The organism is Rhodococcus jostii NBRC 16295, from assembly GCF_001894825.1.
Lineage (GTDB): Bacteria > Actinomycetota > Actinomycetes > Mycobacteriales > Mycobacteriaceae > Rhodococcus_F > Rhodococcus_F jostii.
Window position 1 is genome coordinate 1 of record NZ_BCWY01000068.1, and the last position, 53,327, is coordinate 53,327.

Consider the following 53,327-nt stretch of genomic DNA (forward strand, 5'->3'; position numbering starts at 1 on the left):
GCGCGTCGAGGGAATCCTGAGCGTGGTACGGCATGACGATGTATGGCCGCCCGTTGTCGGTGACGCCGACTTGGAGGACATTGACGACGTTGGGGTGTCCGGTCAGCCTGCCCGCCGCGCGCTGCTCGCGCAGGAACCGTTCCCGGTTCTGCTCGTCGAGGTCGGCGGTGAGAACCTTGACCGCAACGGTGCGGTCGAGCGCCGCCTGGGTGCAGCGGTAGACGACGCCGAAACCACCGCGCCCGATCTCTTGTGCGTCCTCGAAGCCGGCAGCCGCCAGATCCGCCGCGACCGAACCCGACGCGGCGCGTTGCGTCGCGAAGGGATCGATGTCAGTCATCGACTACATCGATTCTTCCGGTCCGAGCCACTGTCGAAGAAGTACACCACCGCTGGCCTCTCGAGGATGTACTAAGGGTAACGCTCCACCCCTAGCCGGTGCCTGACTTTCTATGCCCACGGGGCTAGTCGTAAGACAAGGGATCAGAGGTAGTTCCCGGCGACATTCCTCGCGAGCAGCGGGATGTGCCCGGGGACCGTCCGTCGACCCGTAAAGGGCCTAACTTGACCACCCCGACGTCCTTTGTTTCGACGAGTTTTGCCGGCAGGACCCGGAGTGATCCTTCCGGGTGCCCGAGTCCCGAACTGAGACGCCTCGAGTTGCCGATCCCGGACTCCTTTCGACACCAGGGTGGACGTGGCCTAGCGACAGTCAGCGGTCGAGGCTTCGAGGTGGTCGGTCAGGGGCGACTCGGTAGTGGCGGCGGCTTCGTCGGTCCACCTCGGTCACGAGCATTGGATTCGAAGTCCACGTCGGTGCGTTGCGCTTCGAGGGTCCGGGGCACCGAGCGGTCGCACTTGAATCCGGTCTGGGAGGCTCTTCGCGCCGACGACGGCGCGTTGCACCACCGGTTGCTGTCGCTCCGGATGGAGGCCGGCCTCCCCGAGGAGGTCTCCGCGCTGCGGGTGTTCGAGGTGATCGCGTAGATGGACGGCAAGAACCGCGGCCTGGGTGAGCGCTCTGGCCTGGGAAGATGACACGTCCCGGGAGGGTGTGGGCGAGGTGATATCGGCGGGGTCGGCGAGGGGTTGGCGGATTTCGCTGGGGGTGTGCGGGGGCCTGCTGCTGGGGTTCTTCTGCTCTCTGCCGGCGGTGATCTTGTGGCAGCACTACGGCAATGTTCCGCGGCCGCGGGTGTATCCGCACGGTTCGTTCACCTCGTTCGGGCCTGATCCGCCGCCGGCCTCGTATTGGGTGAGCTGGGCGGGACCAGCGGTTGTGGTGGTGGCGTGCGGTGTGATGGCGGTTCCGTGGCGGCTCGCACGGCAGTTCGGCCTGTCGTTGGTGTGCGCGTTCGTGCCGATGGCGGCAATGGTGGCGTGGTTCATGATCGGGATGGAACTGTTCTTCACCCCCGACTGAACCTGCTATTCGGGTTGTTCGAGGGCGTCGGTGATGCGGTCGTGGACCGGAGGTTTCGAGGTTCTGGCCGGCGGTGCGGGCGGCAGCGTGGGCGCGGGTGTGTTCGTCGGCGTTGAGCCGGATGGGGATGCGGTGTGCGGGGCCTGGGGTGGGTTGCTGGGCCGGTTCGTGTCTGAGGTGCTCACGCATTTCGCTGATGCTGAGGGTTGCAAGGTCGGTGAGGATTTGAGCGCTGGTGGAGGCGGGGTCGTCGAGCAGGGCCAGGAGGAGGTGGTCGGTGCCGATTTCTTCGTGCCCGAGCAGGGCGGTCTGGCGCAGGCTGCCCTCGAGGACTTTCTTCGTTTTCGGGGTGAATGGGATGTGCCCGGCGGTCGGGGCGGAGCCCGCCGGTGAGCTGACACTGTCGAGCTTGCTCTCGAGTGCCGGGGCGGTGACACCCCACGAGGTTAGCGCTGCCGCTCCGGGTCCGCCGGCGTCGAAGATCTGGGGCGGGCAGGTGTTCGGTGCCGACGGAGTTCTGGTGGTGGGCGCGGGCGGCACCGGCGGCGAGGGGTGACCACCTGACGGGCTTGATCGGAGAATCTGTCGAACACCATGACGCGCTCCCTCCCCAGGCGTCGCCGCGAGCGACGCGAACCGCTGCTGAATTCCCTGCTGTTCATTCTGAGGGGTCCTGGGGCGGTGTGTAGGTGGTTATGAGGTGGGATCAACGCGACGTCGACGCTTGCAAGCGCAATGGTGTTGTGACCTGGTGTGATGACATGTCTCCGGGTTGCTATCTTCCGGTGTGGGTGGTGGGGGTGTGTTGGACGCCGGCGGCGTGGTGCGGGCGGTGGGGCGGGCGGGCCGGGTACCGGTTTTGCCCGATTTTCAACCCGTCTTGAATAATGTTGGTATGTAATTACTTTCGATATCACATTGTTGTGTGGATAATGTCAGTGTTTGGGCGCCACTGGAGTTTGTTGAACTTCGAATAAGGTTGTCGCTTATTGCATTTCGGGTTTTACGTCTTTTCGGGGTGCGAGTTTCGGAACGTCGTGAAATCGGTACCGGACACGCAGGAGCATCTTTTCGATGTCGAGATGACCGTCTGATTCCGCCTGTTCGATCATGTCGACGAAGTTCGCTTCCCAGTCCTCCGGGGCATCCGGCGTCGTCGATAGCTCTGCCTCGAGGTGGTGCAGGTCAACCCACAGTTCTCCACGTCGCCACCGCGCGAAGGTTGAGAGCCGTCCCACACGGCGAATTCGGCAACTCGCCCCTCGATCGATGATGGCGTCGAGACCGGCGGGATCGCCGGTCCAGGCGATCCACGCGGTGGGGGCCGAATGGTGTGCGTTGATGAACAGCCGCATTTTGGATCTCCCGGTCGGTGTCGCGCCGGTGCATGGCGACAGCTGGGGCTGAAGGCATAGGCCGAGGCGGTCTCCACTCGATGAGGTGTTCTTCCCCAGGGGGCCGACCCTGTTCGGATCAGCAGTGTGGGTGGTTGCTACCCGCACGCCTGGGTGTTGTGGTCTGCCCCTCCGGACGGAAGGCGGGTCAGAATCCTGCGCCGGCGGTCAGGCCTCCGTCGATGATGTACTCGCCTCCGGTGCAGTAGCTCGATTCGTCGCTGGCGAGGAAGAGCACGAGGTTGGTGACCTCGCCGGGTTGGCCGTAGCGGGGGATGGGCATGGTCGCGACCAGGGGGTTGTCGTCGGCGGGGTCGTCTGTTGAGGTGCTGCCGATCATGGGTGTGGATACCGCGCCGGGATGGACGGAGTTGACCCGGATCTGTGCCGCGGCCAGTTCCAGTGCGGCGCTGCGTGTGATGCCGCGGATGGCGAATTTGCTGGCGCTGTAGGCGGATACTCCGGCGCCGCCGACGATCCCGTTCACCGAGGAGATATTGACGATCGATCCGCCGGGGTTCATCGCCCGGCTCGCGTACTTCAGTCCGATCCATTGGGAGACGACGTTGACGTCGAGGATGGTTGTGAAGTCGGCGACGTCCATGTCGTTGATGGTGTCGAATCGCAGTATTCCGGCGTTGTTGACCAGGATGTCGAGTCCGCCGAAGTCGGTGGTGGCGCGTTCGACGATCTCGGCCCAGCCGGCCTCGCTGGTGACGTCGTGCGGGACGAACGTGCAGTGTGTGCCCAGTTCCTTCTGGAGCACTGTGCCTTCCTCTTCGAGGACGTCGCCGAAGACGACGTTGGCTCCCGCCTCCACGAACCTTCGCACGTGAGAGGCGCCCATTCCTCTGGCGCCTCCGGTGATCACGGCCACCTTGTTCTCGAGTCGTCCCATTTTCCGGTCTCCTGTCTGTCCGATGATGATGGTGGTGAGTAACGATGGCGCACTGGCATTTGCGTGCGAGTGCGGCGTGGTCGTGTGCAGTCCACTCCGTCCAGCCCGCTGCAGGCGGTATCCGGGCTGCCGCCGGATCGACACAAAGGATCCAGCCGTCGTCGCGGGCGTCACGCCGAAATGTCTCCCGCTAGCTGCGCTCGACGAGGACGCAGCGTGCCCCGGTGAAGATGGTGGGCATGCATTTGTTGCAGTGGATACACAGTGATCGTGTCTGCGCGTCACGCGCTATCCTGCTGACCAGGTCCGGTTCGCGCAGCAGTGCCCTGGCCATCGCCACGAATTCGAATCCCTCCGCCATCGCGGTGTCCATGCCGACCCGATCGGTGACCCCGCCCAGCAGGACCAGCGGCAGCGTCACGGCCGCGCGGATCTGCCGGGCGTGCTCGAGCATGAACAGGTCCTGATACGGGTAGGAGTGGAGCATCTGCTTGCCGATCAGCTGCACCCCGAGCCGCACCGGTTGCGGCATGACGGCCGCGAACTCGCGGACCGGGGCGTCGCCCTTGAACAGATACATCGGGTTGAGCAGCGAGCTACCCATGGTCAGTTCCAGCGCATCGACGCTGCCGTCGGCCTCGAGCCACTGCGCCACCGGAATGGCCTCGTCGATCCAGAATCCGCCGGGGACGCCGTCGTCCATGTTGAGCTTGGCGAGGATCGCGACCTTCCCGCCCACCGCGGCGCGCACGGTGCGCGCCGTCTCCAGCACCACCCGGGCCCGGTTCTCCAGCGACCCACCGTAGGAGTCCCTGCGGTGGTTCAGTTTCGGGCTCAAAAACGAGCTCGCGAAATAGTTGTGGCCGAAGTGGATCTCGACGGCGTCGAATCCCGATTCCACCGCGAGCCGCGCGGCGGCCCCGTGCGCGTCGGTGATCCGCGCGATGTCCTCGACGGTCGCGCTGCGGATCATCCGCATGCTCAACGGGTTGAAGGAGCGGGACGGGGCAAGCGCCGGGAAGCCGGTGGACTTCTGATTCGCGACCGGCCCCGCGTGCCCGAGCTGGGCGGAGGCCGCCGCGCCCTCGGCGTGGATGGCATCGGTGAGCCGTCGCAGCCCGGGCACCGCGTCGGGCCGCATCCACAGCTGCCCGTACTCGGTGCGTCCCTCCGGCGCGACCGCGCAGTACGCGACCGTCGACATCCCCACCCCGCCCGCGCTCGGACGCCGATGGAACTCGATGAGTTCGTCGGTGACGAGGGCGTTCGGGGTCTTGCCCTCGAACGTCGCCGATTTGATGATCCGGTTGCGCAGGGTCAGCGGGCCGAGTCTGGCGGGGGCGAGGATGTCGGGAGCAGTGGTCAACGGTGTGCCTTTTCGTGGAGGAGTTCGTAGAAGTTTCGCCCCGCCCCGTCGACCGGCCCGGTGTTCGTTCGGAGCCGTGTTGGCCACCTTCAGGGGAGGGTCACGGCCGTTTCGGGGTGATAGCGGCGACCGGTTCGTGGTGGTCACCGCGGTCCGCGACGATTGCGACCGGCGCTGGCGTTCATCAGAAAGGGGGAGGACGAGCTTTATCTGACACCTGGTTTTCCCTTCGCTGCGCGGGTGCACTGACTTGTGGTGCAGCACGTGTTGGTCGTACGGAGGCCACAATGGTCGTTGTCGCGGCCGGAAACGCGGTGCCGTCCGGGGGTGCTTGTTCACCGATGGTGATCGGGGTGTGGCCCGGTCACGCCGGTGTGTGTACACTGTACACATCGTGGTTGGTTGTGTCATTACTCGCCGGAGAAGATTGCAGACGATGAAGAAGTCGCTGACAAGAGATCGAATTGCGCAGGCTGGCATTGCGATTGCCGATGCGGAGGGGATCGGTGCGGTGTCGATGCGTCGGGTCGCGGCCGCCCTTGCGGTCTCGACCATGGCGTCATATCGCCATGTCAAGGACCGCGACGACCTCGTGGTGGCGATGGTCGACGCCATCACAGGACAGACTCAGATGCCCACCGGCCCCGAGGCGACCTGGCGGGAGATGACCAGAACCATGGCGCTGGCCGATTGGCACGCCTTCGCGCAACACCCCTGGTTGATCGAGGTGTGGTCGACTACCCGCCGGCGGATGGACATGGCCTCCCTCGACCAGCTCGAACTCGTCCTGGAAAGCCTGGAACGAGCAGGAATGGACCGGACCGCGGGCTCTACCGTCATCTTCGGTGTCGCGGGCCTGACCCTCGGGATGGCGGCACTGATGATCGAAGACCCGGCGATCGAGGTCGCCTCGGGCATGGAGCTCGGCGAGTGGCGACGCCAGGTGGGATCGGACTTGGGCGATCGCCTCCGCGAGACCCACGGGCGGGCCACCCGATTCATGTCGGACCTGCACGAACACGCCGGATACGCCACCTTCGTCGAGGTGCTGGAGAGCTTTCTGGACGGTGTCGCGGCCCGCCACGGCGCGGCGCTCAAAGCCTGACCGAGTCGGTGACCGGAACCGGCGCAGCGCCGTCCCGATCGAGTACGACCACAGATGCACCACTGCAACGCGTCCCAAGCCGAAGGGGAGCCCGAGTATGCACGCAGGAGAACCCTCGGAGACGGGTCTGGTCGTCTCCACCCTCGACCGGGTGTCCTTGATCCTCGACAGCTTCCGCAGCGCACCGCGCCTGACGCTGACCACATTGTCTCGCCGCACCGGAATCCCGCGAACGAGCACGCATCGGATGCTCGAGCAACTGGTGCGAATGGGTTGGATCTGCCGCAGCGGCGTCGAGTACGAACTCGGGGGAAAGCTGGTCGAGATGGGGATGCTCGCCCCGTACCAGATCAAGTTGGAGTACGTGGTGGAGCCGCTGCTGAGCGAGTTGCACCGCGTCACGGGGCATGTCGTGCATCTCGGTGTCCTCGACGGCAACAATGTGCTCTATCTCCAGAAGATCGCCGACCGGGCTGGCCCGGACCTCCAGACGCGGATCGGAGGGCGTATCCCCGCACGGTCGTCGACGATCGGGAAGGCACTATTCGCAGCCGCACCCCGACGAGAACAGGTGGATGCCGGCGTTCATGCGGAATCAGACAGCGGTCGGCAACACGGTGTTGCCTTCGGAACGTGCACCTCCGGGCTCAATTGTATTGGGGTGCGCATCGGTTCGATGGGCGGAGCGGAGGTGGGCTTGTCCGTCAGCGGGCCGACGGGGCAGGTGAAGTTCGAGAGGCAGCAGGTTGCACCTGTGCGACTGGCCGCTGCGGCCATCGCGCAGTACTTCGATCTGACCGGCTCGATCCGCCGTCATCTCGACGCCGGATCGTTGCAGCGGGCCGATAGCGGCCGTGGCGACCGGTCTACCTGGCGATAGTCCGCTCATCGGAAGCGGGAGTTGTCCGCACGGCGAACCGATGACACGGTGTGGCGACGCCATCGGGTCTGCTGGCAAGCCAAGGAAATCAGAGCACACCTGTTCCGCACTACAACGCTGCGCGTATGGCACCAAGTGAAAGGAAACCCACATGGGGAACGTGATACCCCCACTTCGCTCCCACCGAGGACTGATACGCCGGAAGGCGGTTGCCTTCAAGCACTTCGCGGTCATCGGTGTAATCGGCACCGTAGCTGTGGCGAGCGTGGCGTGCAGCGCTGTCGGCGTTGCCCACGCCGCGCCGACGGGCGGATCGTCTGATTGGCCGGCCGGCTCGCCGTCAGAATGGCTGAATGGGCTGTTGTCGGACTTACCGAGCGGCTCGTCCACCGGTTCGTCCACCGGGCACGGACAGAGTGTGCTGGCCACCGATGGTCAACGCAAACTCGAAGCGCTCGCCCGGCAGATTCTCGGAACCGAGGTCGTCCGGGATCAGATCACCCAGGTTCAGGCGCTCTACGCCGCCGACCCCCGGGGCTCGACACCGGCGGGGAAGGCAACCATCGACCGTGCGGCCAATTAGATTGCAGCGGCCGCGGTCCAGTACGGGCTCAGCGAAAACCCGGACGATCCGGTTCTGATGTGGGCGATCACCGCGCCGCACGAGTTCTCGGGCCTGAGCATGCCCCGCTCCGGGTACGGCATCGAGAACCCGGACAATGTCTACCGGCAAGCGACCGTCGCGGGGAACGCTTCCTATGAGATCCGAGGCAAGATCACCCAGCCCGGACCTGTCGAGCTGCATTTCGAGCTACGGGACGCGGTTCCCGGGACAACGGTCCTCAACAACGAGGCCGGCAAGACGATCGGAGCCTTGAGCAGCGACCAGATCACGGTGGGAGTCGACGGCTCGTTCGTCGTCACCGTCGACTCCAGGCAGGTGGACGGGCGCCAGAACCATCTGCCCATCCCAGCAGAGACAACGTCGTTCCTCGTCGTGCGCGACCTGCTCAACGACTGGTCGCGGGAGAACCCGGTCCAGCTGGACATCACGCGAGTGTCCGGACCCCCGATAGCCGCACCGAAGAGCGTCGACCAACTGGCCGCCCGCTCGGCGGAGATCCTGTCGAAGATGGCACCGTTCTGGTTGTCCTACTTCAACCAGTACCTCTACGCGGCGGCACCCGCGAATGTGTTCAGCCCCGTGCGTGAAAGGCCGGGGGGACGGGGGCTTTCGACCAACGGGTGGTTCGATCTTGCCGACGATCAGGCTCTCGTTGCGACCGTGGACCCCGTCGGCGCCAAGTCTATGGGAATCCAGATCACGGACCCCTGGGGAGTGGCGTACGAGTACCGCGACCGCACGAGCAGCCTCAACACCACCCAGTCCAAGCCGAACCCCGACGGAACCTACACCTTCGTCATCTCGAAGAACGACCCCGGTGTATTCAACTGGCTGGACCCCGAGGGACACGGATCCGGGATGCTCGCGGTCCGCTGGCAGGCCATGACCGGCCCACCCACACCAGGATCCGCGGTGCGCGAGGTGAAGGTCGTGAAGGCAGACCAACTACGGGAAACCCTCTCTCCCGCCACCATCTTCGTGAACCCGGGCGAGAGAGCCGCGCAACAACGCGAGCGGGCGGCGAACTTTGATCGTCGAATGACCGGATAAGACCAGGCCGGGCCGCGCGCCGACGCCGTCCCGGAAATCCAGGCCCAGCCGAAAAACCGACAGGCCCGAGGAGCGGACATCGACAATCCCGTTCCTCGGGCCTGCGGCATGAAAGGCCTGATCTCTGCTCCGGTGCGCGCTGTAGCAGCGCCGTTCTTGCCGGCCATGCCCCAGGTCAGGGAATCGTGTCAGCCCGTGGGTGTAGGGGTACGTGCACTGTTCGCGCAGCGTGGCCTGGGCGGGTTCTTCGCCGCAGGTGCTCCAGGAAGTGGAGCATCGCGGCATTGACCTGTTCAGGTTCTTGCATCTGGACGAAATGGCCGGCGCCGGGAGTCAGATGTGTGGACCGTAGCCCGGAGCCTGTTTAGCCATGGCTGCGAGTGGATCGGGTCCCCGAGAGCACTGGATCCCGTTGCCCGGCGATGAACACCGACGGGGTCTCGATCGGGGTGTCGGCGGTGGCAGCGTTTCGCTCCCACACCAGATCGAGGGCGCGGTACCAATTCGGCCCGCCGGTGAACCCGGTGCGGGTGAACTCTCCCCACGTAGTGCTTGAACTCCTCTGCGCTGAGCCAGGACGACGGCGGTGTCGGGGCGTGGGGCAGGACGTCGAGGTAGCCGTTTCCCTGCGAGGGGTGCTCCTAGCACTGCATATCGCGGTCGGCCTCGCTCAGCGCCTACAGACGGCGGGCGAGAAACTCCCGTGGGTGGGCGGCAAGTTCCTGGTCAGCCGGCCCCGGCTGTGGAAATAGTGCATGTGCAGGAAGTGCTCGCGGGCCAGCACTGCGGATGCAGCGCTGGGGCGTATCGGGGAGCGGGGCGCCAGGGGGACGCTGACTGGATCAGACCCGCGGCGCGCTCGGGTGCCCGCTGCGCTAGGTCTCACCAGGTTCGCGCCGAAGTCGTGGCCGGCGAAGGAAGCCCGGTCGAGTCCGAGTTCGTCGAGCAGGCCGATGAGGGTCGGCGACGCTGCTGGCGCGGTCGTAGGCGGAGGGGTCGGTGGGGCGGTCGGAGCGGCCGTACCCGCGCATGTCGGGAGCGATGGCACGCCACCCGGCGCCCGTGAGCGCGGGCAGTTGGTGTCGCCAGGAGAAGGAGAGCCCGGGGAAGCTGTGGCAGAGCACGACTGGTGGACCCCGACCCCTGTTCGGACGAACGTATCGATGCCGCTTGCACTAAAAAATGCGAGAGTGCAAGCATTTTCAGCCATAGTCGCCGACGTTACGGTGGATATGGTTGCGGTGTAATCGCGAGTGTTGCTGCCGCTCAGAGACTCTGCGTCTTTGATGGCTGCGTGGCGGTCACAGTGGTGGTGTGGCGAGTAATCAGACGGAATTCGACGGCCCGCTCGGCGTTTGACGATCGGCTGGGAAGTAACCACCGCCAGCGGGGTGGGATGCGGCCGGCGAGCTCGCGGGCACGCCACCGCTGCCGCGCGGATCGCCTCCCACGCCCTGCGCGAGCGCCGCCCAGTCCTGCCCGCGCGCGGGCCGAGGACGAAACGTCCGGTCGGAGCGGCGCGTGTCCGCCCCGAGCGTCTGCCGGACCGCGCCGATCCCACCCTCGCGGCCCACTGCTGCCGTGTCGGGGAGCAGGTCGGCGACCTAGACGAAGCGGGTTCGGCCGTGGCCGGATCAGCGGGTCAGCTTGACCCGCAGCTTGTTGATGGTGTCCGGGCTCAGGCCGAGCCCGTCTGCGAGGTACTTGTCGACGGTGCCGTAGTCGGCGGCCAGCTGGTCGATGCCGGCCTGCAGGTAGCTCTTGTCGACGCCGAGCACCGGCTCCCACTTCGCGGCGGCTGCCTCGCCCTGGCTCTGCTGGATGTAGGCGAGGGTCTTGATCATCGAGTCCTTGGTGTACTCGTTGGTGAGCAGGTAGTCGTCCATGATCGTCGTCGGTGCCACGCCGGCGATGCTCAGCAGCAGGTACGTGGCCCAGCCGGTGCGGTCCTTGCCAGCGGAGCAATGGAAGACCTGGGCCCCGCCGGTGTTCGTGAGACCGGTGAGCAGCTTGGCGTAGCCGGCCCGCTCGGTCGCTCCGGTGACGTTCTTGCGGTTCCCGTCCTGCATCGCGGCGCGGGCGTCCTCGGGTGTGTGGATCTTGGCGATGAATTCGTCGATGTTGCCCGCGATGACCGGGATGTTGACGTACTTCACGCCGGCGGGCAGCTTGTCCTGCTTCTGCGTGATCTCGTCGGGTCCGCGCAGATCGTAGGCGGTGGTCAGGCTGAGCCCGGCGAGGGTGGCGAGGTCCGCGTCGTTCGGCACGATCGCGTTGGAGCGGTAGAAGACACCCTTGTTGACATTCTCGCCGTGTGCCGCCGGGTAGCCGGCGCCGGTACCCGCGACGTCGCGGAAGTTGTCGACGCTCGCCAGTCGGGGTGTGTCCGCGACCGGCGTCGTGTTGCCGTTGCCGCCCGAGCCGGGCTGGAACAGCGGGGCCGGCGCCGGGGACCGGTGGGCTCGGCCTGTGCGAGTCCGGCGCCGCCGAGTTCCGCGAGCAGTACTCCGCCGGCGAGCAGAAGCACCCTGCAGATGTGGGAGTGGTGTCTGGACATGAAGAACCTTCCTAATCTGTGGGTCAAGCCTGTCGGGAGGCGAAGGCGTCAGTGGGCGCGTCCGTGTCACGGCCCACCTCGGCGTTCTCCGCTGAGTGTGATCGGTGGTTCGCAATCAGATTGGGGTACCGGCGATTCCAGCGAATATGCTTCGTGCTTCGTCCCGGCCGTCGAGGATGCGGCTGGTCCTCGTTGTGACCCTCCAGCCGTCGCGGGTGCGGGTGAGCTCCCACCGGTTCGCCGTGACTCTGCTGACCTGATATCCGTGGCCGTCGGGTCGGCGCAGGAGCAGTTGCGTGTGGCAGAGCGCTACCGCGGCGTCCCCGTCCACGGTGATGTGCGCAGGGCTCATGACGTGTCCGCAGCCCTGACGCAGGAAGCCCTGGTGGGGGTCTGTTCGAACCATCGCTTCGATCTGGCCGCGTCCGTCCATGCGGCCGGTGTCGACGTCATAGACGCCGTTGTCGGTCCACAGTCCGGCGACGAGATCGGTGAGTCCGCAGTCGACGGCCGGGCCGTAGGAGTGCATCAGCCGCATGATCTCGTTGTGGTCCTCGAGCAGCTGAACTCGGTCCTCCAACAACTGCATTCGGGATTCGATGTCCGGACCTGTGGGCATGTCGCTCATGTGATTCCTTTCCGGATGGCCGACAGGCCATCGCCGGAGGGAGCAAAGGGATGTGGTCAGTCCGGGGGGATCGGGATCGTGCCATCGAGGACGGCTTGGCGGATCGTCTCGCGCAGCGCCGAGCAGGTCCTGAGGTGCATCCCCTGGCGGCCCGGAACGGCGTCGACGCGGAACTGTGCGCAGGAGGTTTTACAGTCGGCCAGCCACTGCACGGAAGTGTGGTGCCAGCTGAACTTCTCCACCATCACCCGGGTGCTGCAGGTGCTGCATTCCAACGGTTGCATGACGATTCCTCTCAGGTGGGCTTGCCTGCGGCGGTGCTGCGGGCGAGGTTGTCGGCGACTTCCTGTTTCCATGTCTCGACCGGTTTGGTGGTGTCGAGCTCGTACTCGAAGCGGTCCACCATCTCGGGCTTGACGTCCGCGACGTCCACGTAGAACTGCTCGTACCAGCGGCGCAGCTGGTAGACGGGGCCGTCCTCGTTGGTGAGCAGGGGGTTGTCGATCCGGGTCTTGTTCTTCCAGATCTCGATGTCCTGCTCGAAACCGACGCCGATGTAACCGATCATCGCGTCGACCAGTTGGTCGGCGATCGCAGCGGGCACAAGTTCGGTCTTCTGGACGGTGATCCCGTACATCAGGACGAACTTGTCGGGGGTTATCGGGTAGTGACAATTGATGAGGACGGAATCGACATCGAACTTGTCGTACTCGTAGGTCAGCTCGTCGATCATGAACGAGGGCCCGTGGTAGGCGGCGAGGGACCGGTGTGCCAGCAGTTGGGGGACGTCCGGGTCGGTCCATTCGGTGATGTCCTCACGGCCGACGCCGCTTTGCTCCTGGATCGCGACGTGACCGTCGAAGATGTTCTTGAAGTACGTCGGGAAGGAGAAGTGGACGTAGAAGAAGTGCGCCATGTCGACGACGTTGTCGATGATCTCGCGGCAGTTGGTGTCGATGACGATCGACTTCCACACCCACTCGGTCCACTCGGTGCCTGGCGCCCTCATCACCGGGATCGTCACCTCGGCCGGCGGCGGGTTGCCCTCCGGATCGTGCCAGACGAACAGCAGCCCATCCTGTTCCATGGTCATCCAGGCGCGAGTACGCGCCAGCGGCGGAACCCGTCGCGCGTAAGGGATGTCGGTGCACTTGCCGTTGCCGCCCCAACGCCAGTCGTGGAACGGGCACGCGATCGAATCGCCCTTGACGGTGCCCTGACTCAGGTCGCCGCCCATGTGCCGGCAATACGCGTCGAGGATCTTGATCTCACCCCTGCTGTCGGCGAACACCACGAGCCTGGTGCCGAACGCCTCGATCGAGTGCGGCGCGCCGTCCCGAAAGTCCACCACCAGCCCGAGGCAGTGCCACCCCCGGGCGAAGCGAGCAGGCGGGGTGCCCTCGTCGATATAGCGGACCTCGTCGGTTTCATCGATATTCAGAGCAGTCATGGTGGTTTCCTTCCTTCTGATCGTGTGCTCAGGTCGCACTCAACCCTTGGCGGCCGCACCCCGCCGGGCGTCCGGTCCGAATGCAGAACTCGGCGCCATGAGGCGTCCGCGTTGTGACCTCGGCCACCGGTACCTGGCCACCCTGTCAGCGCCAGACGGCGGTGCACCACTTCCGCATCCGCTCAGCGGACGACACGCTGGTCGGCCGCGGTGACCTCGCGTGTCGTCACGTGTTTGCCCGCACCGACTCGAGTTCGACGGGGCCTCGACCTGCAGCGGGCGAACACGAGGCAGCTCCCGCTCACCGGAAGGGGCTCTGGTGATCCACCGGTTCCGAAGCTGTGCTGGGAGTGCCTGTCCGTCTCGGACGGCCGGCGGCGCTCCAGTTCGCGACTGCCGCCAGGGAAGGGAGAAGCCGATGTCGCACGGAGAACGCACGGAGAACGTCCCGCCCGCGTCCACCCTCGATCGGCTGTCCCTGGTGCTGGACTGCTTTCGCAGCACGCCGGCTCTGAGCCTCACCGACCTATCTCGCCGAACGGGGATACCACGGACAAGCACTCGTCGGATGCTCGAGCAGTTGGTGCGACTGGGTTGGCTCCGCCGCCGAGGCAGCGAGTTCGAGCTCGGGGACACACTCGTCGAGTTCGGAGCGCTGTCGCTGTACCAGAACAAGTTCGACCGGGTGGTGGCCCCGGTACTCCGCGAGCTGCATCTTGTTACCGGTCACGTCGTTCATCTCGGTATCCTCGACGGCACCGACGTGGTCTATCTCGAGAAGATCGGCGGCCAGAGGGCCCCCAACCTCCTGACGCGGGTCGGAGACCGCATACCCGCACGGTCGTCGACAATCGGCAAGATCTTGCTCGCAACCGCCCCACAGTCCGACGATGCCTCCGCCAGCCTCCGCTCCGAGACCGACAGACTCCGACCTCTGGGAATTGCGTTCGGAACCTGCGCGGCAGGATTCAGTTGCATCGGAGTGCGAATCGGTTCCCTGGGCGGAGCACAAGCCGGGCTCTCGATCAGCGGACCGACGAACCAGGTGAAGTTCGACCATCGGCATGCCGCACCAGTGCGTATGGCGGCTGCAGCCATCGCACAGTACCTCGACTTCGCTTCAGTGACCCGAAGACCTGCCTGACAGTGCCCGCTGGGCAAGGCCAAGGCTATTCGACGCCGCCCAGCTTTCGGATCTCGACCTGGCCGAGATCCGCTCACCGGACCGCCGGCTTGCTCGCGTATCGACCCCGTTGACACCGTGTTCTCATGACATCCGAGCTCACCGATTCGCGTCAAGTCGATCCCGAAGGAGCAGTGAACGCACTGTTCGAGCCGCTGCAGGTCCGCTCCCTTGCCCTGCCGAACCGCATCGTCATGTCCCCCATGACGAGGGAGCACTCACCCGGCGGGGTCCCCGGCGCGGACATGGCCGCCTACTACCGGCGGCGCGCCGAGGGCGGCACCGGTCTGGTGATCACCGAAGGCGTGGCGATCGACCACCCGACCGCCGTCGACAGTCCGAAAGTGCCACACCTGCACGGCGAAGCGGCACTCGTGGGCTGGCGCGACGTGGTCGACGAAGTTCACGAAGCGGGCGGCCGGATCATCCCGCAGCTCTGGCACGTCGGACCACTCTGGGGCGCGATGAGCGACGTGGATCCGAGCCTGACGTCGATGCGCCCGTCCGGAGTGTGGGGCCGGGCGGGGCGCACCGTCTACCCGGACGACTACATCGCCCGGGCGAGCACTCCGACCTCGGCGATGACCGAGCAGGACCTCGAGGACGTCATCGCCGCGTACGTGCGCTCGGCCCGCAACGCGGTCGAGGTCGGATTCGACGGGATCGCCATCCACGCCGCACACGGCTACCTGTTGGATTCGTTTCTGTGGGAGTCGACGAACCAACGCACCGATCACTGGGGCGGCGACCTGCAGCGGCGCACCCGATTCCCGGTGGAGGTGATTCGGGCGATCCGGCGGGAAATCGGTCCGGAACTGCCGATCTTCTTCCGGTTCTCGCAGCACAAGCAGCAGGACTACGGCGCCCGGATCGCGAACACCCCCGCCGAGCTGTCCGTCGTACTGAACGCCCTGATCGACGCGGGAGTGGACGTGCTCGACGCCAGCATTCGCCGTTTTGACCTCCCAGCGTTCGAGGGAAGTGATCTCACACTGGCTGGGTGGGCGAAGAAGCTGACCGGAGCCGTGAGCATGGCCGTGGGCAGCGTCGGCCTGAGCAAGCCACTGCGCGACACCGGCACGCCCGAACCCGCCGACCTCGATGGAGTAGTCCGGCGGTTGAAAAGCAACGAGTTCGATCTGGTCGCGATCGGGCGACTGCACCTGGCCGATCCGGCCCTGGCTCGCACGCTGCGCCGCGGTGGGCCCATCCCGACCTTCGACCGCGAACGACACGAGGGACAGCTGTGCTGACCTGGATGTCGAGGTCAAGATCGATCTGAGTGTCCACGGCTGTACCCGTGCTCTTCGAGCCGGACGTGCCCGATGGCTGGACCCCCAGCGAGGTACTAGAGAGCGACCCGTGCCAGTTCGATCCCCATTTCCACCGATTCATCGACAAGGTACGGACAGCAAGAAGCCCACCGGGTCGCCTACTACGACACGTACCGCCGACTCGGCCTCCCCAGTTCCACCGCAACGACAACGCGCTACTCGCCCGCCCGCCCGAAACACGCGGGCGCTCGGTGTCATTCGCACGATATGCAATAGGGCGTCAACCGGCGTTGACGCCGATGACCCTCAAGGGCGGAGTGTTGGCCGGCGAGTACCCGCGTTGCGGGCGTTCTTCTCGACGCGACGGGGCGGCGCAGGTCTGATCGCGGCCCGACTCAGGGCAGGATAATGAGACCGTGAGTGACGGGTTGCCGCTTCCGCAAGACGCTATGGGTCGGAAACTCATTCTCGCACAGTCTCTTTTGATACTGGTGTCGACGCTACCTTCTTCGGATTGTGTGTGTATCGAATCCTTTGCGCACCGCCATTGCGCCGGCGAATGTTGCGCTGCCGATCGTGATGAGGGCACCGAGAATCAGCGCCGAGGGTTCGCCGGGCTGCAGGAGATGCGACTGCTCCCCGATAGTCGCCGCCGCGACCGGGACGCCCAGTTGAGCCGATGCCAACGCGGCAAGGGCGATCGGCTGCCCGAGCAGACGTGTCAGACAGTGAACGGCAACCGCTGCGAGTCCGAGCGCAACGCCGAGCAAGATCAACGACGGGTTCGCGCCGAGATCGCGCAGGTTCAGCGAAGCCCCCAACCACACGAAGAACAGCGGACCGAGAAAACCTTCGGTGATCGAGAACAACTGCTTGGCCAAGCGTCGCGGTTCGCCGACGCCCGCGATCACCAGCCCAAGCGCGAAGCCGGCGAGCATGATCGACACGTGCGCGTGGACGGCCAGCGCAGCGAGTGCGAACAGCACCCCGAGGTTGATGCGCAACTCCAGCGCAAAGCCTCGGTCCTTTGATTCCTGGTGCAGACTGTGGAGCCACCCGCGGCCGTCCGCCACCTTCAAGAACACGTAGAACAGTGCTGCCAACGCCGCCACACCGACCGCACCAACCGCGGCGCGAGGAGCCCGCCCGGGGTCGATCACCAGCGGAAGCGCGACAATACAGGCGGTGTCTGCGACCGCGATCTGGGCCATCAACTGGATCACCGGGGTACCTTCGAGCCCCAGTGAGTCGATCAGCGGTAGCACAAAGGCAGCCGACGACGACGCGATGAGCACCGCATATAACGCTGCATGACCGGACCCGAATGCCTGCGCGATCCCGAACCCCGCCGCCGCGGCGACGACCCCGACGAGGACAGCCCATGTCGCGCCCTTCGCAAGAGCCGGCCGGATGCTCGCATTGCGCACGGGGACGTGTGTGCCGGCGACGAACATGACTAGCGCGAATCCGATATCCGCGAGAAATGTCAATGTGGGATCGTCTGGGTGGATCAGCCGGAAACCGGTCGTACCCAGAATGATTCCTGCGAGCAATTCACCGAGCACCACGGGCAGGTGCCAGCCCCTGCGAACCGCCAACAGAGGACCGGCCAGGGCTGCGGCCGAGACCAGTGCGAGGATCTCGAAGGACATCCGGGCCCCTCAACTCGGCGCAGACAATCTTGTCAGCGGGCATGGGATCTCGGTGTTCTCGTCGGCGCGATAGCTCGCGCACCTACGGTGATAACCGTCCGCCACCTCGAGTGCCGTGCCTGCCGCCAGCTTGCCACGCATCAGCAAAGTGGGGGAAAGAGCCGCACCGTCGGCAATCTTCAGCTGATCAGCGGCCACGTGCGCACTCTCCGGAGTCGGAAACAAAAGTCGTGAGGCGGGTCCGATGTACCTTGCTTTCGAACGTCTCACCGGCGCAGTTCTCGATCCCGCGATGGCACGTTCGGCGGCTTCTGGCGAAGTATGCACATCCACGTGTGTAGCAACCGCCGGGAGATCATGTTCTCCGGGCGGCTCGCGCCATCGCACGTTCGGCATGAGGAGATTGTCCCCTGCGCGGCGCCGATCCCTTCTCGATTCGAGGAGCCGAAAGTACTTGGTCCCTGCCCTCCCGCTCGCAACCGAACCGGGCGTCGAGCGCACCTGGCGTACGCACAGGTGGCGTGCAAAGCTAGAAGTAGCGCAGCCAGCCGACACCCGTCGCGGTGGCGAGGTGCGGCCACCAACATGTAGGAGGTGGTTGCTGTGCTTCATCCCGATCCCTTCCGTGACATCGACAGACTCACCGAGCAGCTGCTCGGCGCGTCGGCCGGATCCGCGCGAGCCCCACGGTTCATGCCGATGGACCTCTACCGCTCCGGCGATCACTACGTCCTCCACGCCGACCTCCCGGGCGTGGACCCCGGCTCGGTGGACGTCAGCGTCGACGGCGGCATCCTCACCGTGAAGGCCCAACGCAGCGAACGCACCGAACACGACGTGCAGTGGCTGACCTCCGAACGCTTCACCGGCAGCTACCTGCGTCAGCTGTCCCTCGGCCAGGACATCGACGCCGACCACATCGCCGCCACCTACGAGAACGGGGTGCTGACGGTCACCCTCCCCGTGGCAGAAAGGGCCAAGCCGCGTCGCATCGAAATCACCCCCGGGGCACGTGAGGAAACCGAGGTCATCGAGCCCAGCGACTCACCCGACCAGACCACCACGACCTGACCTCGTCACCGGACACGGTCCCGGCAGGTCACGCCGCCGGGACCTTGGTCGCGTCGGCTTCGGGGTGGCGTATCGATCGAACATGAGCTGGATCTGGTGCAGACGGTGCTGGGCGGTGGCGACACCCTGGTCATCACCCGCCCGGACCGTCTCGGACGGGGCGGGTACTGCACCTGTTCGCCTTCGGTGCGATCGCTTTTGCCGTCACGACAGTGGTCGCCGGGTTCGAGCCTCACGAACTCGAACCCGGAACACCCCGCGAGGGACTCCCGGCGCCGGGCACACCATGACAAGGACGACGAGACGATGACAACACTCGTGGGTTACGCGAGCGCGAAGGGTTCGACCCGCGGGACCGCCGAACGCATCGCGGCGGGGCCCGATTCGGCCGGTCATGACGCGGACCTGCGGTCCTGCGCCGGTATCGCCGAAGCTCGCGACTACGAGGTGGTGGTGCGCGGTAGTGCAATCCGCAACGGACAGTGGCTCCCGGCCGCCCCGGACATGATCGACCGCCTGCGCCCGCACCTGGAGAGCAAGGCTGTGTGGGCGTCATCCGTGTCCTCGGTGGGCGCCACGAGCATCATACTGTCGCCGCAGTTGGCGAGAGACCTGCGCCGGGCGACCCCGGAACCGCGGGCCGTCCAAGAGTTGCGGGCGACAGCAGATGTCCGTGACCACCGATTCTTCGCCGGGGCGATCGCACCCGGTGACTGGCCCGGAGTCGGGCGACTGGTCGTCCAGCTGATGAGCGGCCGCTACAACGATGCGCGCGACTGGCCCCATATCGACCGGTGGACGGCGTCCCTCCGCGCGGAGGCTTCCCGAGGTGAGCGGCGATGATGACATTTGGGTGGGTTCGACAGCGAACCGGCCATACACCGTTCGAAGGTGGTGCCCCCGGGTTGTCGCGCACGCGCTGGATTGCGTTGTGCGCGAGCGCCGAGACCGTCGGCATGACCGCTGCCGCGGTGGCGGCGAAGCTGTCACAGCATGTTCTCGGTGGTCAGCCGAGGGGCTGGGATGCGGCGCTGGCACTGCTGCTGGTGGTGGCGGGTGGGTTGGTCGAAGGGGTGGCGCTCGGCGCGTTGCAGGCGAGTGGATTGCAGCGGCGGATTCCGCGGCTGAATCGGCGTCGGTGGCTCCTGGTCACCGTGGCGGTGGCGGGGTTGGGCTGGGCGGCCGCCTCGGTCCCCGGGGTGTTTTCCGATGACGGTGATGCGGAACCGGCGTTGCTCGTCGTGGTGGCCGGTGCGCTCGGTCGGGGGGTGCGGTGATGGGTGCGGTCCTCGGTGCCGCTCGAGCGATGACGCTGCGCCGTCTCGTTCCTCGTCCGACGCGCTGGGTGCTGGCCAACACCATTGCCTGGCCGCCCACGATGGTCGTGATCTTCGTCGGTGCGACAACTCCGGAAAGCGGCTGACCCACGGTGGCTGTCGCCGCGCTCGGCGCGATCACCGGCCTCGCGGCCGGTACAGTCCTCGGCGTCGTCACGGGTTGGTTCCTGCCCACCCTCTACGGCGCAGGGGCCGAGAACGACGAACTCACCGGTCACCTGGAAGGGACATGACATGTCTCATGAGGCGTCGTAGATCGGGGTCGGACCTCACCACACGGCAGCGAGGCGCCGTAATCGTGCTGGCGGGTGTGCAACTGTCGCTCGCCGTCGCCGCATGGGCGGACCTCTCCTCGCGTGATCCCCGGGAACTGCACGGCAGCACACGGAGGTGGGCTGCGATCATTGCCGTCAACTTCTTCGGACCGATCGTCTACTTCGCCCGGGCCCGTCGCACATCGGACGGGAATCTTCCAGGCTGAAACTGGTGGTTTGATGTCTCCGGCTACGAGGTCCGGTCCGTCCGCGCCGGCGCACTGTGTTCGGCGAGAGTCCGACCCCACCGTTCGGCACGTTCTTCCTCACCTGCCTCCAACACCGATTCCTTGTCGACGAGGAAACTCTCCGGGTTCGCGATGAGTTCGAAACCCAAGTTCCGCAACTTCTTACCGATTCCTTTCGATGCGCGCCCGGTCACCAATGCGGGTGCGTCGACTCGGGTATCGAAGGCCGCAGCCTTGCCGTGGGCGGACCGAACCGAACCGAGCCACTCGCGAATTCCTTCGCTCTCGGCATCCGGTTCCACCGTCAGCGCAGTGTCCGTGCGCGCCTTCTCGACCGCGCCCTTACGGGTAGCTTCCCGGCTCATGCCGTGCACGTGCGTGGGCCCTCCGACCACGACCAGGTCGTAACCGGACAGGTCCGTATCCCGTATCTGCGACACGGGGAGTATCTGTGCTGTGCCGACCGGCCCGAGGCCGCGGGCAATCGCTTCCGCCACGTGACGGGTGTTTCCGTACATCGACTCGTACACCACGATTGCGTGCATGTCTCATGCTCCTTGCTCTGGTGCGCCAATCCCTGCTCGCGCTCTTTCGGTGAACAGTGGTGCGGGTTCTCCCGCTGATCACCACTGTTCCAGCGCGCGCCGTCGTCGATGAAGAGGAGAAAGTCATCGACGACGAGGTTTGCGTCATCTACCGACGCTCGCTCGGACGGCGCCGAGCTGCCCGTCATTTCCCAGGGTGATGAGGATGGCTCCTGGCTCGATTCGGGTGTGCCCACTCGGGTTCGTGATGAATTTCCCTGACGGTGAACGGATTGCGACCAGGAGGGCGCCGCTGGTATCGCGCAGCGCGGCCTCGGAGAGGGTGCGGCCCACCAACTGTGAGGTGGCCGGGACCTCGACTTCCTCGATCCGGTAATCCAACGTCGCGTCGTGCACCACCACGTCCAGGAACTCGGAGACGTGAGGTTGCAGGGCGAAGGCACCCATTCGTCGGCCGCCGATCAGCTGGGGATTGACGACTCGATTGGCGCCGGCCCGAATCAGTTTGGATGTTGATTCCTCATTTCGGGCGCGGGCGATGATAACCAGGTCAGGGCGCAGTGCTCTGCTCGAGAGGCTGACATATACGTTGTCGGCATCGGTGTCGAGTGCCGTGATCAGGGCATGGGCGCGCGCGATCCCGGCCGCTTGGAGGGTGCTGTCGTCGGTGACGTCTCCGACGACGGTGGGGCAGTCGAGTCCGCGCAACCGTTCCAGATCGCTGTCGACGACGACGACCGGCCGTCCGACCGAGGACAGATAGTGCGCGCTCGCCCTTCCGACGCGACCCCACCCGCAGACGATGACGTGCCCGGACATGTGCTTGATGTGATGGTCCATCCGGCGTTTCTCCATGTGCTGGCGCAAATTACCTTCGATGAGTGCCTCCAGAAGAACGCTCAGCGTGTACAACGCGGTGCCGACACCGGCCAGAATGAGGACGATGGTGAACACCTGACCCGCGGCGTCGAGTGGGTGGACCTCGCGGAAACCTACGGTGGTGATGGTCGTGACGGTTTGGTACAGCGCGTCGAGGAAGCCGAACCCGAGAACGAGGTAGCCGATCGTTCCGACCACGATGACGGACCCGAACACCCCGAGCGCTCGACCGAATCTCAGCAATGGGCTCATCGCGATACTCCCATGTGCCCGTGCATGACGATTCCTTCCCTCACCGTTCAGCGTTGCCGTCGCAGACATTGCGCGGCAAGGGCCATTGGGCCCCAGGCGGTGCTCCGATCCTCGCGTTCGGGGGAACGCCAAGGGCGAGCACGTGACCGGAGAAGGGTCGTAATGCTCTGGTTCGGGCGCACCGTGTGAGAGATGGTGGGAGGGACGGAGGCGCGCTGAGCGATGGTCAAGCACTGGCTGGTGATGGAAACCGACGAGGACGGCGCCCGGGCGCCGTTTCGCACCCGGGTGGCGGGGGCCGGACGGCATCTGCCCGTGACGCGGCTGACCACCGAGGATCTGATGGCAACGACACGCCACCGGACGCATATCGATCTCGAGCGGCTCACGGGCATACACGAGCGACGCGTCTCGGTCGGCGACGAAGACTCCTACACCCTCGCCACCGCTGCCGCCCGCGACGCCCTGCAACGATCCGGCCGCTCGGCCGCCACGCTGGACGCGGTGATCAGTTGCAGCATCACTAAACTCCGCGGCGGCCTCACCCAATGGCTGGAGCCGACGATGAGCAGCGTGATCGCGCAATCCCTCGGCGCCGAGAAGGCCATGACATTCGACGTCGCCAACGCATGCGCGGGCATGCTCACCGGTGTGACGGTGGCGAACAACTGGATTCGCCAGGGGATCATCGAGCGTGCCCTCGTCGTCAGCGGCGAATACATCTCCCAACTCGGCCAGAACGCCGCGCAGCACATCCGCAACATCATGAGCAAGGAACTGGCATCGTTGACACTGGGTGACGCGGGCGCCGCCCTGCTGCTCGAGCGGGCCCCCGCAGGCTCGGCTGGGATCCGGCTCGCGGGCTTCACCACGGTGGCCGACTACAGCCGCCTGTGCCTGGCCTACCCGAAGGGGGACGCCCCCGGCGCACGCATGTTCACCAATTCGCGAGCGATCCAGAAGGCCGCGATCGCCGACACCCCCTTGTTGCTGCACGAGGTCCTCGACACGCTCGGACTGTCGATCCACGACATCGACCATGTGATCACCCACCAGACCTCGGCGAGGGCGATCCGCAAAGGAATGGCCGAAATGAAGGCATCCTTCGGAGACACTCCTCGACACGACGCGGTCATCACCGTCGACCGGTACGGGAACACCGCCTCGACGACCCACACCGTGGCCCTGGTCGAAGAACTCGAGGCCGGCCGCATCCGGCCGGGCGAGACCGTTGCGTTGATCTCCCTGGCGTCCGGGCTCGAGATCGGGGTGGTTCTGCTGGAAGTGGACGAGGAACTGGTGGCTGGTTATGGGCACGATCATTGATCGGCTGGACGTCGCCCGCGGCGGGTGGCGCAGCCGACACAGCGCACTCCACCTCGCGGTGTCCGCGGCCAAGACCTGCCTCGAGCGAGCCGGACGCAGCCCCGACGAGGTGGACCTGCTCGTGAACGCCGGCTTGTACCGCGACCGCAATCTGGGCGAGCCCGCCCTCGCCGCGCTGATCCAGGACGACATCGGCGCCCATCCCGAGGACCCCCATCCGGATGTGCACGGCACCTTCTCGTTCGACATTGCGAACGGCACCTGTGGAGTGCTCACAGGCTTGCAGATCGTCGACGGATTTCTGCGCTCACACGCGATCAACTGTGCGCTCGTCGTCGCCAGCGACGCCGACCCCGGCCACGGAATGAGCGATGGGTTTCCGCTCTCCCCGACCGGGGGAGCAGTGTTATGCAGCTGGGCCGACGACCCCTACGGCCTCGGCCCCGTCCACTGGGTGAACATCCCCGACGGCGGCGAGGCCTTCCACGCGACGATCGGGCAGACAGACGCACGAAATGTCCTGCGCTTCCACGAATCCGAATCGATGGACGAGAACTATGCGTCCGCGGGTGCCGCAGCCGTCACCGCATGCCTGCGCGCGGCCTCCACCACGCTGGCGGAGGTCGACTCGATCGTGGCTGCACCGGCCCGCCCGGGATTCCGAGCGGGCTTGGCGGGGAAGCTGGAGATACCCGGAGAGCGGATCACCGTCGCCGACGACGAGCGTATGCACACCGCAGCACTCGTGGCCGGACTCGACCAGGGCGACCACCGCCTACCAGCCGGAACATGCACCCTGTTCGTCGCCGCGGGTGCGGGCGTGACCGCGGGCGCCGCCCTCTATAACGAGCCACCCGTGTCCGTGTCGTACAAAGTGAACTGACGCAGCCAGGCGGTCGATGGACTGCCTGACCGATGACGGTCTGCAGGGGCATGTTGCTCGATTCTCGAAGCACGTTCGGAAGTCGCGACACCATCGATGCTTGTGGTGGGTGTCCGGCGCTGGTCGGGGAGAAGCGTGTCGGTACCCATGCCGTCACAATCGATGCGACCCCGGAACAGATATGGCCCTGGATCACCAAACTGGGTTCGGGGCGGCGCGGGTTCTACGGCCTTGCAGACGACGTCACCAACCCTCACCACGAAGATGGTGTGGGTCTCTCGCCCCGTTACGTCGAGACCGTCGAACGAACCGTGAGTGCAGGCGTCGGCGCCGGGCACGGTGGCGCCGTTCCAGACGGTCACGGTCGACCGGTGAGCAGGAGGGTGCCCGACGGAATCCGCCCACCGTCCCCGTCCGGTTGCAGATCGACGTCCGGATGCATTTGTGACCCCTGATGATCGTGATCGACGACGAGTGCGAACTCGACCGTGGTTGGGGTGGTTCCGGTGACGTCGTCGAGGGATATGTAATTCGCAACCCCTACCAGGGCGCCGTCGATGAATGCCCCCAGCGCGCAGTGGTCGGGATTCTGCAGACATAACGTCGCCGCCAGTTCGTCGAGATGCGCCGCACGCACCACGAAGAACCTCAGGTAGGTGTCGTGTTCGTTCAGCCGCTGGTGAAGTTGCTGCACGGCGTCCCAGTCCCGGGCCGCCAAGTGGCGCACCATCACATCCGCCGCCGGGGTCACCTCGGTGCTCGGCATCTGACCTCACTCGTTCCGCGTCATTGTCCCCGGGACTCATTGAACCGCGGTAGGTCGTCGGGAGTCAGAGCCATATGTCGCCGACTGCGGTCCTTTGCCCCTATTCGGCGATCTGTTCACCCGGCGATGCTGGACGTATACATCCAATGCAACGCGGGACCGTCGATGACCCACCGGCGACCGGGATGTCCGACGGTGTCGGTGCGTGGTCGGTAACCCGGCTGAGCGCATCGTCGCCACGCGTGCGGAGCGCTCGATCGCCACCAACCAAGCGAGGGAGGGTCGAAATGAACGAGAAGAAATGGTCGGTCGACATCGTCATCGACGAACACGACTCGGAGGACACGGAAACCGGACCTGGGCGGAGGCTCGTTTGCGAACCCGCGACACCTCGACACTGGTGGGTACCGGGTTCGCTCGTCGCAGCCCGAAGGACCCCGCCGTACCGGAATCGGTGACGAACTGGCTGCCGCACGGGCGCTGGCGGACCTCGCCCAGCAGCTGATCGAAACGACCGCCGCGGACTTGGAAGCGGTTACCAAGGAACCGGTGCACCTCACGTCGTAGCCATCGCCGGAAACATCGCCGGCGTCTATTTCGCGTGCGCATCCTTCCATCCGCAGTGCGCGACCGACTCATGAGCCGATACAGTCCCCACCTTCACCGCAGAGGTCGACGGGTGTTCAGGGCAGGGGAGCGGACCAACGAAGGGTGGTGCCGCCGCCTGCGGTGGTGGTGTCGATCGTGAACCGCCCGTTGGCCTGCCGCGCCCGGGCCTCGAGATTGTCGAGGCCACTGAGTTCGGCGTCGTCGGGGATGCCGACGCTGTTGTCGGCCACCTCGATCGCGAGGTCGTCGTAGACGGAAATGCTGATGGTCGCCGTGTCGGCGGCCGCATGTCGCACCACGTTGCTCAGGGATTCGCGGAGTACGGCTTCGGCGTGGTCGGCCAGAGTTGCATCGATGACCGACAGCGGGCCTGACATGTGCACGGTGGTGCGGAGCCCGGAGTCCGCGGTGATCTCCGCGATGATCCCGTTGAGCTGGCGCCGCAGTTGGGTGGTTTGACCCGCGCCGCCGTGCAGATCGAAGATCGCGGTTCGGATGTCGCGCATGATGTCGTGCAGGTCGTCGATCGTGTGCCCGAGCCGTTCTTTGACCTCGGGGGACTTTGCGCGTTGCAGCGTGCTCTGCAGCGACAGCCCCGCCGCGAACAGCCGCTGGATCACATGATCGTGGAGATCCCGGGCGATGCGGTCACGGTCGGCAAGGACGTCGAGTTCGCGCATCCGACGCTGGGTGTTGGCCAGTTGCAGCGCTACGGCCGCCTGGTCCGCGAAACCGGACATCAGGGCGAGTTGATCCTCGGTGAATGCCGGCGATCCCTCGCTGCGGAGGGTGACCAGGACCCCGGTCACCGACTGGGCGGCCCGCAGTGGCAGGACCATCGCCGGCCCGAACGGTGTGGTCGGTTCGAAGCCGGGGTCGAAGGCCAGCTTTTCGACACGTAGCGGCATCAAGCTGCGGAAAGCCTCGCCGGAGGTCGAGCCTTCGAGCGGAATCGTCCCGCCGATGATCCGATCGGACACCGTCCCGGCGGACACCGTCACGATCAGTTCGGTGACCCCGTCCGAGGCCACCTCGGGATCGTCGGGCACGGCGAGGAAGGTGCTGTCCGCGTCGGTGAGTGCCAGTGCGTCGTCGGCGACGACCTGCAGTACGTCGGCGGTGTCACTGCCGGCCAGCAGTTCGGTGGCGATTGCGCGGGTCGCCTCGAGCCACAACTGTTTGGTGCGCGACTCTTCGTACAGTCGGGCGTTCTCGATGGCGATTCCTGCCGCGGCGGCCAGGGCGAGCAGGATGATCTCGTCGTCCTCGGTGAACGCTTGGCCGTTCGCCTTCTCGGTGAGGTACAGGTTCCCGAATACGGTGTCCCGGATCTGGATCGGCACTCCGAGGAAGGTGCTCATCGGCGGGTGGTGCGCCGGGAATCCCGCGGCCGCCGGATGGTGGGAGAGGTCGTCGAGGCGGATCGGCTTCGGGTTCGTGATGAGATACCCGAGTACGCCTCTGCCGCGGGGAAGCTCGCCGATCTCGGCGCGTGTCTCCTCGTCGATGCCCTCGAAGACGAATGCGCTCAGATCGTCACTGGCACCGAGGACCCCACCGCGCCGTATCGTGCGTCCACCAGGTTGATCGCGGCGTGAACGATCGTGCGGAGGGCGTCGTCGAGGTCGAGCCCGGAGGTCACCGCGAGCATGGCGTCGAGCAAGTCGTCGACGTGGTCGCGTGATTCGACGATCTGCTCGATGCGGTCCCGCACTTCGGTGAGCAGTTCGCGCAGACGGAGCTCGGAGAGGGATCCGAGCAGTGAACGGGGATCCCGGTCACTTTGTCGACGGGGCACGAGGCGCATTCTCCCACCTCGGCACTGCCTCGGGACGCTGAACAGGTCCGGCCCGCCTCGGGTAACCGGGGGATCTAGCGGTACCCGGTGCGATGGGGTGGCATCTTCGTCGCAAGCACGGCGGCTGGGTGCGGCGTTCGACCCCCAGCTTGGTCAGCAGTCGTGACACATAGTTCTTTGACGGTCTTCTCCGCGAGAAACATTCGTTCGGCGATCTGCCGGTTGGTCAGCCCTTCGCCCAGGAGCGCGAGCAAGGTCCGTTCCTGGTTGGTCAGGCGCCCGAACTGACCGTTCTCCTCGTCGCGTCCGAGCGAAGCTTCGCCATCAACGCGGCGGCGGCGCGGCTGTCGAGCAACAATTTGCCGGCCTCGACATCGTGAACGGCCTCGGCCAGCGCCATCCCTCGAATGTCTTTGACGACGTAGCCGCTGGCTCCGGCGAGGATGGCGTCGAGCATCGCGTGGTCGTCGGTATAGGACGTCAGCATCAGTCAACGCAGCCCCGGCATCTTCGAGAGCAGTTCACGGCACAGTTCGATGCCGTTGCCGTCGGGCAGGCGGACGTCGAGTACTGCGACATCGGGTCGGAGTGCCGGGATCCGTGCGAGGGCCTGGGAGTATGACGCCGCTTTGCCGATGACGTCCAGTTCGGGGTCCGCGGTGAGCAGATCCGCGATTCCGCGGCGAACGACTTCGTGATCATCGACGAGAAATACGTTGATCATGCGCAATGTCGCGATCCGCGAGTGGGCGCAGTCACGTCACAGGTTGCGGCAGAGGCGAGCAGTGCCGAGGAAGCTCGCACCGGGTCACCTGCCGTCATCGGAGGCCGCTCCGTCTGGGGCCCACCGCGAACACCGAGTCCGTCGGGCGCCGGGGGGTCTGCCGCGGGGGAACCTTCTGCTCGGCGGCGCCCACCCGGATCAATGCCTGGGGATATCCACCGTCGGGGAGAAGGTTCCGGATCATGTCTCTGCTCTGGCGGAGTTCGGTCATATGGGTGAGGGGGCACGTTGCGATTAAGTCGACGGTGACTTCGAGGAGCACCGAGGACAACGCCTCACCGGAGCGCAGCCAATCCAGCCGTCCGTCATTGTCGGTGCTCAACAGCAGGACGGTTGAGCGATCGATCTTCTCGGTCGAGTCATCGTCGCGGCCGATGGGGAACCTCCGACCGATATCCACTCGCGCACGATTCTCCGCGGTTGCCAGCGCCTCCGCGGGAATTCCCCCTGCCGGTATGGAATGGCCAGCCCACCAATGCAACTCGGATTGGTATGCGGAGTCGTACTTCCGTGCTGCGGCGGTGAGTTCGGTGGCCGCGGCCAGCACCGGGCGCGCGCCCTGCGGCAGGACTGTCAGTTGCACCCCCTGCCGGCGCACGAGGTCGGGTAGTGAACGGGGAAGTGGATTCTTCAGACCGAGGGGACCGAACGGTCGGCGGTCGGAGTGTCGGTGCCTGATCGCGGTGAGCAGATCGAAGTCGTGGGAGCGGGGTTGGGCGTCGTGGCGGAAGCGGATTGTCGCCAGGTGACCCGAGTGCGGACCCTCGGGAAGGCGGTGGATGTCGGTCGACCATCGCAGTGCGGTCAACGCTGTCTTCAGGTGGTGCAGTGCGGCCCCGCAGCTGATCACCTGTTGCCGGCCGGTCGGGTCCGCCGACGCCAGGAGGCGGCCTCGTTCGGTGTGGAGATCGAGTCGGCCGTCCGTGTAGGTCCACTGCCAGGGCTGACTGTTGTGCACCGACGGTGCGCGGCATGCCAGGTCCACGGCGATTCGAACGACGTTCTCGTCGGGGATGGTGCTGTCCATGATCGCGCCTCCGCTTCGGTTCACTCTCCGCCTCGACTTACGGCGGGAGGGTGGTTCATGCCCCTCAGTCTTCGCCGAACGCGACGGCGGAGTTAGGGCCGATAGTCACCGTGGAGAGGGCGAATCGCCGGGACCTTGATGCGGCGGATACGGCAACAGCATTGCGGTAGCGAGGCACACCGTGCCCACGAGAGCCGCTGCGGCACCGACACCGATCGTCGGTGTTGCGAACCACACGCCCAGGAGGACGACGACGAGGGCGATGACGGCACCGACGAGAACGGCGACTGCGATACCGGCCGGGCGGAGGAACCGCACGTCTGAGGGATCGACGTACTGCTGCGACGAATGCTGGTCCGCAGTGTTAGATGGTGCCAGTGCGCGTTTGCCGGGCATGATGACCTCGTTCCAGCGCCGACGTCGGTTCCCAGTATGTGCAGGTCGGCTCTCTACAACGGTGCGGTCGCGGTGACCTCCCCGGGAGGGCCGAAAGTCACTTCTCCCCAGACGGTGTCCGCCGGAATGGCCAATCGCCGCAATTCGTCCGCATCGTGGGCCAACCCCAGCACTGACGGCGGTACGACGGCAGTGCGCTTTTGGCGACCACATCGCCTGATGCCGCGATTCGGGCCCAAAGTCACTACCAGAGCCACCTCGGCACTGACACCCTGAAATGCGAAACGAAATTCATCCGCGAAAGTGACGACGAGGCCGCCTTCTCGGGGAGGTGATGTCATCGTGGTCGACAGGCAGCGGATCGTCGACGGCTCCCCGAACGGCTCCCCGAACGGCTCCCCGAACGGCGACCCGAACGGCGACCCGAACGGCGACCCGAACGGCGACCCGGCCGTCGGCCCTCGCATTCGAGGAGTGCGCTTTACACAAAGCGGAACTGATCGCGCTGCACGCATGGTCGGACCAAGACCCGGCGACGCTCCCGGTCGAGGCAGCGGACGAAGCCAGGTCCCCGGTGGAGACCGCGGAACGGTCGATCCTTACGGAAAGCGTGACCGGGTGGTGTGAACGATTCTCCGACGTCCCGGTGCGCAGACCCTTTGGTCGGGACCGGCCCGTGCGCCACCTTCTGGAGCTGGCAAGCGACGCCCAGCTGATCGTGGTGGGCAGCAGGGGGCGGGGCGGGGTCGCCGGGATGACCCTCGGCTCGACAAGCGCAGCCCCGCTGCACACAACTCCGTGCCCTCTCCTGATCGTCAGACCCGCACCAGCGACTAGCGCGTACACGATTCGACGAGCGCCAGGACGAGAACGGGACCGAAGCCCCCCGAAGATCCGACGAGTGTCGATGACCTTGGGCCCTACACCTGCACCGCGCCGCGGAGAAACACTCGAAGGAGCACACTCTCAGGAGGCCGTCATGATCGGCGAACAAACATCACCGGTGCGGATGTGGCGATTGGGACCCTGGAGCGGGAACCGACTGATGCGGGCCAGCGATCGCCTCGAGTCCTCGGTCTTTATCGTCGTCGTCGCCCTGGTACTGATCATGGTGCCCTTCGCCGCAGCCTTCGGAACCGCCACCAATACACGTCTGAACGACCAGACCCGCACCGACCGCGAAACTCGGCATGAGATACCGGCGGTGCTCCTCGCGGACTCACGAGCTCAACTGGCGGATACCACTCCGGCGCCACGCAGCAAGGGGCCGGCACCGGCACAGTGGACCGCGAACGGGACCACACACACCGGTCAGGTGCAGACCGACCCGGAAGCGAAGTCGGGGCAAACAATCAGCGTGTGGATCGACCAAGTCGGCAACCTCGTCGATCCACCGACGACGGGCACCGAAAACGCCCTCGCTGCCGTGGGCTCGGCACTCGCGGTGTGGACAACGATATCCTCGTTCTTCCTCCTGATGCTATTCGGAATCCGCTGGGCAGGGACGAGATACCGGATGACGCAGTGGGACCGCGAGTGGAGAAACCTCGGAAAGGCACCGGGATGGCCGGTCAGCTGACGAACACACCGGCACAGGGCGCACACGAGGCGGTAATGTCCGTCCGGGTGCCACGCCCGACACACTCAGGCGCCCACTGTCGGAAGTCCGGTTCCATGAGCTGCCCGGATTCGGATCAGGATAAACAACTCTCCACGGCTGAGTGACATTCGGCTCCACGCCGAGTACCTCCGGCCCTGACGCCACCCGGGGATACCGGACACAGTGAAGATGACGGGGCTTTCGACGGTAAGGCCAAACAGTGGACGACAACTTGAGCTTCCTGGACGCGGGTTTCCTCGAAACGGAGGACTCCGACCCACACGCGAGCCTGACAATCGGGGCCCTCGCCATCATCGACGGCCCCGTTCCCGGGCAAGACAAATTTCGTGACACCGTCGCCGCACGTTTCGCGGAGCTCCCGCACGCCCGAGACAGGGTTCACACCGTCCCACTGGACTTCAGCGCGCCCTCCTGGTCGCAGGACCCCCATTTCGACCTCGGTCATCACCTGCGGCGGGTCGCCCTCCCGGAACCAGGGGAGGAGGAGGCTCTGTTCGGCTTCGTCGCCCGGGTCATGGCGCACCGGCTCGACCGCGACCGTCCCTTGTGGGAATGCTGGGTCGTCGAAGGCCTCACCGGCAACCGCTGGGCCGTGCTGACCAAGATTCATCACTGCATGGCGGACGGGATCGCAGGAACGAAACTGTTCGAGGCGATGTGCGACGAAGTCGTGGCCGAAACGCCAGTGACTGCAGAGGTTGGTGCCGATACCGAGCCGGCGTCCACCGTCAGCTCCTGGGTCGAGAGTCTGGTCCGATCGACGATCGAACTCCTTTCTCCGGCTCGGCAATTGCGCCTCGTTGCGGCGGCGCTGGCTGTTCCTCGTCGGGTGACGGTCGCGGGTGTCGGCGCAGTGAACGGCTTCACGCACCTGCTCTCTGAGATGCTGATGTCGTCGACCGGCACCTCGTTGATCGGGCCGATCGGGCGCCAGCGCCGGTACTGCGCGGCGCGAGTCCGGATGCGGGATGTCCGCGAGATCTGCACCGCCTACGGGGTCACCGTGAACGATGTCGCGCTCGCGGCGATCACCAGCGGATTGCGGCAGCTGCTCCTGCAGCGCGGGGAACACTCCGGCGCACACACGGTTCGTACCCTGGTTCCCGTATCCGTACGCTCCGCAACCGAAGACTGCACGGTCCACAATCAGGTCTCGCTGATGCTGCCCTTCCTGCCCGTCGACATCGAAGACCCAGTCGAACAATTGGCCGCCGTCCACGACCGGCTCACAGCGCACAAGGCGAGAAAGGAAGCCGAAGTAGGCAAGGCGTTCACCGCGGTGGCACAGTACGGGCCGTTCATGCCCATGGCCTGGGCCGTTCGACTCGCCACCCGGTTCCCCCAGCACAGTGTCGTCGCTGTCGCAACCAACGTCCCCGGGCCGACGACCACACGGCACGTGATGGGACGGACGATCCTCGAGATCCTCCCGTACGTGCCCATCGCGCTGCGGCTCCGGATCGGAATTGCGATCCTCAGCTACACAGACCACCTGGTCTTCGGCCTCACCGGAGACTACGACACCACACCGGACCTCACCGACCTCTCGGACTCGATCGAACGTGGGGTACTCACTCTCCTCACCGCAGCGCGGACGGCTGCCGATGCGTCCCAATGATCGTCGAACAATGAGATCTCGTGCGCGTGGCCGATCGCCGCCTGGCGCGCTCCTTACCGAGATCACGGCGTACTCTTCCGCTGACACCGCACCGGCGCCACGACGGCCGACAATCGCGGCGAGTAACCCGATGACGTCTGGCATTCTCGAGTTGTGACAGAACACCGCAGGGTGGAGCGCATCGGCCCGGGCGACCTCACTACCCTCGTCTCCGACGTCGGACCGGTACCCATGAATGTCGGCGCGTTACTTTTCCTTGCCGGTGACAGCGGCGTGGATGTGGTGACCATCGAGGCCACGTTCACACAACGGATCGCAGGCATTCGACGCTTACGGTAGTGCCTGGTCAGGCCGCCACGGGGCCTGGGCCGGCCGTACTGGGTCGACGACGACACGTTCGACGTCGTTGACCATGTGTCCCGGGCGTCCTGCCCGGGCCCGGGGGACCGTGACGCTGCCCTCGCAATCGCTGTGGACGCCGTTACCCGGCCGCTGCCCCGATCACGACCACTATGGAGGGCGGTCATTATCACCGACCTGGTCGACGGTCACACCGGTCTGGTGTTGGTGATGCACCATGTCCTGGCCGACGGAATCGGCGGCCTCGCCGTCCTCGCACGCCTGGTCGACGGCCTGTCCGCGGCTGAGCCGGCCGAGGAGACCGCAGCCGCCTCCCCGGCGCCCCGGCCGAGGGACCTCCTCGCCGACTGCGTTGCCGAACGCCTCCGCGAGCTGCGCCGACGTCCGCACGCGATCGCACGCATGCGTGCCGGCTGGACCGAACTCGGTCGCGGTCGCGGCAGGCGGGCACCCCGGTGTTCCTTGAACGTCGCCACCGGCTCCCGCCGCAAGGTGGTGACCGTCGAGGTCGGCCTCGACGGTGTGCGGGCAGCGGGCCGGAGGTCGGGGGCTACCGTCAACGATGTTCTATTGGTCGCCGTCACCGGGGCTTTGGCCGCCCTGCTGCGCAGGCGGAACGAGTTCCCCCAGGAGCTGGTGGTCTCGGTGCCCGTCTCGGCCCGGAGTTCGACGACGAGCGGGAACCTGGGAAACCAGGTCGGTGTGATGCCGGTCCGCGTACCGCTGGCAGGAAGTATCGAGGAGCGGCTGACCACCGTTTCGGGCATTACCCGCGCTCAGAAGATGCGAACGCGAGGTACTTCCTCGGCGCTGATCGGACCCATCTTTCGGTTCCTGGTCGCCGTGCGGATGTTTCGGTGGTTCGTTGACCGTCAGCAACTCGTCAACTCGTTTCTCACCGACTTGTCCGGCCCGCGGGGACAACTCGCCGTCGCTGGAGCCCCGATCGCGGGCATTGCGCCGATTACCGTCACTGCGGGGAATGTCGGCGTCGCGTTCGCGGCGCTGTCCTACGCAGGCACATTGACGGTCACGATCATCGTAGATCCCGCCGTCATACCCGAGATCCACGAGCTCGCCACGGCTCTGCAAGAACAATTTCGGGCGGCCATCGAATAACAAAGCGGGCCGCCCGTTCATGTCAAGGTCGCAAAGGCAGGCGCCCGAATGACACCCGCAAGTCACACCGCCCCAGTGCACAGCGGTGGTGGCACCCCGGTACGCCTCCGACTGGGCCTTGTTCGCCGGCCGGTACGTCGCCCGGGATCAGCGTGCGCCACAGCCCATCGGTCACCTCCGGTGGAGTTCGCGAACTGCAATATCAGGCATCCGCCGGGCCGGCTCGCTCGTCACCACCTCGGTTCTTCAGCGGCGATTCGTCGCCATGCACCTCCCACACGCCTGTGCCCTCGAGACGACGATCGTGGCCGAAGATTGGTCGGGCCGACTCGACATCCGCTCGGAACTGGACGGTGCGGTCCAGAACACTCTTGTCGAGCGCTACCGCGACCTCGCCAGTCCGCCTCATCTTTTGCCCGCAGTGGCCGGAAACGCTCGGCACCCTCGAGTTTCCCATTTTCTACCGGGGACACCGCCTGCGCCTGCGCATCAACGGTAAGGCGGTGCAGGTCAGCGCCGGCGCGGGAAGCCAGCCGCCGATCGAGATCGAATGCCGCGGCCAGGTCGCGCAACTTCACCCAGGGAGCACGGTTCACCTGGCCTAGTAGTGGCGCACGGCCGGGACCGAGCCGAGTGCACTATCAGGAACGGGTAGACGATTGTCATCGACTTCGCGGGAACGGTCCCTCCGTCGGAGGGGAAATAAGCAGCCCTCGTCGGGTCGGTGACGAAAATGGGTTCAATCAGGGGTCGAAAGGCCCTGGGGACGAGGACCATCGGGGGAGGAGAGTGGACGCGAAAGCAGTCGGACTCCGCCGCGGGCACCACCCACCCCGATAGCGGGGGAAGAAGCCATGACTGCGGTCATCGAGGTGCACAAATTGCAGAAACCCTTACTGGCCGGTGCAACGCCCATGCCCCGGAGGTCACCCGAGAGGCCGGTTGGAAGAGCTGGTCGCAACCACCGGCACGTTTCGACGGAGCCGAGGTTACGAGGTCAAAGTGCGCACACCGTCCACCCCGCCAGAAACCGCATGATCAGCTCGCGAAACCGACAACCCCTGGAGAACGTCATGAAGGCCCTCGTCTATTACGGACCCGGCAACAAAAGCTGGGATGAGGTACCCGACCCACGCATCGTCGACGAAACCGACGCAATCATCAAAATCGATGCCACCACCATCTGTGGGACCGACCTACACATCCTCAAAGGCGACGTGCCCGATATCGCAGAAGGGCGAATACTCGGCCACGAAGGCGTCGGGACTGTCGAGTCGGTCGGTAAAGCCGTCACCACGGTCGAACCCGGCGACCGCGTGTTGGTGTCGTGCGTGTGCGCCTGCGGACGTTGCCGGTACTGCCGCGAGGGCAGTTACGGACAGTGCCTCGGTGGTGGCGGCTGGATCCTGGGTAACAAGATCGATGGGGCGCAAGCGGAATTCGTGCGAGTGCCCTTCGCGGACACCTCGACCTACCCTGTTCCGGCGGGACTCGACGACGAGTCGATCTTGATGCTCGCCGACATCTTGCCCACCGCCTACGAGGTCGGAGTGATCAACGGCGGCATCAAGCCCGGCGACGTCGTCGCGATCGTCGGTGCCGGACCGATCGGGTTGGCCACAATCCTGGCTGCTCGCCTGTTCAGCCCCGCTCACATCGTCGCCATCGACCTCGCCGTGACCCGGTTGGAAGCGGCCAAGCAGTTCGGTGCCGATGTCACGATCAACCCCACCCTGGAAGACCCCGCCGAACGCATCGGGGCCATCACCGACGGACTGGGCGCCGACGTCACGATCGAAGCAGTCGGGGTGCCCGACACCTTCGAGATGTGCACTCGCCTGGTTCGTCCCGGCGGTCACGTCGCCAACGTGGGCGTGCACGGCAAGCCCGTGACCCTGCACCTGGAATATCTGTGGACCCGCAACGTCACCATCACCACCGGCCTGGTCGACACCTGGTCCACCCCCACGCTGCTGAAGTTGGTCCGCTCCGGGCAACTCGATCCGCAGAAGTTCGTCACCCACCGCTTCCCGCTCTCCGGCATCCTCGACGCGTACGACGTGTTCAGCCGCGCCACGGACACCGGAGCGCTCAAAGTGTTGTTGCACAGATAGATTCAGACGTTTCTGGTCAGGGCATGTGCGACCGTGATGCGCTCTCAGCGCTGATTCGAGTGGTTCAGGGAGCGCACGGGGCGGGCCGTGCTTCCTCCAAGTGTCCACCGCGCCGGGAGAGGTGATTCGTGAAGCGTGCGAACCGTCGTTACATGACGCAGACGGATTTCATGTCGTGGAGGATGGAGGAGGACCCGATCCTCCGGTCGACGATCATCGCGGTGGCTGTCCTCGACGAGAGCCCGGACTGGGGGCGATTCGTCCGGATGATGGATCGTGGCACGAGGGCGGTACCCATATTTCGCCGCAAGGCTGTCGGCGACTCCATCGGCCTCGCCCCGCCGCACTGGACGGACGATCCCGATTTCGATCTCTCCTGGCATCTGCGCCGCTTCAGTGTGTCGGCGCCGAGCGGATGGGCAGCTGTACTCGACTTCGCTCGCATCACCGGGATGACGGCATTCGACAAGTCGCGCCCGCTGTGGGAGTTCACGGTGATCGAGGGCCTCGAGGAGGGTAGGTCGGCACTGGTCATGAAGGTGCACCACTCGCTCACCGACGGAGTCAGCGGCATGCAGATCGCGCGTGAAATCGTGGACTTCGCGCGTGCGGGCACCGAGCGGGCGGCCCTCCCGGATTCTCCGCCGCCGGAACACGATCGTGCAGTCGGCGCGCTGCAGAACGACCTGGCCTGGCATTGGCGGACCGGGGTCACACTCACTCGGCGCGTCGCGGCATTCGCACGCGCCGAAAGCCGGACACTGAGGATGAACCCGATCACGGCGCTGCGCGAAATGGCCGCCGTGGTCGGTTCGACCGCCCGCTTCGTGCGGCCGGTGGTCACCACCCTGTCGCCGGTGATGACGAAGCGAAGCACCCGCCGACACTTCGCCGTGTTCGACGTACCGATGGAATCGCTCTGCCAAGCTGCGACCCTGTGCGGGTGTTCCCTCAATGATGCGTTCCTGGCATCGATCATGCTGGGCATGCAGCACTATCACCGGTCCCACGGCGCCGAGATCCCCGAACTGAAGATGACGCTGCCGATCAGTTTGCGCACCGATGCGGACCCGTTGGGGGGAAACCGGATTACCTTGGCGCGGTTCTCGCTTCCACTCGACGTGGACGATCCCGCCGAACTGATGCGCAGAATCGACTCCACGGTCGAGGCATGGCGGGACGAGCCTGCAGTTCCGTTGTCCTCCACCATCGCCGGGGTCCTGAATCTGTTACCGGCATCGACGTTGGGTAACATGCTCAAGCACGTCGATTTCGTCGCATCGAACGTTGTTGGTTCACCGATTCCGCTCTATGTCGCCGGAGCGCAGATCACGCGGTACTACGCCTTCAGCCCGACTCTCGGTTCGGCATTCAACGTCACGTTGATGTCCTATACCTCCCACTGCTGTGTGGGAATCGATGCCGACGCCGATGCCGTGCCGGACCTTGCAGCGATGACCGTCTCGCTCGCCGAAGGATTCCGTGCCGTGCTGAGGCTCTGCACCGACCCGGAATCCGACACCGTCGTGGCTAATCCTGCACGAGCCGACGGTGACACCTGATCCCTACCAGGCGAAGTCTCGCAACCTCAGCGTTGGGGGGAAGACGGGCTCGTCCAGCGGTCCGGGTTCACGTGGTTGACGCGTTCGCCACTGCGGCGGGCGAACTGAAGCGCGACGCGCGCCGATACACGCGATGTTCGCGGGCGCGCCAGCGCGGGGGAGGTCCATGCCTGCTCGGTTCGGAGTAGAACCGTCGTTTGCCGTATTCGATAAGCACGGTGTCCGACCACCAGTGTGACGAGAACGAGGAAGAACCCGACCGACAGGGGCGTGAAGCCTAGGTCGTGGGCACACGGCGACATCGGGATCGCGATACCGACTGCCAGGACACCCGTGACAGTGCCGACCAATTGCCAAATGGGCGGGCTGCGCAAGGAAGGGAATCCGGCGGGTGCGGATCGCGAACACGATCAGCGTCTGGGTAGCGAGTGACCTGAGGAACCACCCGGTCCGGAACAGCTCCGGGCCAGCGTGGAACGCGCCGAGCATGATGGCGAAGGTCAGGAAATCGAACACCGAACTTATCGGTCCGAAGAAAGCATGAAATGCCGGGTGAACGCGATTGTCCCAGTGCGAAGGAGCGTGCAGTTGCTCGGCATCCACCTTGTCGGTGGGGATCGCGAGCTGGCTGGTGTCATAGAAAAGATTGTTGAGGAGGATCTGCCCCGGCGTCGGAAGGAACTGCAGTACTGCGGACGCCGCGGCTGCACTGACATGTTTCCGGCGACCTTGACCGGGATGCCGACGTCGGCAAGTCTTGGCAGCGCCGCCGCGGCGGAGGCTTTCGACTGGTCGCGGAACACGAGGAGACCCATGATGAGTCCCACCCCGATGCCGGCCACCAGAATGGCCCGATGATCAGCGCGTCGGTGTGGTCACCGAGGAAATATGCAGCGATGGCGGTCGCGGCAAGTAGAAGTAGCAGGGCACTGCGGAGCTGGCGGGTAAGGACCGCGATAGCACTCACTCGGTGGCTTCGCACGGTGTTGGGACCCGAGGAATCCAGCCGTCTCCGTGGCCTCTGCGGTGGTCAACCCGACAGGGGCAGAATGTAACTGGTTCAGGATAGTCTCCGAGTCGGCGGATGCGGCTTCACCCACTGGTATCTGCTGCCGCAGCGTAGCCGCGGCAGGGCTTGGAGACCCGCTACCGGCCCGCGTGCTCACGAGGTCTCGAAGCCAGCGTACGGATCGTCAAGAGCATTCTTCGGCTCATGACGAAACCGATGGGTTCGAGGAAGAGCGGTCCGAACGTGAGACGGCTGGCGAGTCGGGGCCCGTAGGTACTGCAGCCCCGCTCGATCAATCGGGTGTGCCCGTCATCGTCCCGTATCAGATGAAAAGCCCAGATCGACGCATCCCCGGTCGCCGGGTCACGCAGGAGGAGGACGATCCGCGCACCGGGCTCGGTCAGTGCGATTGTCAGCGGGGGAGTTTTGGGGTGCAGGCGTATCTGATCGCCCACGGTCGCGTCCTGGTACTCGCGGAGAACCTTGTCGGTGTTGCGCACCTGGCAACCGATGAGATTCTCCAGTCCCACGTAACTGTAGAAGCCACCCCGCCCCTGTCCCAGCTGCACGACCCAGGGCCAAACCAGATCCGGGGGTGCGTTGATGGTGACAGCGTGCGTGTAACGCCACTTCTGGTTCGGTATCAACTCGTCTGCCGGCATGGTCGCCGCGGCCTCCGCCGGTGTTGCGCCCCACGTGGTGCGCCATCGTCGCAGCGGCGCAGTCAGTGCCACATGCACGGCGATCAAGGCCGCACCGGCACACGACTGCATGATCAATTTCAAGTGCGTCACGTCGACGTCTTCGCTCCGACGAGTATCTGGTCGGCCCATTCCGTGACCGCATCGGATTCGCGGTCGTCGCCGGGCTGCGCATGTACCAAGCGTTCGCCGAGGTTCAGCACCTCGGGATCGATCTTGCCCCAGAAGATCCGGTGAGCCACTGCCCCCGTCACGGCCATTGCCTGCGGGATACCGCCGCGTTTGCTCGCTGCGGCGACCAGAATCTTCATCGTCTCGCTCCGTCCGCTCGAGGTACGTCCTCATCATCGGGTTGCCGCACGGACCACACCAGGGTATTTGTACCTTCACCCGCGGTGGGAGGTCGCGCGGACGTTGCGATGACTTCGGGGCCCTGTGCGGTCCTGCATACGATGCCCCCTGCGACAAGATGGGACTCGACGGTTCACGGACAGATGCCGGTTACCTGACGGCGGTGCCGGCGACCGGTCCGCTTGCTCGGACCACCCGCCTCCCGTCGTGACTGCAGGTGAGACGAGCGTAGAGGTGTTCGACGTCAGCCCTGCGGCACAGTGTGGTACCGGGCGTTTGGAGCATGGCCGCGCCCGCAGCGACGCCGTACCGCACAGCGTCCCGCAACGGCCAACCGTGGCGAAGCCCGTAGGCGATGCCCGCGACCATGCTGTCTCCGGCGCCCACCCCGCTGAGCACCGTCACTTCGACGGAGGGAATGCGTTCTGCACGCTCTTCGGTCACAAGCAAGGCGCCCTCGGCACCGAGAGACAGGGCGACCACTTCGCAGATGCCTTGGTCGATGAGATCCCTCGTCGCGGCGAGCTGATCGTCGGTGGTTCGCAACTCCAGTCGCACCCACTCACGAAGTTCACGGATACTCGGCTTGACGAGAAACGCGCGGCGGCGAAGCTGTTTCAGTGCCGGTCCCGAAGTATCGACGATCAGGCGTGCATCGAGGTCGTCCACTGGTGGCAAACTACCGCTCGCGCCGACGAGGTCTGCGTCGGCGCCGACTTCAGCAGCTGGAGGCACGAATCCTGCTCGCGTACGGTGATCGTCGGCCCGGGAAAGACGAAGCGGTATTGCAGACCCGTCTCGTCCTCGTTGACAGTGAGGCTTTCCCGCGTCACGCCCCTGATGCTGAGAGTCCGGATCGGGACGCCTTCGGTGGCAATCCGGCCGGTATGTCCGCCTGATGGAAAGACGGCCGTGGCGGCCTCACCGAGTACCCGAAGCACGCGGGCGACGTTGAGTCCACCACCGCTGGGATCACGTCGTGAGGAGCCGCAACGAACTTTGTCGGTCGGGGCGACCCTGCTCGTACATGAGGTGATGTCGAGTCTGGGTTCATGGTCAAGGTCACGATGCCGGCATGGGACTCTACTTTCGTCTGACGAGCAGCCTTTCTCGGCGACTGGAGACCTGTGGTTGCCATCCACCATCACCCTGATCCGTGGTCGGCCGTCGGTGTTCACTCAAGCGTGAAGTCGGCCGAGGCGTCAGAGCGTTTGGTTCTCGACTACGGTCCTTAGCCTCTATCGGTCCTCCTGTTCCTCGGTGATGCTGGTGGAAATCCGTATGACAGACCTGGATCAGCGGCATCGGTTCGCGACGGCCGTCGAATACGACTGGACGGACTCGACCTAGGCACACCCGTTTCAGGAGATGATCATGTCCACCACGAACTGCTCGACCACCGAGTCGCTCCCGGTGAGCTGCAGCGACAGTGACCTGCTTGCCACGGCGAAGGGAATCCTGATCGTTGGACGGGGCTACGGCGAACGCCAGGCGTTCGACGAGTTGCTCGACGTAGCCCACCACCATCACATCTCAGTTCTGTCAGCGTCGAGGTGGCTCGTCGAACTCGGCCGGGACGAGTCGGCTGATGCTCCCATTGAATGGGCTCAACTTCTGCAGAGGATCCGCGCCGAGGCCTAGAACAATCCGGCTCCTGCTGTGCCCGGCAATGATTGTCGATGACCTTGTGCCCTATGCCGCAGAGTCCTCCAGAGGAACACTCGAAGTCGGAGGCTGCGATGGGAAGAGCATGGAACAGAGATCGCGCGAAGCCGGTACCCGCCAACCAGCAACGCCGATGACCTCCGAGATGCCGGACCGCGACGCACTCGAATCGGCCGTGTCACTCGCGTGCAGGGCGCCGTCGCTTCACAACAGCCAGCCTTGGCGTTGGGTCATCGGTGGGTTCGGGCTGCAGCTTTTCAGTGATCCTGACCGACTTCTGCCGGCGACCGACGCCTTCGGCCGACAGATGGTGTTCTCCTGCGGTGCTGCGCTGAACCACCTTCACTACGCCTTCGCCGCTATGGGCTGGGAGTGCACGATCGACCGTATGCCGCCCCGAGCAGATCGTGATCTTCTTGCCTCGATCGGATTGTTTCGGAGGCATGATGCTTCACCCGCCGATGCTCGGATGGCCGACGCAATCGGACGCCGGCGAACCGATCGGTTACCTTTTGCGGTGCCCCCTTCGTGGGTAGAAGTCGTTCCACAACTGAAAGCCGTCGCGGCTGAGTTCGGGACGGACCTCGAAGTTCTGGGAGAGCGCAGCCGGTCCGCGCTCGAGGAGGCGTCCCTTCGCCTTACCGGTTACCAGGGTGCGGATCCGATGTATCAAGCTGAACTGCGATGGTGGACCCGGCATACGAACTCTCGCGACGGAGTACCGGAAGAGGCGCTCCCCACTGAATCGCAACGTAGATCGGTGTCCCTGGCTCGCGGATTCCCTTCGGGCAGTGCAGAATCGACGGATACAAGTATTGAGCAAGACCGCTCGGCAATCGTGCTACTGACGTCGGCTGCCGACTCGAGACTCGACTGGCTCCGCGCGGGTGAATCACTGTCCGCGATTCTCCTCGAATGTACGTCCCGCGGTCTTGCCACGTGTTCGGTCACGCATCTTACCGAGATGCCCGGCACCCGCACCCTTGTCCGGGAGCTGTCGTCGGGGAACGGATTGCCGCAGGTGCTGATCAGAGTTGGTGTGGTCACCGATTCGGTCGTGCCACCACAGACGCCGAGACGTCCGCTGTCGGAAGTCCTCTTCCATGACCGGCCCGCCCGCTCACAGCGATGAGTCCTTCGCCCGTGTTCGTGGGTGCTCCGTGAAATCACCGTTCCGCCGGCACCAACACCGGTTCGTGCATGTCGTAGTAGGACACCTTGCCCATCAGCAGGTTCTCTTCCTTGAACAGGGCCCGCAGATCGTCCGGTACCTGTGCCTTCTCGTGTCCGCGGGCCTCGGACTCGGAAGTGAAGTACAAGGCCTCGACGAACCCGTCGTCGCCGTACCGGGCGAAGGTCCCGCCGAGGATGTCCGGACGCAGTCGGCGAACCTGATCGCTCGCCTGTTCCATCAGTTGCCGCATCCGGGTCGGATGAGCACTGTGACCCTCCATGACCTGTACGAACCCGGCGGCATCGGAGCCGCCACCCATCCATGAGGTCACGTCCGGGCAGTCCATGAACGAGACGGCGCCCTCGAAGCAGGTCTGTGTCTCGGCCCACCACTGGTCCTGTTCGGGGCGCTGGCTGTTGCGTTGGGCGTCCTCGGTGGATTCGAACCGGACCAGTGCAATGAACGTCCCGTCGTCGCACAACCCGTGTGTGCTCCCGAGGTAACCGATGGCGCCAGGTCGCAGTTCTGCCGTCCAGCGATCCATGCACTGACGCAGCCTCGCCTCGTCAGACACCTTTCCCTGGATTACCTGGATGAACATGTGTTGCCTCCTCGCACTGCGGAGCGGCCCGGCAGCGCGCTCAAATTGCGGTGGCCGACCGGGCGGGTCCACCGTCGCCGGATCCGGTTCCACCGACGGCCCCGGTGGCCGCAGCCACTGCAGGACCAATTTTTCGCCCAACCCCGGCAGCCCACAAGACCACCGGGCGGGCGCATCACCACCGGCCGGGCGCTTCGGCGCCCCACGGACCAAGAGCTCGAGGCACCCTCGACCAGGCTCACTCGCACCGATCCTGCCGCCGCCGAAGCGGCCCTAATATGGGACATCGCCGTCCGATCCATCGGCGACCGTCGACTGCGCCGCCTTCGAGGCCATTACCAGCAGAAACGCACCGAAGGGATCGATCCGGTGCACCGTCCGGCGACAGGTACCAGAACAGCTGACCGCGGCCAACCCGGCTCAGCGCGGCACTCGTCCCACCGGCCGGGGTTTCGATGCCGACAATCATGGCCACGCGCTCGGCAGTGCCGCAGCTCGGTCGGATGCGGGGAGTGGGCATGACTATCGCGGCAACGCGGTGTACGTGGCTTGGTGCTCGACAGTACCTACTCCTGCGGGAGAAGGAGGGGATGGCCTGGATCGGGCGGTACCGCCCCGACCGGGAGGAGATCGGCTCGGCGGCACGCGAGTTCACGTTGCACCACCTGGCGGTCGAGGAGCCGGTAGCGTCCAGCGGAGCCGAAATCGGCTGTAGCGATCATGAACTCGCCCCAGCCCAGCTTGTGGATCTGGGTTCGGTATGCGTCCGCATCGGCGACGGTTTTCGTGCGCTCGCTCGCTCGAGTTGGTCCCGGGCAACCGCTCGAGGTGCCGTCCGGTGGTCGTCATGAGGTCGCGCAACTGCACCAGGACGGGCGTCGCACTTTGGGATCTCGAGGATCCACGGAGCTCGGGGCGTGGGCAACCCACGGCCCGAACTTCCCGGTGATCGGGGAGAGGCGGGCAGGCTGTCCGGTTTCAGTGGTCCGGTTCGTCACCGAAGACGAGTCGGCGGCCGGTGATCTCGGTGGGCGTGATCTCGACGTAATTGAACTTGGGGGTGGCCAGCCATGACCGCAACGGCAGCTCGTCGGCTGCGGCGACCTCGCTGAGCTTCTGAAGCCGCCGCGCGGTGCCGTGGACGATGACGCTCCATCCGGTTTTCTCGGCTATCTCGTCCACCTCGAAGGCGACGTCCCGGTTGATGGTGAGTTCGACGAGCTTGGATCCCTCCGCGGTTCGGAAGTACACCTTGCCCTCGTGGACGACGTAGTTGACGGGAAAGATGTCCACCCTCCCGGACACGGTCGACGCCAGCCGCCCCAGCGCGCCCGAGCTGAGCAATTCCCAGCTCTCCTGCGCGGTCAGCTCGGTGATCGGTTGCTCGGCTGCGTCGTCCGTGCCATTGGCCATGTCTGATGATGGCATCCGAAGGGCGGCGTTGTCAGCACGTTGGGCCAGCGGACGCCTCGGGGCGGTGGGGCAGCGTGTCGGCGACCAGCCCGGTGCGCATGTGGTCGGCGATCGACCAACCTGCCAGGCGTTTCGATTTGAGGCCCAACACCGTTGACAGGTACAGGAATTGCCTGAATACAGGCAGTCTGTGCCGCGTCGCCATCGCCGGTGACGGGATCGACCAGACGAACACAGCAGGCCCGTCCCGGAGTGCTCGGGGATGTCCTCCAGTTTCGCGGCCGGCCAGTCGCGAGTTCAGCGCGATGAGGACACCGCGGGCGAAGTGCCCCTCGCGAAAGGCGCGTGTACAGATCCTCGGGGTAGATGGACGGGACGAATGGCGCCGGGTTACTACCCAACAAGAATGTTGGGTAGAGTGGATGTATGGCGAGGGTGAAGGCACGAGACGAGGCAGGAAAGGCGGCTGCGGCGAAGAAGGCCGCGGGGCGTGCGGCGCGGGCGAGCGGTCACGGGGGCAGGTCGCCGCGGGTGGCCGCCGATGATCCGTTGTCGGCGGAGCGGGTGCGGTACCTGACCGGCGCGTTCGGGGGCACGCAGCTCGCGGCGATCGTCGGGGTGAACCGGTCGCAGCCCTCACGGTGGATCAAGGGCGTGGAGCGGCCGGGCCCGGCCGCGGCACCGTTGTTGATCGACCTCGAGCATGTCCTGGCCCGTGCTCGTCTGGTGTGGGGGGAGACGGCCGCGCACACTTGGCTCGAGAGCGCGAACGCCTACCTGGACGGGGCGCGTCCGCTCGATGTGCTGCAACTGTCCGGCCCGGCTCCGGTGCTCGACGCGTTGGATGCGCAGGCGTGGGGCGGGGCCGCCTGAGTGCTGGTCTACCGCGTCTTCCCGTACCTGTCCGCGGCGGCACCGGGACAGCCGGGGCACCCGTTGTACGAGCATCGACCGCAGCGCGGTGGCCGGATCGATCACCCGGATTATCACGTCTGGTATCTCTCCCGGCTGGCCGAGGCGGCGTGCGGGGAGAGTTTCGGGAACCTCGCCCGCTGGGAGGCGTCGATGCTGGAGTTCCCGCTGCTGCCCAGGTCGCGGCGCGCGCTGGGGGTGTTCGAGTTGCCCGATGATCTGCGGGTGCTCGACCTGGACGATCCGGCCCAGTTGGTGCGGTTGGGGTTGCGCCCGACGCAGGTGGTGACCCGGAATCTGACGGTCACGCAGGGGTGGGGGCATCGGATCCGGTCGGAGACCGAACCGCACACGGGGGATCGGGCGTGGCAGGCGGTCTCGTGGTGGTCGTTTCACCGCCCGCAGTGGTCGGTGTTGGCCAGTTGGCTGCGGCCCGCGCTGGTGCGGGTGGAACCCCTGGACCTGGATCATCCGGCGATCCTCGACTCGGCGAAAGCCCTGCAGCGCATCGTGACGTGACAGTGTGCCGGGACCGCTGCCTCAGGGCTTGAACGGAGCGGGGTGCGGGCGACGCGGTGGGGCGGTGTCGGCCGCCTCGGTCAGGCGGCGCGTTTCGTCCGTTTCGGGATCAGGCGCGCGAGCAGGACGACGATCGCGCCGACGACGAGCCCGACGAGTGCGGACACCACGGTCCCGGCAGTCCACGACAGCACACCGGCGATGCCGCCGTGCACGAGGTCGGCGGACCAGTGTTCGAGATCGTGGAGGCGGTCGGCCGGCCAGTGCAATCCTGCCTCGCCGATGTTGACGAGCAGGATGTGGCCACCGACCCACAGCATCGCGGCGATCCCGACCACGGTGAGCACCGCCATCACCTTCGGCATCGCCGCGACGAGCCCCCGGCCGATCCGTTGACTGAACGAGGACTCGCGCTGGGCAAGCGCCAGGCCCACGTCGTCCATCTTCACGATCAGGGCGACCACGCCGTACACCAGGACGGTGATGAGGATGGCGACGACGAGGAGCACCAATAGCCGGGTGAGGAACGGTTCGTCCTCGACCGAGGACAGTGAGATCACCATGATCTCGGCGGACAGGATCAGGTCGGTGCGGATCGCGCCGCTGACCATGGTCTTCTCGAGTTCGGGTCCGCTGTGCCCTTCGGGTGTGCCCTCGTGCTCGTGATGATTGCCGGTGAGTGCTTCGTAGACCTTCTCGGCTCCCTCGAAGCACAGGAACAGACCACCGGCGATCAGCAGGTACGGCAGTGCCTGTGGCAGGAACTCGCTCAGGATCATCGCCACCGGCAGGATGATCAGGAGTTTGTTGCGGATCGACCCGATCGCGATCTTCCGGATGATGGGTAGCTCGCGGTTAGGGGAGAACCCGTGCACGTAGCGGGGGGTGACGGCGGTGTCGTCGACGACCACACCCGCTGCCTTGACGCTGGCCTTGCCTGCCGCGGCTCCGATGTCGTCGATAGATGCCGCGGCCGCTTTCGCCAGTGCCGCGACGTCGTCCAACAGGGCCACGAGACCACCAGCCACGAATAACCTCCCACAGTTCGGATGTGCAGAGCCGACCGAATGACACGCGGTTGCGGGTCGACACGAACGGTACCGAATCGGTGGTCCTGCACAATCGGTAGCGCTGAGCGCCGCGGCGCCGATACACAGGATGGTCGGGGAGTGATCCCGAAAGGTGCGGTCATGATCGGTGTGGTGTTCGATCTTCCGGTAGGGATCGGGGACGTGACGTTCTGGCCGTGGACGTGGTGGAACTCGTTCGCGACCTGGTGGAATCGGTTCTAGAGAGGAGCTGCTGATGGTAGGTCTGTTGCCGGACCTGTTTTTGGCGAATCCTCTCGAGGAGGGCGTCTGACCGCTGATCCTCGAGTGGAACACCTTCGTCCGTTGGTGGAATCCGCTCTAAAGGCCGGGCCGTACCGAGTTGCTCGGCGCTGGTCTCGTTCGCGAGCGCACACAATCCGTCGCCGGGTCGCCGAGCACGCGAACCCGCTGATGGAGCGACCTGGCCCCGCGGGGACCCTGGACAGGTGGTCCGCCGAGACCCACGGATCGGGGACCAGCGGCCGGTGGACGCCCCTGATCGCGCACGCTCTGACGGAGGCCGAGGTGGAGCTGATGGTGGTGGCCGAGCGGAGGGGCATGGACTGACCCCGGTAAGCAGTGAACGCGACAACGGCCGGCCCCGCAGACCAGGCTGATTCCGGCGCCACCGCTCTGCACCGGATCCCCCAACTCACCGAACTCGTTCAATGCCAGCGGCATCCGCGCACTCGGCGACCCTGCACCGGCGGTTCGAGCCGATCGGCGACTCCCACGGCGGCGACCTGTAGGTTGCGCTGTCGCTCGCGGGAACTGTCGCGGACGGCATCCTCCGGGCATCCCCGTTCCCCGGACGGGAAGTGGGTGCCATAAGTGGCTGGCCGGCAAGACGCATACGTGGATGTTTCTCGGCCGCGACATCACCGTCGCGTCTCTGCTGGACGGCGACCTGCGATCGCTGAACCTGTCGGGACGTTGGTGGGCTGTGACCGCGGCGCCTGTACGTGGTCTCGGACCACCTGCCATCTGGTCCTGGGCGCCGCCCCCGGACGCTGACGGGGTGAACTATCACTGCCGCAGCAACCGCCGAGTTCGCCCTGATGCTGCTGACCGCGGAACCCTCGACTCGTACTCACCATCGTCGAGTCCGTGACGTGCTGACCGACCCGGGCACCTTCGACGAGGTGGTCGAGGTCCTCGACGATGTCCACCACCTGAAGTATGTGGGTGCGGGCAGCGCCCGGCTGCCGTAGTCCGGGCCTGGGAAACGGACACGGACGGTTGGATCCGCACCCCGTGCCACGACGCAGTGTTCACAACCGTGACGTGGTGAGAGATACGTTGGGATAGTCCGATTTTCGGTGCTGTTTCCTCTCGGCTCCTCGTGTCCGTGATGGCGGGGTCGGACACTTTTCCGCCGTATTTCTGTGCTGGGCTGCGTTGTGCGTCATGGCAGTCCCGAGACTTCGGTGCATGTCCGAAGGTTCCGCCATGTTCACCGCTAATCAGCGGAACCGATTGCAGAGCAGCTGAGTTCGAACTCTCACTCCCCGCAGCTAAAAGAAAACGCCAGGCCTGGTTGTCCGGAAAGGTCCGGCAGGCGTCGGCGCCGCCGACAGATTGTGCTCTGTACGGTCCTGTTGGGCGAAGAGGGTGCGGGGCGCGGGTCCTCGGAGATCAGTGCGGCCCGCGTGTGAGTGGTTGCCGTTCCGATCCGCTGGCGGTGAGAGGGCCGAAATGCCGCTACTTGTAAAGAAGACGGCCGCGAAGAAGAAGACCGCGGAGACGAGAGATGACCGTCACCGCTACCGACGTGCCACCGGGCATCGACCAAGCGGTACACGAGGCCGGGATCGCCTCCTCGCTGGCGAACCTGGCGTCGTACGCCGAAGGGACCCTCTGACGGTCGGCTGCGACCCGGGACCCGGCGCTGTGTCGAGGACGCGGTCGAACACCCACCTCGTCACCGCGAGCACCGCGGCGCTCGTCTCGACACCACCCGGCTAGCACAACTGATCACCACCCGCGAGGGGCAGGATGAGGCCGTGAGTGACCGAACCGCAGCCGACCTCGAGCGTGAACTCGCCATGCTCGCCTCCGTGCGTGACCGCCTCCGCGTGTCCGGGGGGCGACGATTCCCGTATCCCGATCACTGCCGTTGATCAGGTTCTCGATGAGTTCAACCGTCTTCAACGATCACCGTGGGATCCGAGCTGATTTTCGTCCGCGCATACCGGGCGAGCGCCTGTGCTTGGTGAAGTGGCCGAGCGCGCTCACGCCTTCAGGCGATCGCGTCAGCGGCAGCGGCCGCGTCGACCGCCGGGTAGATGGGGTACTCCACGCCCGAGAGGTACTGGACGGTGCGAACCACCTGGCAGGAGTAGCCGAACTCGTTGTCGTACCAGACGTACAGGATGGCGGTGTCGCCGTCGACGATCGCGGCGTTCGCGTCGACGATGCATGCCGCACGCGAGCCGATGAAGTCACTGGACACGGCGTCGGTTGCCGCGGTGTAGTCGAGGTTCCGGCTCAACGTTCCGGTGAGTGATTCCCGGCGAAGGTGCTCCAACACTTCATCTTTGGTGGCCTCGCGACCCAGCTGAAGGTTGAGGATCGCGACGGACACGTCCGGCGTTGGCACGCGGATCGAATTGCCGGTGATCTTGGCCTTCAGGTCGGGAAGGGCCTTCGCAATCGCGGAGGCCGCACCCGTCTCGGTGAGGACGAGGTTGAACGGCGCCGATCGGCCACGCCGGTCGGCCTTGTGGTAGTTGTCCAGCAGGTTCTGGTCGTTGGTGAACGAGTGCACAGTCTCGACGTGGCCCCGCACGACGCCGAACTCGTCGTCCATGGTCTTGAGCGGCGGGACGATGGCGTTCGTGGTGCAGGACGCGCACGACACGATCCGTTCGTTCGGATCGACGTCGCGGTGATTGACGCCGTGCACGATGTTGGGGACGTCACCCTTGCCGGGCGCGGTCAACACCACCTTCGCCACACCAGGGCGCAGGTGCTGCGACAGCCCGTGGCGGTCACGCCAGATGCCGGTGTTGTCGATCAGGATCGCATTGTCGATGCCGTACTCGGTGTAATCGACACTCGTCGGGTCGTTGCTGTGAATGAACTTGATGACGTTGCCGTTGGCGATGAGCGCGTTGTTCTCGTCGTCGACCTTGATCGTGCCGTTGAACTGACCGTGGACGGAGTCGCGGCGCAGCAGTGACGCACGCTTGACCAGGTCGTCCTCGCCGCCCTTCCTGACGACCACGGCACGCAGGTTCAGGCCGTTACCCGAACCGGCCTTCTCGATGAGCAGCCGCGCGACGAGTCGACCGATACGCCCGAATCCGTAGAGGACGACATCCTGGGGCTGCGCGGGGCTCGTCTGGGCACCACCGACCAGGTCGGCGAGGCTCTCCGCGACGAACTCGGGGATCGGCGCTCCGCCGCCGTGGGCGTGGTAGGCGGTCACCAACAGGCCGAGGTCGATCTTCGACGGCCGCAGATCGAGTCCGGTCAGCGCCTCGAGGAAGGGGAACGTCTCCTCGACGGAGAGCTCGTCGCCGCGGATCTGTCGGGCGAAGCGATGGGTCCGCAGGATCTTGATGACCGATTTGTTCACCAGCGAGCGACTGTGCAGCAGAATGGTCACCGAATGCCTGCGGTGCAGACCGCCGATAATCGGGATCATCGCTTCCGCGAGAGCTTCCTCGGAGTTCCACTGCGTCAGTTCCGCTGTGCTCACTGCGTTCCTCTGGCTTTCTGGCTCATTGGCGTGCTCGTGGGTCGGACGCCGGGCGGGATGAGACGCACGTCATACACCCATGTTGCGGACAACGGCGTGCGCACCACCAAGTATATGAAAAGCGCCTCCTCGCGGTGACAGGCACCAGGCACCAGGCACCAGGCGGTTGCTTCGGCTGCGGGTATTCCGGTTCGAGGGGGACGGTGACCGGGGGCTCGGCCGGCTCGAGCACGTAGACCGGTGGGGGGAGCAGGATCTCCCACGTCACCGGTACCTCGTGCTCCGGGCTGCGCTGGGACCAATAGCAGTGGGCGTGATACGAGGTCATCAGGGCGGTGCCGTGCGTGCGGAGCAGCTCCATGTTTGCTCGGAATCCGGTGTGAGCGGTCTCGACCTACCCCGACCCCATTGCGCAGCACCCTGCTGCGCAATTGCCGTGGGGACACATCCTCGTCCTGTCAGATTCTCGCGGTTTGAAGGAAACAGGGTGTGATGGGGGAGCTGGCCGCGGCGAGCAAGGTACATGTGATGGTGTCGCACTGGTGGAGCCGCGGCGACGGTCTCGCCAACCACCAGCTCGGCCAGATCCTCACCCGCGCAGCAGGTGTGGGCCAGGTTGATCTCACCGATCCGCAGTCGATCGACCGGGCGCTGCGGATCGCGGTCGCCGATCCCGCGGTGCTGGCCGAGCTCGAGCAGTGGTGGCAGATGGTCGAAACCCGCAGGGCCGGCAACGGCACCCCGCAGCCCGGTTCTGGGTCTGGATCAGTCGATTCGGTACCTGGGCCTTACCCCCGGCTTGTGGACACGGGTGGTGGATTACGCGGCGGATGCCAGCGTAGCGGTGTAGAGGGTCTCGTAGGTGTTCGGGGACCGGTGTCCGCACCAGGAGTGCCTCCTTCTGGTGTTGTAGCGGGTGACCCAGCGGAACACCTGGCGCCGACATGTGGCCTCGTCGGACCAGGTGTTCGCGTCCTGGAGGACTTCTCGTTTGAGGGCGGCGTTGAAAGATTCGGCCAGGCTGTTGTCGGCGCTCGTACCGACCATGCCCATCGACTGGGTCACTCCGAGACCGGCGCAGAGGGCAGCGAAGTCCTTCGACGTGTACTGAGCGCCGTGATCCGAGTGAAAGACCGCCCCGGCCAGTCCATTACGCCCCTGGGCGGCGGCACGGAGGGCGTCGGCGACGAGGTCGGTGCGCATATGGTCGGCGATTGCCCAGCCGGCGAGTTTACGGGAGTAGCAGTCGATCACCGTCGCCAAGTACAGGTTGGCTCCGCCCTCGATCGGCAGGTATGTGATGTCGCCGACGTACGTGCGGTTCGGTGCGGCGGCGGTGAAGTCCCGCTCGAGCAGGTCAGGCACCTTGTGATCGGCAGGTTCGGGGACTGTGGTCGTGACGCGTCGTCGACGCCGGTAGCCGACGATGTCGTTCTCGCGCATCACGCGGGCGACGCGCTTGTGGTTGACCTTGTCGTCCGCAGCAACACCGTCGTTGAGTTCGGCAGTGATCCTCGGTGCTCCGTAGGTGTTGTCCTCGGTGTGGATCACCCGGATTCGTGCGGCCAGCTGCGCGTCGGCCTCGGCGCGAGCGGCCCTGGCGGGCTCTGCGGATGTCCAGGCGTAGTAGGACGAGCGCTCGATCTCGACGAGCTCGCATAACCGCTTCACCTGGTAGGTGTCGGAGTGGTCGGCGACGAAGCGGAAGCGGTTCACCATTTCGTCTCCCCGGCGAAATACTTGGCCGCCTGGCGGAGGATCTCACGCTCGGTGGTGAGCTTGGTTGTCTCGGCTCGTAGGGCCGCGTTCTCGGCCTCGAGGCGGGCGAGTTTCTGCTCGACGGTCTCCGGTGCGTCACCCGCGCCCAGGCGCTGGCCGTGGGGCCGTGACGGGGTGTGCACCCGGGTGCCGTCGACGTGGGTCTTGGTGCCGGTCCCGTATTGGTCGATCCAGCCCGTCAGGGTGCCGCGCACGATCCCGAGATCAGCGGCGATACCTCGAATCGTCGCACCCGGCGTGGACTCGTACAACTCGACCGCCTGGCGCCGAAACTCCTCCGAGTAGTTCTTTCGTGACATGACTGAAGATCATCTCGCTTCCCCAGCAGGTGCTGGATTCAGCGTGTCCAAGAACC

General features: G+C 65.6%; 51 protein-coding genes and 9 pseudogenes. 32 read left to right on the top strand and 28 right to left on the bottom strand.

What is annotated here, in order from left to right; all coding sequences use genetic code 11:
- Nucleotides 1-340, bottom strand: a 340-nt coding sequence (locus RJ1_RS32010; RefSeq protein WP_170008919.1) for a protein kinase domain-containing protein, incomplete at its 3' end; no start/stop codon positions are given.
- A gap of 476 nt (nt 341-816) precedes the next feature.
- On the opposite strand from RJ1_RS32010, the gene RJ1_RS48030 reads away from it, so the two are divergent.
- Genes RJ1_RS48030 through RJ1_RS49495 form a run of 3 tightly spaced genes read left to right on the top strand, consistent with a single transcriptional unit; the run spans nt 817 to nt 1,816 of the window.
- Nucleotides 817-987 (top strand): DUF6308 family protein, encoded by a 171-nt coding sequence (locus tag RJ1_RS48030; RefSeq protein WP_255284919.1) that lies wholly within the window; start codon nt 817-819, stop codon nt 985-987.
- A gap of 25 nt (nt 988-1,012) precedes the next feature.
- Nucleotides 1,013-1,423, top strand: a complete 411-nt coding sequence (locus RJ1_RS32020; protein ID WP_162850289.1) for a hypothetical protein — start codon at nt 1,013-1,015, stop codon at nt 1,421-1,423.
- A gap of 33 nt (nt 1,424-1,456) precedes the next feature.
- The gene (locus RJ1_RS49495) at nt 1,457-1,816 is read left to right on the top strand and encodes a hypothetical protein (protein WP_465270209.1); all 360 of its coding nucleotides are present in this window, start codon (nt 1,457-1,459) and stop codon (nt 1,814-1,816) included.
- Here RJ1_RS49495 and RJ1_RS49500 read toward each other — a convergent pair.
- The 4 genes and pseudogenes from RJ1_RS49500 to RJ1_RS32040 all read right to left on the bottom strand — a co-directional run.
- Nucleotides 1,697-1,963 (bottom strand): annotated as a pseudogene (locus RJ1_RS49500) (hypothetical protein); the annotation flags it as partial. The gene RJ1_RS49495 and the pseudogene RJ1_RS49500 overlap by 120 nt on opposite strands.
- Nucleotides 1,964-2,409: 446 nt before the next feature.
- On the bottom strand, nt 2,410-2,778 hold the full coding sequence (locus RJ1_RS32030; RefSeq protein ID WP_073366515.1) for a hypothetical protein: 369 nt from the start codon (nt 2,776-2,778) through the stop codon (nt 2,410-2,412).
- A gap of 187 nt (nt 2,779-2,965) precedes the next feature.
- A complete protein-coding gene (locus RJ1_RS32035) occupies nt 2,966-3,715 on the bottom strand; it encodes an SDR family NAD(P)-dependent oxidoreductase (protein WP_073366516.1) in 750 nt (249 codons plus the stop codon).
- Between the two features lie 190 nt (nt 3,716-3,905).
- On the bottom strand, nt 3,906-5,081 hold the full coding sequence (locus RJ1_RS32040; protein WP_073366517.1) for an NADH:flavin oxidoreductase: 1,176 nt from the start codon (nt 5,079-5,081) through the stop codon (nt 3,906-3,908).
- Nucleotides 5,082-5,517: 436 nt separating this feature from the next.
- On the opposite strand from RJ1_RS32040, the gene RJ1_RS32045 reads away from it, so the two are divergent.
- The 4 genes from RJ1_RS32045 (at nt 5,518) to RJ1_RS32060 (ending at nt 8,741) form a co-directional block, all read left to right on the top strand.
- Nucleotides 5,518-6,186 (top strand): TetR/AcrR family transcriptional regulator, encoded by a 669-nt coding sequence (locus RJ1_RS32045; protein WP_073366518.1) that lies wholly within the window; start codon nt 5,518-5,520, stop codon nt 6,184-6,186.
- 97 nt (nt 6,187-6,283) lie between these two features.
- The gene (locus RJ1_RS32050) at nt 6,284-7,066 is read left to right on the top strand and encodes an IclR family transcriptional regulator (protein ID WP_073366519.1); all 783 of its coding nucleotides are present in this window, start codon (nt 6,284-6,286) and stop codon (nt 7,064-7,066) included.
- Nucleotides 7,067-7,217: 151 nt separating this feature from the next.
- Entirely contained in the window at nt 7,218-7,649 is a 432-nt protein-coding gene (locus RJ1_RS32055) for a hypothetical protein (protein ID WP_073366520.1), read from the top strand.
- A 57-nt stretch (nt 7,650-7,706) separates the two neighbouring features.
- Nucleotides 7,707-8,741 carry a DUF1214 domain-containing protein gene (locus tag RJ1_RS32060; protein ID WP_073366521.1) on the top strand — a complete coding sequence of 345 codons (1,035 nt, stop codon included), beginning with the start codon at nt 7,707-7,709 and terminating at the stop codon, nt 8,739-8,741.
- Nucleotides 8,742-9,616: 875 nt separating this feature from the next.
- On the opposite strand, the gene RJ1_RS49380 is transcribed toward RJ1_RS32060, so the two are convergent.
- The 5 genes from RJ1_RS49380 to RJ1_RS32085 form a co-directional block, all read right to left on the bottom strand.
- Entirely contained in the window at nt 9,617-9,865 is a 249-nt protein-coding gene (locus tag RJ1_RS49380) for an alpha/beta fold hydrolase (RefSeq protein ID WP_073366522.1), read from the bottom strand.
- Between the two features lie 510 nt (nt 9,866-10,375).
- Complete coding sequence (locus RJ1_RS32070; RefSeq protein ID WP_162850324.1) at nt 10,376-11,368, bottom strand: tyrosine-protein phosphatase; 993 nt, start codon at nt 11,366-11,368, stop codon at nt 10,376-10,378.
- Nucleotides 11,369-11,413: 45 nt separating this feature from the next.
- A complete protein-coding gene (locus RJ1_RS32075) occupies nt 11,414-11,926 on the bottom strand; it encodes a nuclear transport factor 2 family protein (RefSeq protein WP_073366523.1) in 513 nt (170 codons plus the stop codon).
- A 56-nt stretch (nt 11,927-11,982) separates the two neighbouring features.
- Nucleotides 11,983-12,210 carry a hypothetical protein gene (locus RJ1_RS32080; protein ID WP_073366524.1) on the bottom strand — a complete coding sequence of 76 codons (228 nt, stop codon included), beginning with the start codon at nt 12,208-12,210 and terminating at the stop codon, nt 11,983-11,985.
- A gap of 11 nt (nt 12,211-12,221) precedes the next feature.
- Nucleotides 12,222-13,376 carry a 3-ketosteroid-9-alpha-monooxygenase, oxygenase component gene (locus RJ1_RS32085; RefSeq protein WP_073366525.1) on the bottom strand — a complete coding sequence of 385 codons (1,155 nt, stop codon included), beginning with the start codon at nt 13,374-13,376 and terminating at the stop codon, nt 12,222-12,224.
- Between the two features lie 418 nt (nt 13,377-13,794).
- On the opposite strand from RJ1_RS32085, the gene RJ1_RS32090 reads away from it, so the two are divergent.
- Both RJ1_RS32090 and RJ1_RS32095 read left to right on the top strand, forming a co-directional pair.
- Complete coding sequence (locus tag RJ1_RS32090; protein ID WP_073366526.1) at nt 13,795-14,520, top strand: IclR family transcriptional regulator; 726 nt, start codon at nt 13,795-13,797, stop codon at nt 14,518-14,520.
- A gap of 125 nt (nt 14,521-14,645) precedes the next feature.
- Nucleotides 14,646-15,812: an NADH:flavin oxidoreductase gene (locus tag RJ1_RS32095; protein WP_073366527.1), complete on the top strand. Its 1,167-nt coding sequence runs from the start codon at nt 14,646-14,648 to the stop codon at nt 15,810-15,812.
- A gap of 521 nt (nt 15,813-16,333) precedes the next feature.
- Here the strand turns inward: RJ1_RS32095 and RJ1_RS32100 are convergent.
- Both RJ1_RS32100 and RJ1_RS49385 read right to left on the bottom strand, forming a co-directional pair.
- Complete coding sequence (locus tag RJ1_RS32100) at nt 16,334-17,485, bottom strand: cation:proton antiporter (RefSeq protein ID WP_073366528.1); 1,152 nt, start codon at nt 17,483-17,485, stop codon at nt 16,334-16,336.
- A gap of 9 nt (nt 17,486-17,494) precedes the next feature.
- The gene (locus RJ1_RS49385) at nt 17,495-17,683 is read right to left on the bottom strand and encodes a hypothetical protein (protein WP_240319716.1); all 189 of its coding nucleotides are present in this window, start codon (nt 17,681-17,683) and stop codon (nt 17,495-17,497) included.
- A 405-nt stretch (nt 17,684-18,088) separates the two neighbouring features.
- On the opposite strand from RJ1_RS49385, the gene RJ1_RS32110 reads away from it, so the two are divergent.
- From RJ1_RS32110 to RJ1_RS32125, 6 genes are all read left to right on the top strand, one after another.
- Nucleotides 18,089-18,556 carry an Hsp20/alpha crystallin family protein gene (locus tag RJ1_RS32110; protein ID WP_073366530.1) on the top strand — a complete coding sequence of 156 codons (468 nt, stop codon included), beginning with the start codon at nt 18,089-18,091 and terminating at the stop codon, nt 18,554-18,556.
- Between the two features lie 306 nt (nt 18,557-18,862).
- Nucleotides 18,863-19,399 (top strand): flavodoxin domain-containing protein, encoded by a 537-nt coding sequence (locus tag RJ1_RS32115; protein ID WP_073366554.1) that lies wholly within the window; start codon nt 18,863-18,865, stop codon nt 19,397-19,399.
- A gap of 62 nt (nt 19,400-19,461) precedes the next feature.
- Nucleotides 19,462-19,833 (top strand): hypothetical protein, encoded by a 372-nt coding sequence (locus RJ1_RS48055; RefSeq protein WP_240319715.1) that lies wholly within the window; start codon nt 19,462-19,464, stop codon nt 19,831-19,833.
- Nucleotides 19,833-19,979 carry a hypothetical protein gene (locus RJ1_RS48060; RefSeq protein ID WP_240319714.1) on the top strand — a complete coding sequence of 49 codons (147 nt, stop codon included), beginning with the start codon at nt 19,833-19,835 and terminating at the stop codon, nt 19,977-19,979. Before RJ1_RS48055 ends, RJ1_RS48060 begins: the two co-directional genes overlap by 1 nt.
- A gap of 6 nt (nt 19,980-19,985) precedes the next feature.
- The gene (locus RJ1_RS48065) at nt 19,986-20,126 is read left to right on the top strand and encodes a hypothetical protein (RefSeq protein ID WP_240319713.1); all 141 of its coding nucleotides are present in this window, start codon (nt 19,986-19,988) and stop codon (nt 20,124-20,126) included.
- Between the two features lie 8 nt (nt 20,127-20,134).
- On the top strand, nt 20,135-20,374 hold the full coding sequence (locus RJ1_RS32125) for a PLDc N-terminal domain-containing protein (RefSeq protein WP_073366531.1): 240 nt from the start codon (nt 20,135-20,137) through the stop codon (nt 20,372-20,374).
- A 23-nt stretch (nt 20,375-20,397) separates the two neighbouring features.
- Here the strand turns inward: RJ1_RS32125 and RJ1_RS32130 are convergent, their stop codons facing one another.
- Complete coding sequence (locus RJ1_RS32130) at nt 20,398-20,940, bottom strand: flavodoxin family protein (RefSeq protein ID WP_073366532.1); 543 nt, start codon at nt 20,938-20,940, stop codon at nt 20,398-20,400.
- A gap of 144 nt (nt 20,941-21,084) precedes the next feature.
- Entirely contained in the window at nt 21,085-22,071 is a 987-nt protein-coding gene (locus tag RJ1_RS32135; protein ID WP_174695045.1) for a potassium channel family protein, read from the bottom strand.
- Between the two features lie 222 nt (nt 22,072-22,293).
- On the opposite strand from RJ1_RS32135, the gene RJ1_RS32140 reads away from it, so the two are divergent.
- Both RJ1_RS32140 and RJ1_RS32145 read left to right on the top strand, forming a co-directional pair.
- Nucleotides 22,294-23,397 carry a 3-oxoacyl-ACP synthase III family protein gene (locus tag RJ1_RS32140; protein WP_073366533.1) on the top strand — a complete coding sequence of 368 codons (1,104 nt, stop codon included), beginning with the start codon at nt 22,294-22,296 and terminating at the stop codon, nt 23,395-23,397.
- Nucleotides 23,381-24,280, top strand: a complete 900-nt coding sequence (locus RJ1_RS32145; protein WP_073366534.1) for a beta-ketoacyl-[acyl-carrier-protein] synthase family protein — start codon at nt 23,381-23,383, stop codon at nt 24,278-24,280. Before RJ1_RS32140 ends, RJ1_RS32145 begins: the two co-directional genes overlap by 17 nt.
- Before the next feature lie 358 nt (nt 24,281-24,638).
- On the opposite strand, the gene RJ1_RS32150 is transcribed toward RJ1_RS32145, so the two are convergent.
- The gene (locus RJ1_RS32150) at nt 24,639-25,046 is read right to left on the bottom strand and encodes a GNAT family N-acetyltransferase (RefSeq protein WP_073366535.1); all 408 of its coding nucleotides are present in this window, start codon (nt 25,044-25,046) and stop codon (nt 24,639-24,641) included.
- A 301-nt stretch (nt 25,047-25,347) separates the two neighbouring features.
- On the opposite strand from RJ1_RS32150, the pseudogene RJ1_RS32155 reads away from it, so the two are divergent.
- Nucleotides 25,348-25,613 (top strand): annotated as a pseudogene (locus RJ1_RS32155) (dsRBD fold-containing protein).
- Between the two features lie 116 nt (nt 25,614-25,729).
- On the opposite strand, the pseudogene RJ1_RS32160 reads toward RJ1_RS32155, so the two are convergent.
- The 4 genes and pseudogenes from RJ1_RS32160 to RJ1_RS32175 all read right to left on the bottom strand — a co-directional run bounded on the left by RJ1_RS32160 (nt 25,730) and on the right by RJ1_RS32175 (nt 29,660).
- Nucleotides 25,730-27,462 (bottom strand): annotated as a pseudogene (locus RJ1_RS32160) (sensor histidine kinase).
- 65 nt (nt 27,463-27,527) lie between these two features.
- Nucleotides 27,528-28,177, bottom strand: a pseudogene (locus RJ1_RS32165) (response regulator).
- A gap of 94 nt (nt 28,178-28,271) precedes the next feature.
- The gene (locus RJ1_RS32170; protein WP_073366536.1) at nt 28,272-29,264 is read right to left on the bottom strand and encodes an Acg family FMN-binding oxidoreductase; all 993 of its coding nucleotides are present in this window, start codon (nt 29,262-29,264) and stop codon (nt 28,272-28,274) included.
- A gap of 105 nt (nt 29,265-29,369) precedes the next feature.
- Nucleotides 29,370-29,660 (bottom strand): hypothetical protein, encoded by a 291-nt coding sequence (locus tag RJ1_RS32175; RefSeq protein WP_073366537.1) that lies wholly within the window; start codon nt 29,658-29,660, stop codon nt 29,370-29,372.
- Nucleotides 29,661-29,994: 334 nt separating this feature from the next.
- On the opposite strand from RJ1_RS32175, the pseudogene RJ1_RS32180 reads away from it, so the two are divergent.
- From RJ1_RS32180 to RJ1_RS32215, 8 genes and pseudogenes are all read left to right on the top strand, one after another.
- Nucleotides 29,995-30,420 (top strand): annotated as a pseudogene (locus tag RJ1_RS32180) (universal stress protein); the annotation flags it as partial.
- Nucleotides 30,421-30,639: 219 nt separating this feature from the next.
- A complete protein-coding gene (locus RJ1_RS32185; RefSeq protein WP_073366556.1) occupies nt 30,640-31,239 on the top strand; it encodes an Rv1733c family protein in 600 nt (199 codons plus the stop codon).
- 241 nt (nt 31,240-31,480) lie between these two features.
- Nucleotides 31,481-32,899: a WS/DGAT/MGAT family O-acyltransferase gene (locus RJ1_RS32190; RefSeq protein WP_073366538.1), complete on the top strand. Its 1,419-nt coding sequence runs from the start codon at nt 31,481-31,483 to the stop codon at nt 32,897-32,899.
- Nucleotides 32,900-33,052: 153 nt separating this feature from the next.
- Nucleotides 33,053-34,378 (top strand): annotated as a pseudogene (locus RJ1_RS32195) (wax ester/triacylglycerol synthase domain-containing protein).
- 232 nt (nt 34,379-34,610) lie between these two features.
- A pseudogene (locus RJ1_RS49390) lies at nt 34,611-34,778 on the top strand (hypothetical protein); the annotation flags it as partial.
- The gene (locus RJ1_RS46230) at nt 34,732-34,983 is read left to right on the top strand and encodes a glycosyl hydrolase family 65 domain-containing protein (protein ID WP_378380194.1); all 252 of its coding nucleotides are present in this window, start codon (nt 34,732-34,734) and stop codon (nt 34,981-34,983) included. The pseudogene RJ1_RS49390 and the gene RJ1_RS46230, both read left to right, overlap by 47 nt.
- A 468-nt stretch (nt 34,984-35,451) precedes the next feature.
- Nucleotides 35,452-36,492 (top strand): zinc-dependent alcohol dehydrogenase family protein, encoded by a 1,041-nt coding sequence (locus tag RJ1_RS32210; RefSeq protein ID WP_073366540.1) that lies wholly within the window; start codon nt 35,452-35,454, stop codon nt 36,490-36,492.
- Between the two features lie 152 nt (nt 36,493-36,644).
- On the top strand, nt 36,645-38,054 hold the full coding sequence (locus tag RJ1_RS32215) for a wax ester/triacylglycerol synthase domain-containing protein (RefSeq protein ID WP_073366541.1): 1,410 nt from the start codon (nt 36,645-36,647) through the stop codon (nt 38,052-38,054).
- 67 nt (nt 38,055-38,121) lie between these two features.
- On the opposite strand, the pseudogene RJ1_RS48075 reads toward RJ1_RS32215, so the two are convergent.
- From RJ1_RS48075 to RJ1_RS32235, 4 genes and pseudogenes are all read right to left on the bottom strand, one after another.
- Nucleotides 38,122-38,765: pseudogene (locus tag RJ1_RS48075) on the bottom strand (cation transporting ATPase C-terminal domain-containing protein); the annotation flags it as partial.
- A gap of 435 nt (nt 38,766-39,200) precedes the next feature.
- Nucleotides 39,201-39,857 carry an SRPBCC family protein gene (locus RJ1_RS32225; protein ID WP_073366542.1) on the bottom strand — a complete coding sequence of 219 codons (657 nt, stop codon included), beginning with the start codon at nt 39,855-39,857 and terminating at the stop codon, nt 39,201-39,203.
- The gene (locus RJ1_RS32230) at nt 39,854-40,075 is read right to left on the bottom strand and encodes a hypothetical protein (protein WP_073366543.1); all 222 of its coding nucleotides are present in this window, start codon (nt 40,073-40,075) and stop codon (nt 39,854-39,856) included. The genes RJ1_RS32225 and RJ1_RS32230 overlap by 4 nt, the downstream gene beginning before the upstream one ends.
- Before the next feature lie 190 nt (nt 40,076-40,265).
- Nucleotides 40,266-41,169 (bottom strand): annotated as a pseudogene (locus RJ1_RS32235) (1-phosphofructokinase family hexose kinase).
- Nucleotides 41,170-41,489: 320 nt separating this feature from the next.
- Between RJ1_RS32235 and RJ1_RS49395 the strand changes: the two are divergent.
- On the top strand, nt 41,490-41,756 hold the full coding sequence (locus RJ1_RS49395) for an ANTAR domain-containing protein (RefSeq protein ID WP_143048868.1): 267 nt from the start codon (nt 41,490-41,492) through the stop codon (nt 41,754-41,756).
- A 28-nt stretch (nt 41,757-41,784) separates the two neighbouring features.
- On the top strand, nt 41,785-42,912 hold the full coding sequence (locus tag RJ1_RS32245; RefSeq protein WP_255284918.1) for an Acg family FMN-binding oxidoreductase: 1,128 nt from the start codon (nt 41,785-41,787) through the stop codon (nt 42,910-42,912).
- Between the two features lie 34 nt (nt 42,913-42,946).
- On the opposite strand, the gene RJ1_RS32250 is transcribed toward RJ1_RS32245, so the two are convergent.
- Nucleotides 42,947-43,555: a hypothetical protein gene (locus RJ1_RS32250; protein WP_073366545.1), complete on the bottom strand. Its 609-nt coding sequence runs from the start codon at nt 43,553-43,555 to the stop codon at nt 42,947-42,949.
- 518 nt (nt 43,556-44,073) lie between these two features.
- Between RJ1_RS32250 and RJ1_RS32255 the strand changes: the two genes are divergently transcribed.
- Nucleotides 44,074-44,406: a hypothetical protein gene (locus RJ1_RS32255; protein WP_143048867.1), complete on the top strand. Its 333-nt coding sequence runs from the start codon at nt 44,074-44,076 to the stop codon at nt 44,404-44,406.
- A gap of 127 nt (nt 44,407-44,533) precedes the next feature.
- On the opposite strand, the gene RJ1_RS32260 is transcribed toward RJ1_RS32255, so the two are convergent.
- Nucleotides 44,534-44,968 (bottom strand): pyridoxamine 5'-phosphate oxidase family protein, encoded by a 435-nt coding sequence (locus RJ1_RS32260; protein WP_073366547.1) that lies wholly within the window; start codon nt 44,966-44,968, stop codon nt 44,534-44,536.
- A gap of 426 nt (nt 44,969-45,394) precedes the next feature.
- Between RJ1_RS32260 and RJ1_RS32270 the strand changes: the two genes are divergently transcribed.
- A complete protein-coding gene (locus tag RJ1_RS32270) occupies nt 45,395-45,841 on the top strand; it encodes an antitoxin Xre/MbcA/ParS toxin-binding domain-containing protein (RefSeq protein ID WP_240319710.1) in 447 nt (148 codons plus the stop codon).
- A complete protein-coding gene (locus RJ1_RS32275; protein ID WP_073366549.1) occupies nt 45,842-46,399 on the top strand; it encodes an RES domain-containing protein in 558 nt (185 codons plus the stop codon).
- An 80-nt stretch (nt 46,400-46,479) separates the two neighbouring features.
- Here RJ1_RS32275 and RJ1_RS32280 read toward each other — a convergent pair whose 3' ends face one another.
- A complete protein-coding gene (locus RJ1_RS32280; protein ID WP_073366550.1) occupies nt 46,480-47,427 on the bottom strand; it encodes a DUF808 domain-containing protein in 948 nt (315 codons plus the stop codon).
- Between the two features lie 474 nt (nt 47,428-47,901).
- Between RJ1_RS32280 and RJ1_RS46915 the strand changes: the two genes are divergently transcribed.
- Nucleotides 47,902-48,057 carry a hypothetical protein gene (locus RJ1_RS46915; RefSeq protein WP_162850322.1) on the top strand — a complete coding sequence of 52 codons (156 nt, stop codon included), beginning with the start codon at nt 47,902-47,904 and terminating at the stop codon, nt 48,055-48,057.
- Nucleotides 48,058-49,729: 1,672 nt separating this feature from the next.
- On the opposite strand, the gene RJ1_RS32295 is transcribed toward RJ1_RS46915, so the two are convergent.
- Nucleotides 49,730-51,193 carry a glyceraldehyde-3-phosphate dehydrogenase gene (locus tag RJ1_RS32295; protein WP_073366551.1) on the bottom strand — a complete coding sequence of 488 codons (1,464 nt, stop codon included), beginning with the start codon at nt 51,191-51,193 and terminating at the stop codon, nt 49,730-49,732.
- A gap of 819 nt (nt 51,194-52,012) precedes the next feature.
- Nucleotides 52,013-53,271, bottom strand: a protein-coding gene (locus RJ1_RS32310) for an IS3 family transposase (RefSeq protein WP_143048866.1) whose coding sequence is annotated in 2 segments (ribosomal slippage) — nt 52,013-52,926 and nt 52,926-53,271 — 1,260 coding nt in all. Because the reading frame shifts where the segments join, the coding sequence is not laid out codon by codon here.
- Nucleotides 53,272-53,327 lie beyond the last annotated feature (56 nt).

Coding starts and splice junctions, on each gene's coding strand:
- RJ1_RS32090 (WP_073366526.1), top strand. CDS start 13,795: ATGTCGCACGGAGAACGCACGGAGAACGTCCCGCCCGCGTCCACCCTC.
- RJ1_RS32100 (WP_073366528.1), bottom strand. CDS start 17,485: ATGTCCTTCGAGATCCTCGCACTGGTCTCGGCCGCAGCCCTGGCCGGT.
- RJ1_RS32145 (WP_073366534.1), top strand. CDS start 23,381: ATGGGCACGATCATTGATCGGCTGGACGTCGCCCGCGGCGGGTGGCGC.
- RJ1_RS32050 (WP_073366519.1), top strand. CDS start 6,284: ATGCACGCAGGAGAACCCTCGGAGACGGGTCTGGTCGTCTCCACCCTC.
- RJ1_RS32250 (WP_073366545.1), bottom strand. CDS start 43,555: ATGTTCATCCAGGTAATCCAGGGAAAGGTGTCTGACGAGGCGAGGCTG.
- RJ1_RS32270 (WP_240319710.1), top strand. CDS start 45,395: ATGGCGAGGGTGAAGGCACGAGACGAGGCAGGAAAGGCGGCTGCGGCG.
- RJ1_RS49395 (WP_143048868.1), top strand. CDS start 41,490: ATGTCCACCACGAACTGCTCGACCACCGAGTCGCTCCCGGTGAGCTGC.
- RJ1_RS32185 (WP_073366556.1), top strand. CDS start 30,640: ATGATCGGCGAACAAACATCACCGGTGCGGATGTGGCGATTGGGACCC.
- RJ1_RS32210 (WP_073366540.1), top strand. CDS start 35,452: ATGAAGGCCCTCGTCTATTACGGACCCGGCAACAAAAGCTGGGATGAG.
- RJ1_RS32060 (WP_073366521.1), top strand. CDS start 7,707: ATGTGGGCGATCACCGCGCCGCACGAGTTCTCGGGCCTGAGCATGCCC.
- RJ1_RS32080 (WP_073366524.1), bottom strand. CDS start 12,210: ATGCAACCGTTGGAATGCAGCACCTGCAGCACCCGGGTGATGGTGGAG.
- RJ1_RS32115 (WP_073366554.1), top strand. CDS start 18,863: ATGACAACACTCGTGGGTTACGCGAGCGCGAAGGGTTCGACCCGCGGG.
- RJ1_RS32035 (WP_073366516.1), bottom strand. CDS start 3,715: ATGGGACGACTCGAGAACAAGGTGGCCGTGATCACCGGAGGCGCCAGA.
- RJ1_RS32085 (WP_073366525.1), bottom strand. CDS start 13,376: ATGACTGCTCTGAATATCGATGAAACCGACGAGGTCCGCTATATCGAC.
- RJ1_RS32260 (WP_073366547.1), bottom strand. CDS start 44,968: ATGGCCAATGGCACGGACGACGCAGCCGAGCAACCGATCACCGAGCTG.
- RJ1_RS32055 (WP_073366520.1), top strand. CDS start 7,218: ATGGGGAACGTGATACCCCCACTTCGCTCCCACCGAGGACTGATACGC.
- RJ1_RS32030 (WP_073366515.1), bottom strand. CDS start 2,778: ATGCGGCTGTTCATCAACGCACACCATTCGGCCCCCACCGCGTGGATC.
- RJ1_RS48060 (WP_240319714.1), top strand. CDS start 19,833: ATGGGTGCGGTCCTCGGTGCCGCTCGAGCGATGACGCTGCGCCGTCTC.
- RJ1_RS32130 (WP_073366532.1), bottom strand. CDS start 20,940: ATGCACGCAATCGTGGTGTACGAGTCGATGTACGGAAACACCCGTCAC.
- RJ1_RS32125 (WP_073366531.1), top strand. CDS start 20,135: ATGAGGCGTCGTAGATCGGGGTCGGACCTCACCACACGGCAGCGAGGC.
- RJ1_RS32245 (WP_255284918.1), top strand. CDS start 41,785: ATGATTGTCGATGACCTTGTGCCCTATGCCGCAGAGTCCTCCAGAGGA.
- RJ1_RS32230 (WP_073366543.1), bottom strand. CDS start 40,075: ATGAAGATTCTGGTCGCCGCAGCGAGCAAACGCGGCGGTATCCCGCAG.
- RJ1_RS32095 (WP_073366527.1), top strand. CDS start 14,646: ATGACATCCGAGCTCACCGATTCGCGTCAAGTCGATCCCGAAGGAGCA.
- RJ1_RS49495 (WP_465270209.1), top strand. CDS start 1,457: ATGCGGTCGTGGACCGGAGGTTTCGAGGTTCTGGCCGGCGGTGCGGGC.
- RJ1_RS46915 (WP_162850322.1), top strand. CDS start 47,902: ATGGAGCGACCTGGCCCCGCGGGGACCCTGGACAGGTGGTCCGCCGAG.
- RJ1_RS32255 (WP_143048867.1), top strand. CDS start 44,074: ATGACTATCGCGGCAACGCGGTGTACGTGGCTTGGTGCTCGACAGTAC.
- RJ1_RS32075 (WP_073366523.1), bottom strand. CDS start 11,926: ATGAGCGACATGCCCACAGGTCCGGACATCGAATCCCGAATGCAGTTG.
- RJ1_RS32170 (WP_073366536.1), bottom strand. CDS start 29,264: ATGGACAGCACCATCCCCGACGAGAACGTCGTTCGAATCGCCGTGGAC.
- RJ1_RS32175 (WP_073366537.1), bottom strand. CDS start 29,660: ATGCCCGGCAAACGCGCACTGGCACCATCTAACACTGCGGACCAGCAT.
- RJ1_RS32140 (WP_073366533.1), top strand. CDS start 22,294: ATGGTCAAGCACTGGCTGGTGATGGAAACCGACGAGGACGGCGCCCGG.
- RJ1_RS32150 (WP_073366535.1), bottom strand. CDS start 25,046: ATGCCGAGCACCGAGGTGACCCCGGCGGCGGATGTGATGGTGCGCCAC.
- RJ1_RS32135 (WP_174695045.1), bottom strand. CDS start 22,071: ATGAGCCCATTGCTGAGATTCGGTCGAGCGCTCGGGGTGTTCGGGTCC.
- RJ1_RS32045 (WP_073366518.1), top strand. CDS start 5,518: ATGAAGAAGTCGCTGACAAGAGATCGAATTGCGCAGGCTGGCATTGCG.
- RJ1_RS32215 (WP_073366541.1), top strand. CDS start 36,645: ATGACGCAGACGGATTTCATGTCGTGGAGGATGGAGGAGGACCCGATC.